Below are 55,948 nucleotides of genomic sequence, written 5' to 3'. Positions count from 1 at the left end.
AGCATCGACCTGCGTATCGGCCGCCAGGAATTTCTTTGTCTGGTCGGCGGGTCGGGTACGGGAAAGACAACGTTGCTGCGTGCTTTGGGCGGTTTTTGCGAACCGACGGGCGGCAGAGTCCTGTATGAGGGCAAGACTTTCTGCGGACCGCCCGAGGGCGTCGTGACGGTGTTTCAGGACTATGGCAACGCGTTGCTGCCATGGAGAACAGTCAGGGGCAACGTAGCGCTCGGCATCGAGGGAAAGATCTCCGGAGCGGAACTCGACCAGCGCATCGACACGGCCCTGACGCTGGTCGGTCTCAAACATGTCGAGAAGGAATATCCGGCCAAGCTATCCGGCGGCATGCAGCAGCGGCTGCAAATCGCGCGCGCGTTGGCCCTGCAGCCGAAGGTCCTGCTGATGGACGAACCCTTCGGCGCGCTCGATGCGATGACCAAAGCGAAACTGCAGGACCAGTTGCGCCATATCCAGGCCAGCACCGGAGCCACCATCGTATTCATCACCCATGATGTCGACGAGGCAATCTATCTGGGAGACCGGGTCGTGCTGCTGGCCGGCTCTCCAGGAAGAATCGCGTCGGAGATACGCCCCGCACTCCCCGCAATGCGCGATCAGATTTCTACGAAGGAAATGCCCGAATATTTGCAGGCGCGCCACGAACTTCTGAACCTTCTACACGGAGCGGCGCGATGACGCCCCTCTCGCGCAAGGGGTGCCCGTGGCTGTTGCCCATCGCGCTACTGGCAGCCTGGCAACTGGCGGCTAACACCTCCGACGGGCTTAACGTTCTGCCGGCGCCCGTGCAAATCGGCGAGGCTCTGCTCGATGCGCTGGTGAGCGGACGTCTGCCCGCCGACGCATTGCATACCTTTGGCGCAGCGCTCGCGGCCTGGGGCATCTGCCTTGTCGTCGGCATACCGCTAGGCATGGCACTGGGCAGTTCGGCAAAGCTTCGCGTCATTTTGTCGCTCATTATCGAACTGCTGAGACCCGTGCCCGCCGTCGCGCTGATACCGCTCGCGATTCTGGTATTCGGATTCTCCTTGCAAACCGAGATTAGCGTCACGGTGTTTGCGAGCGTATGGCCCGTGCTCTTTAGCAGCAAGTCAGGCATCGAGCGACTGCACTCCAGAATGTTCGAAGTCGCCGCCACCTTGCACCTCAGCAGATCGCATGCGCTACGGAGCGTCGTCACCCCGGCCGCCCTTCGTGAGATTCTCGTCGGCGCGAGACTCAGCTTCAGTCTTTGCCTCGTAGTGAGCGTAGTAGCCGAGATGGTGGGCAATCCGGTCGGCCTCGGATGGGGCCTGGTCAGCGCGCAAGAAGCAATGAAAGCGAGCGAGATGTTTGCCTATCTCTTTGCCATTGGAATGCTCGGCGTGTTCGCGAACTTCGCTTTGGACTTCGCAGTCGGACGTCTGCTTCCTGGCCTGTACCAGCGAAACTGAAAGGAAAGTCATCCGTGAACTACATATCTCGTATGCTTGCCGGCCTCGTCCTGCCGGTTGCCTTGTTAAGCGCATGGTGCGCGTGGGGAGACCCGTCATCACCCGTTGCGCCGGCACCGCAAGCCTGGTTGACGCAAGCAGCCACGATGCTCGGAACAGGCGATCTTCAATTAGCGGTGTTGGCGACGCTGAAGACCGTCGTGCTTTCCACCGTAGTCGCGGGCGTGATCGGCACGGTGATCGGCGCGATCCTCGGCGCGCGGCTTGCCATCTCCGAAGCCGTCACGCCGACTCTTGAATTTCTTCGTTCGATCCCGCCGCCGACGATCGTTCCCGCCGCGATGCTGTTGATCGGCACCGGCGCCGGACTGGAAGTCTCGGTCGTCACGCTGGCGACGCTCTGGCCGGTCCTGCTCAATGTGCTACAGGCGACCCGGACGATTCACCCGACTTTGACCGGCACAGGCCGCACGCTGAGACTTTCCGCGCGGAGTATGCTGCTCAACATCTACGCCCCATGCATTTTGCCCGGCATGATTGCCGGACTGCGCGTCGCAGTGCCGCTGGCGATCATTGTTGCGCTTCTGGTCGAAATGCTGGCGACACTGCCCGGCATCGGCGGCATGCTTCTATCCGCTCAACGCGACTTCGATGCTCCGTCCGTCTTTGCGTTGCTCTTTATCGTCGGGATCATCGGCGTATGTCTGAATTCCGCGCTCGAATGGCTGGAGCGATATGTTTTGCGAAGGCCGCCCAACAGCGTGCGCTGAACATATGCGGTAGATCGCATGCCCGGACGGCATTGTGCGTCCCCTTTCCACACCTCTGCCCGTGTCACTGCTCAGGATCACACGCAATGGCCGGGCGCTGACTTCAACGATACATTGATGTCCATCGACTTCCTGCTCATCGATCACGCTATTGCCCACATCGTCATCAACCGCCCCGAGCTTCACAACGCTCTCGACGTGGAACACGATCGCGACCTCGCGCGCGCGTTCCGGCGTTTCAATGAAGACCCGCAGTTAAAGGTGGCCATCCTGTCCGGCAGCGGAGGACGCGCGTTTTGCACCGGTGCCGATATCGGCGACTACCTGCCGCATAGGCGTCGCATCGCGGCGAGCGATGTGCCGACCTCGATCATCAGCTTCGGTGGCCTGACTGGCGCCACAGACGTCGTCAAGCCGACGATCGCCGCGATCGACGGGTTCTGCGTCGCTGGTGGCCTCGAGCTGGCTCTCGCTTGCGACATCCGTGTGGCCACGTTTGAATCGCGTTTTGGATTGCCCGAAGTCAGGCTGGGCATTCTCCCCGGCGGCGGCGGCACACAGCGACTCGCCAAAGTCACGGGCATGGGCGTCGCGATGAGGATGATCCTGACGGGCGATACCTTCGACGCCAATTTCGCGCTCAATCATGGCCTCGTAACCGAACTGGTATCCGCACAGGAGTTGCAGCAAACCGCGCTGACGATCGCTCGCCGGCTCGTCGCGAATGGTCCGCTCGCGGTCGTTGCCGCGCGCCGCGCGATCATCGCAAGCTATGGCCTCGATCTCTCGGAAGGTCTGCTCCAGGAAGCGCAATTGCAGAGAGAACTACTGATGAGTCGTGACTCGCACGAGGGCGTCACCGCATTCACCGAGCGTCGGCCGCCCGACTATAAGGGGAGCTGATATCTGTCGACTTGTTGGGGAGCGTGCCGTCCATGCCAGGACAGCACCGGCGCTCAACGATGCTCGATAGATCGCTTTCACGCAACCATCCGGACTGTGCCGCGAGAGAACGCACTTCGATGTCCGGCCGAACTTCCAGTTCTTCAAAGAAGCCACCGCCGCGATTGATCCATGCGACCGTGTACCGGATGTCTCTAGCGCCAGCGGCATACGGACCATCGGCCAAGAAAACAGGATCGTTTCTCGCGATGCGCCGGGTGTCTGTTCGCCGAGTTCATAGGCGGCCGCCCGGGGCTTGTATGCTCGTATGGGTTCCGTGCTGATCAGGTGGGGGAAGTACTTTTACAAATAGGGATGGCGAACGACCCTGCGTATGGATTTTGCAGAGCCATTAGACACGATTCCACCGGGAGCGCCGATACTGCGCAACACCTCCAGTGCGGCGACCATGTCAGGCTATGTGCCAACGTATGTTCGAACTGCTTCTGTCGCCAAAGGGCACCGATCGCAATGCCGCGACCCGGGAACAGCTCGTCGGATCGCTCCACGATTGAATGTACGTCGAAGAGTGCGCCGTACAGGTCGCACAGAACGCCTTTAATTTTCGTCTGGGAGTGCTCCCACTCGGACTCTGTCACGGACTCAGTGCAAAGCGGGTAGTGCCAGTGACAGGTGCGAGCCATTGCACGGCGCGCTCCGTGTAGATTTCGATTTGAGGAGCCTGCAGGCCGTCCATGCTATCGAGCGTGCCTGCCTTTACCAGAACCTGCGCCGGAAGCGTCGCCACCTTCGTGATGATCGGAGAACCGCAATTCCCGCAGAAATGCCGATAAGAGGGCTGACCGCTATCGCCCTTGTCTTCATAGACCATTGTTTGCCCTTCCTGCTCGTAGTCGGCTTCACTTACGAACAGGTTGAAGGAAAATAATGTTCCGCCCGCTTTCTGACAGTGCCTGCAATGACATATCGCGGCGGCCGCCGGCTCAGCCTTGATGACGTAACGCACGGCGCCGCATAAGCAGCCGCCTTTTCGAATCTGCATGATTTATCTACCGGACTAAAAATTGCGGAGGAACCGGCCGGCTCCTCCGTGGACGAATGGCGATGCTTATCGCCACAAACTCGCGCAGCGACAACGGCGCCGACACGCGATGCGATCAGGCTGCGCCGGCGACCCGGACGAGCTTGCGGTTGAGGAATTCGCCTATGCCCAATTCCGACAACTCACGACCGAAACCAGCATTCTTGACGCCGCCAAAAGGCAGCCCCGGCGAGTCGACGAAACACGAATTGATGTACACCATCCCCGACTCGATGCGCGACGCAACCTGTTTTGCACGCGCGATATCCGCGTCGAACACATAGCCTCCGAGCCCGTACTTCGTCGCATTGGCCAGCTTGATCGCTTCTTCCTCGCTATCGACGACATAGAACGACAGCACCGGGCCGAATGCCTCCTGCTGAAACAGCGGATTGTCCCCGGTGATATTCGTGATGATCGTCGGCTCGAGAAAGAAACCGGGACGATCGACCCGCTTGCCGCCATGAACGATTCGCGCTCCGGCAGCCTCGGCGTCCGCGATCTGCTTGAGCAGACCTTCCAGCGCGCGCTCACTGACGAGCGGGCCGAGCACGGTCGCTTCGTCCCTTGGATCGCCCACCTTGATCGCCGCGAAGCGCTCCTTCAGCGCAGCCAGCATCAGCTCGCCACGCTCCTTGCCGACCACGATGACGCGCTTGATATTGACGCAGCCTTGTCCCGAGTTGAACGTGCGGCCCATCACGCAGTGCTCCACCGCATGTTCGATCGGCGCACCCGGCAGAATCAGAGCGGGGTCACTACCTCCCAGCTCAAGGATCACTTTCTTGAGATTTCGCCCCGCGCGTTCACCGACCGAAACCCCTGCTCTTTCGCTGCCGGTCAGTGCAACACCGCGCACGCGGAAATCGTCGATCAGACTGGCGACCTGCTCGATACTGCAGAAGAGATTGGTATACGCACCCTTCGGCGCTCCGGCTTCCTCGAACAGCCTCGCGAAAGCGAGCGCGCACTGCGGCACGTTTTCCGCGTGCTTCATCAGCACGACGTTGCCTGCGATCAATTGAGGCGCGGCGACACGGGCGAGTTGGTAGTAGGGAAAATTCCATGGCTCGATCGCGAGAATCACACCGATCGGCTCGGATACCAGCGTAGCGCCCGGTTCTCCCGGCAACGACTGCTCGGCCAGAAGCCGCTCGCCGTTTTGCACGTAGTAGTCCAGAATGTCAGCGACCAGATCGATTTCCATGTACCCGAAGCGAACCACCTTGCCCATTTCGAGCGTCGGGTACTTCGCGTATTCGTCGCGCTTCTCGCGCAGGATCTGCGCAGCTCGCGCGACAATCCGGACACGCTCGGCAACCGGCCTGAATTTCCAGTCTTCGCGATAAAGTTCGTCGGCCGTTTTCAGCGCCGCGAACACTTCTTCGTCGGTCTGCAGCGGGAACTCCTCGATCAATTCGCCCGTTGCAGGATTGATACTGCGAAAGCTCATGTTCTACTCCGTAGCTTGACCTTAAAAGAAGAAGTGGCGGTTCCGTCGACCCTCGCCTTTGCTGCGCGCATTGCCTCGTCGAAGCTCGTTTCCGTCGCCACGTGCCGGTGGTCGACCGACACCAGCCAGGCCCCATGGGCCAGACGCCACCTGATGCGCGAGTCCTGCACCATCAGCGAGAACCATCGCCACAGGCTGGCATCCTCAGCATTCGCGCTTGCGACTCCCTGCAAGCGGCCAATGTCGACCGGGTTCGCACGGTCTTTCCAGCATGCTGAAACTGGCGCCTTCATGAACCCAAGTCAAGTTCGTGAAGGAGCGAAGGAACACAGTCGAACAGATCACCGACCAGGCCGTAGTCGGCAACGCTGAAAATCGGCGCCTCTTCGTCCTTGTTGATCGCGACGATCACCTTCGAGTCTTTCATCCCGGCCAGATGCTGGATCGCACCGGAGATGCCAACCGCGATGTACAACTGCGGCGCGACGATCTTGCCTGTCTGTCCGACCTGATAGTCGTTCGGCGCATAGCCCGCATCGACGGCGGCACGCGACGCGCCTATCGCCGCGCCGAGTTTGTCGGCCAGCGGTTCCAGCACGCTTCGGTAATTCTCGCCACTGCCCAGACCTCGTCCGCCCGACACGATGATGTTCGCCGAAGTCAATTCCGGACGATCCAGCTTCGTCACTTCGCGGCTGACAAACTTTGAAATTCCCGAATCCGCCGCAGCCACAATTTCCTCGATCGACGCACTGCCGCCTTCAGACGACGCCGGATAGAACGCCGTTGCGCGGACCGTGATCACCTTGACCGGATCGCTTGATTCCACCTGCGCGATCACATTGCCGGCATAGACCGGCCGCTCGAATGTGTTGTCGGCAATGACGGCAATGATGTCGCTGATCTGCGCGACGTCGAGTCGTGCCGCAATGCGTGGCGCGATGTTCTTGCCATAGGCGGTAGCCGGCGCAAGGATGTGCGAATAGCCGCCCGCAACGCCGAATACCGTGGCTTCGACGTTCTCCGCGAGACCGTCGGCCAATGCCGGCGAATCCGCGAGCAGCACTTTGGTGACGCCAGCGACTTTCGCGGCGGCCTGCGCCGCGGCTTTTGCTCCGTGTCCGGCGACCAGCACGTGGACAGCTTGATTCGTGAATTTCGCAACGATCACGGCAGCCGCAATCGTGTTGAGCGTTGCTGCTTCCAGCGACGCGTTATCGTGTTCAGAAATGACCAGAATCGACATTAGATCCTTCTCCGCATATCCGTGTATCAAAGCACTTTCGCTTCGGTTTTCAGCTTCTCGACGAGCGTCCTGACATCCGCCACCTTCACGCCAGCGGCACGTTTCGGCGGCTCGCTGACCTTCAGGGTCTTCAGGCGCGGCGTCACATCGACACCCAGATCACCGGGTTTCACGATCTCCAGCGGCTTTTTCTTTGCTTTCATGATGTTCGGCAGCGTCACGTAGCGCGGCTCGTTCAGTCGCAGATCCGTCGTCACCACGGCCGGCAGGGTCAGCGCCAGCGTTTCGGTCCCGCCGTCCACTTCGCGCGAAACGGTCGCTTTGCCGTTCGCAATGACGAGCTTCGAAGCAAAGGTCGCTTGCGGCAAAACCGATAACGCGGCGAGCATCTGGCCAGTTTGGTTCGAATCGTCGTCGATCGCCTGCTTGCCCAGAATGACGAGCGAAGGCCGTTCTTTGTCGACAACCGCCTTGAGCAGTTTTGCGACTGCCAGCGGCTGCAACTCTTCGTTCGACTCGATCAGGATCGCGCGATCCGCTCCGATCGCCAGCGCGGTGCGCAGCGTTTCCTGACATTGTGCGACGCCCGCCGACACCGCGACCACCTCGGTCGCGACGCCGGCCTCGCGCAAACGCACCGCCTCCTCGACTGCGATTTCGTCGAATGGATTCATGGCCATTTTCACATTCGCGAGGTCGACACCCGTCTGGTCCCGCTTCGCGCTGACCTTCACATTGGCGTCCACCGATCGTTTAACTGAAACCAACACTTTCACATCGCTCTCCTTAACAGACCGTGTTTTCCTGGCGAATCACCCTTCAATCCGGATGCCGCGACCGTCACTGACTTTGCCCCAGAAGCGCTCGTAATCGGGCGCTCTCTTCTGATTGAACGCGGCAAGACCTTCTTGCCACTCTTCTTTCGGCACGTCGAGCGGCGACTCGACGACGCGGCGCCAGTCGATTGCCGTGTGCGCAAGCAGATTGCGCTTCGCTGCCTTGAGCGCGCCCGGCGGCACCGATTCGATGACTTTTCCGGCAAGCAACAACGCTTCGCCGAGAAGCTTGTCAGCGGGCAACACACGATTGACGAGGCCGATGGCCAACGCCTCGTCCGCCGGCACGCGCCGGCGCGTCAATATCAACTCGGATGCGCGGCGCAGGCCTATCACGCGCGATAGCAACGCGAGCCCGGTGTTCGGAATGACGCCGTGGCCCAGTTCGGGCATGCAGAACCATGCAGAGTCGGCTGCCACAACGAGATCCGATGCAAGCGTGAGTTCCATCCCACCGCCCACCGCGGCACCATGAACAGCGGCTATCACGGGCCTGTCGAATTCCGTGATACGTTTGAACATCACCGCGGGATCTTCATCAGGTGCAGGGCTTTCCATCCATCCGTCGCGCAGGTCGTCGATATTGGCGCCCGCGCAAAAGGTCGGCCCCCGTGCGGCGATCACGACCGCGCGTATCCCTTCGGCCAATGCCGTGTCTAGCGCACGCGACAGTCCGCGGACGATTTCCCGCGACAGCGCATTGCGGCGATCGGGGTCATTGAGTGTCAGCAGCGCAATGTCGCCACGCCGTTCGTAAACAACTTTATTGCCACTCATGCGAAAGGCTCCTTGCCATTGCTGGCCAGAAGATAGGCGCGCAATTCAGAGGTGACAGGATGCGGACGTCCGCTCTCGCCGTGGACCAGCACGCAGACGGCTTCCGCCTTCGCGCGACAGCGATCGTCCACGTCCACGAACAACCCCTGTCGTACCTTGAACGATGTCTTTCCGACTTCGATGACCGTGGTTCCGACACACACACGTCCGGGAAAATGCACCTCCGCGCTAAACTCAATCAACAGTCTGACGACCGCGAGGTTCGTGCCGCCCATTAGCGCGCGAATCGATGGCGGCGCAAAGATCTCCATACGCGCAGCTTCGAAAAAAGTCGCGATAATGGCGTTGTTGACGTGTCTGAACTGATCGGTATCGGCGTTCCTCAGCTTCTCTTCCGTCCAGAAACGAAAGTGAACGCACTGCGCAGCCGCGTTTGCCGTCGACGGCATCCGGTCCGATTCGAAGGCATTCATACCTGCTCTCCTGTTACTCCTTCGTGATCAAATGCGCGCTCGCTTCGTGTTCGGTGCGCAAATAAAGCGCGGTAGCGAATGGTTGACGCATTTCTTCGAGGATGTGCCCGACAAGCCCAACCGAACGCGCGGCAACCGCTAGTCCCCGGCAAATTTGCCAGGGGATCTTCATTTCGGATGCAACCGCGGCCATCGCGCCGGTCACGTTTACCGGCAACGGACGATTCAGCTGTGACTCGGCTTCTTTCCCGATCGCGTTCATCAGGCGAATGTAAGGGCCGGCATATCCAGTCTCCTCAGCGACTTTGAATAGTGCCGGCGCGCGCGGATCGATCGGCTTATGAAACGGATGTCCGATGCCCGGCAGGATCTCCTTGCGCGCGCGGTAGTCATGGACGATCTCACGGGCGAGCGCGCCGATGTCAGGCACGTTGGCGGGATCGGGAAGCGACGCCTGCAACAGCCGCGCTGCGTTGTCCAGCGATCCGACGAATACCGAACCCAATCCCAAAAGGCCCGCCGCGACGGCAGCCTGGACCGCTTCAGGCGCGCCCGCATAAGTCATGCGCGTTGCCAGCGACGAAGGTGTAATACCGTGCTCGACCAGAATGACCATCATCGCGTTGAACATGCGCAGTTCGAGCTCTTCAGGCAATCGCCCAAACAGTTGCAGAAACGCCATTTGTCCGAAGTCGAGTTTGCCGACGATGTCCTCACACAAGTCCAGACCGTGAACGACGACCTTCGTCGGTGTCGCCCACGCGATGTCGGAGCGAATTTCAGCTTGCTTCATGATGGACTTCTCGCGTTGCAGATGAATGTTGAGCAACACCAAGCGTTTGCGCTGCCATGTCGCGCAATACGCTCTTCAGGATCTTCACGCCATTGGGGCCGTCCTGTTGCGGAAAAGACTCCACTGCCAGAATGCGTCGCGGAATCTTGAAACCGGCAATCCCCTGCTTGCACCAGACGAGCAATTCCTGCTCCGTCGCGGGGGTGCTGGAATTGCGGACAAACGCAACCGCAACGTCTCCCTCGCCGTCGATGTGGACCCCCACGACTTGCACCGCCGCAACACCCGGATGTCGTGCGAGAAAGTCCTCGATCTCGACCGGATCGACCAGATAACCGCGCAAACGCAGGCTGTCCCTCATCCGCGCCGAGTAGCAAAACCCGCCACCATCGGCATAAGCGAGATCGCCAGTCCTCAGCCAGCCGTCGGGTGTCAGTGCTTCCGCGGTCGCGGCGGGATTGTTCAGATATCCCGCCATCACGTTATAGCCGCGAAGCTGCAATTCGCCCTGCTGTCGGTCCGGCAATGGCGCACCGGTTACCGGGTCGACGATCCGAAACGAAATCTCGGGGGAAATCGGTGTACCGCCGGGTAGACCTCTTTGCTGTGCATCGCCGTCGCGATCGCCGATCGCGGTCATTGCAAGGCATTCGGACATCCCATAGAGCCCCGTCAATCGGACGCCCCAGGCCGAGCATGCCTGCGCGATCACGCTTTGACCGAGGCTCGCATACTCCGCAAATGCACCCCGACGCCATGTGGCCAACGAGGAATCTCCGGCATTCAGCACCATGTCCATCATCGCGTCCGAGCCGAAGAAATGGGTGACGCGGTGACGCTCGATGGCTTCGGCAGCCGCTTGCGCCTTGAACACAGGCAACAGCACGCATGTACCGCCCGAAGCGAGCGCTGCGATCGCCTGAACGAATCCCAGCACGCCATAAAGAGGCAGCGCACAAAGAACCACATCGCCGACCTTCATGTCGTTGAAGCGAGCCGCATTGCGCGCATGACGGGCAATGCCCCCTGCAGTGTGAACCGCGAGCTTGGGCCGACCGGTTGTGCCGGATGTGGTGAAGGTGCACAACAGATCCGTGTCGCGGCCTTCCCACTTCGAATACGGTTCATAGGCATCCCATTCGAACGCATCGAATTGGCTCACCTCTACGACGTGCTGCAACACATCGCTGGACGCTTGAATTTCACGGGCCGCGCCCGCATAGTCGAAATCCAGAAAGCGCCGTGGCACGAGCAGGACGCGCGCTTTCGCAGTATCGACGACGTGTTGGGCTTCCTGCTGTTTGAAGCGCGTACTCACCGGCACCATCAGCACGCCGAGCTGTGCTGCCGCGAAGAACAGTTGCAGCCACACGCCGCCATCCGGCAACCAGACGGCGATGGTCTCGCCCCGCCTTACCCCCAGCTCGAGCAGAAACGAAGCTGCTCTTCGCGACGCGATCCGCAGCTCACCGCGGCTCATTGTTCTTTCGCCGTGATGCACGGCGACCAGATCGGCCTCGCCCGATTCAAGCAGATCAAATGCCATGACGCCCTCCGGACACGGCAAATGCGGCGCGAGCGATCTGGATACGCTGCATTTCCGATGTGCCTTCGCCGATACGAAATGCGCGCGCGTCACGATAGAATCGCTCGATCGGCAGTTCGGTCATGTAACCCATGCCGCCGAAAATCTGCAGCACGCGATCCGTTACCCTGCATCCCATTTCGCTCGCGTAGAGCTTCGCACGGCATGCAGCGACGTGAGCCCGCGAATCTTCCTGCTCGATCATTTCCGCAGCCGCGCGGATCAACATTCGCGCCGCCTCGATCTCCACGTCGTTATCGGCGACCATGAACTGGATAACCGGATGCTGCGAAAGACTCGCGCCGAATGCCTTGCGTTCGAGCGCATATTCGCAGGCCATCGCCTGTGCGCGCGACGAAAGACCGAGTGAGCGGCTGGCCGACAGCAACCGGTCCTGATTGATCGATTGCATCATGCCGAGAAAACCTGCGTCAGGCTCACCCAGCAGATCTTCGTCGGGAACGAAACAGTTTTCGAGGGTGAACCCGTTGAGGTGATAACCACGCCAGCCCATCTTCCGGTAACGCGTCATTCCCACTACACCGCGATTGCCGCGCCGGACGATAAACGTGGTCAGCTTGTTCTTCAACGCGGCCGACGGTTCAGTGACAGCGAGCACGATGATGTAGTCCGCGGTCTCGGCGTGCGAGATGAAATGCTTGCTGCCATTGAGCACCCATCCGCCCGCCACTTTTTCCGCTCGGGTACGAAGCCCGCTGAGGTCCGATCCGGCGTTGGGCTCGGTCAACGCATAGGTGACGATCTTCTTTCCGGACAGGATGTCCGGTAGAAGCTCGGCTCGTTGACTTTCATTGGTCTGGGTCAGTTGCAGCGGAAGGTGACCGAACACCTCGCTCAGAGGCACCGACGTATGCGTGACCTCTTCCAGAATGGCCACTTTGGCAGCCGCCGACAGCCCCGGTCCGCCGATGCTCTCGGGAAGATTGAAGCCGTACAGACCAAGCGCGGCAACCTCCGAACGCAGTTGCGCCAGCAGTTGCGTACTTACATCGTCATCTGTTTCGATTTGCTGCTCTAGCGGCACGAGCCGGTTGCGCACGAAACGTCGCGCGGTTTCCCGGATCATGGACACTTCGCTGTCAGTCTGAGTCATGGTCATTCTCACTTACGAAAACGATTTCGATAAAAATTAAGGTGGCACAACAACAATTAGCGGCCAAGCACAAACATGGGGTGGTATAAAACGATTCCGAATTTTTATGAGCGACTCAAAAAATTCACGACACTGGGCGAATCATTTCAAATCTGTCGCCAATCCCGGTGTAATCACCGCGGTAGCCGGCCCGCATGATCGGCTGTGCGGCATGCGTGTCGAACAGACCGTCCTTCAGATACGCCTTCAGAATATGCACGCCGATCACCTGGCCGAGCACGAGCCAGTTATCCGTCGGTTTGCCGTGCAGATCGTGAAGCTGAGAAACCTGCAGCAACCGGCATTCGAGCGCCGCAGGCGATTCGCCGACACGCGGCACCGATACGTTGCGTCCCGCGACCGGTGTCACGCCCGCCAGTAGAAACTCGTCGACATCCGGAGCGACAGTCGCCGACGTTCGGTTCATTTGCTCGGCGAGCGGACGCGTCGCCAGATTCCACACGAATTCGTGCGTTTGCTCGATATTGCGGAGGCTGTCTTTGCGGCCCTCACTGCAAAACCCGATGATCGGCGGGAATGCCGCGAATGCACCGAAAAAACTGTACGGAGCGAGATTCGGCTGGCCGCTCGGCGAACATGTCGATATCCAGCCAATCAGGCGCGGAGCGACGATCGCCTTGAACGGATCGTGGGGCAAGCCATGGCCTGCGGCGGGATCATAAAATTGGACCTCCGCTCCGGAATCGACGACATCGATTCCCGAATTGCAACTCATGCGTATCTCCAATGTCTGAACGTGCGCAAAAGCAAGGTGAACAAAACCGAATGTCCGGGCGCTCGGGAAAGATCGATACTTCTATCTGCGTATAGGGGTTGCCGGCTCCAACATATCTGCCTGATCGTACGAATCGTCGATCGGCGCAATATTCGAGAGATCGCGTCCGCGCGTCTCTGGAAGGAATGCCAGCGCAAGCAGCGCACAGGAATAGCCGATAATGCAGAACAGCGCGATTGATCCGACCAACCCGAGGTGTTCTGCCGCAACGCCGACGAGCGCAACACTCAGTGCTCCAAGCGACTTGCCGACGTTATACGAGAAGCCCATGCAAGTAGTGCGGATCTGTGTTGGAAAAAGCTCGGACAACATCGGGCCAATGCCCGCGAATGCGCCATTAATTCCCATCCCCACGGGCAACCCCAGTAGCGCGAATAACCACGGGTTCATTGGCACCAGCAAGTAACAGCCAGTCAGGAACGCGGAGAACAGACAGAAGCCAATCGCGGTGAACCTGCGGCCCAGTGAGTCGTTGATATAAGCGAAGCCCACCTGTCCGATGAAAGAGCCGATACTCATCATCGTCACCATCATTGCAACGGACGACGGCGGCAGATGGCGGATCTGAACCAGCATCGTCGGCAACCAGATCATGACCGCATAGCTGCTGCCTTGAAGGCCGGTAACCAGCAGCGCGGCAAGAAGGCTCGAACGCCGGACATCTTTGCGAAACGACGAGCGCCAGCTTGCCAGCGTTCTGCTTCCGGTCGCCTCTTTCATCTCGCGGAATATTGCCGGCTCCGGAATATATCGGCGGATCGCCAACACGATCAGTGCGGGAATGACACCGACCCAGAACGCCGATCTCCATGCGAGCCATGAAGGCAGATACGCGAGAAGCAAACCCGTGACGACTGCGGCAAGCGCCCACCCTACCGAAAACCCGCTCTGAACCAGGCCGAGCGCTTTCCCTCGATGGGCGGGGTTGATCACCTCTGCCATCAGCGCGGCGCCGACGGCCCATTCAGCGCCGAATCCCAAACCCTGCAGCGCTCGCACGACCAGTAGCTGATAATACGAATTGGTGAGCCCGCCGATGATGCTGAACGCAGTGAACCAGATGATCGACCAGGTCAATACTCGCACGCGCCCGTGGCGATCGCTCAAAATTCCAGATACCCATCCCCCGAACGCCGCGGCAAGCAAAGACGAAGTGGCGATCAAACCCGCCTCCGTCTTGGAGAAGTGCCACGCCGCCATCAGGACCGGCAAAAGGAATGCCAGAACCTGATTGTCGAACGTATCCAGACTCCACCCCAAAAAGCATCCCCAGAACGTTCGCCGTTCCGCTGGCGCGGCCACCCGATACCAGTCAAACATTTGCATTTCGATCTCCCCTGCTCCAGATGGTCTGCGTATGCAGTGCCGCTCCCAATTGCCGATTGCCGATTGGGTCGCGCCGATAACCTGGCCAACCGCCTTCTCGACCCGGCGCGCTATTGATCTAATTGGTCTTTAGCGCGCGTCATTGCTCAGCGCAATTGCACTGATTTCCACCTCTGCACCGTAGTGGAGATGTCCACACGGCACGACCGTTCGCGCGGGCGCAGGGTCACCGATGAATTCCCGGTAAAGCTCGTTCACGCGCGGCCAGACTTCAATGTCGGAAATGAACACCTGTACGCTCAGCAGCTGGCTGAGGTCGCTTCCCGCCGCCACCAGCACTTCTCGCACGTTTGAAAGTGCCTGAAGAACCTGCGCGTCGAGACCTTCGACGAGCGTGGAGTTGGCGCCGGCTGTCAGTGGCAGTTGGCCCGAAACGAATATCAACCCGTTTACTTTGGTCGCTTGTGCGTAGTGCCCGCGCGGCAACGGTGCTTTGTCAGTCAGGATGTGTTCTATCAAAACGCTCACCATCAAGTAGAGATACCGGTTAATCGCGAATCACGCTGTCAGCAAGAGTGGAGTTACGTGGCATTTGTCTGCGGCCGTCGCGCGTCTGCAGTTCTTGTCACGCTTCTCGGCCACACGAGGCGGCCTCATAAAAAACTGATGTACCGCCCACTGCGGGTAACAGGGACCGACCTTATGACCGCCGTTGGCACGTTGTTTCGAAAACGATTTCGAAACAAAGATAGCAGCGTCATACTCAATTTGCAAGCGTCGTATAAGTATTACGAAATCGTTTTCGATCCTCCGAAGGCCGACGTGTTGGCCTCAACCCGTGCCCCGCAGGGCTTTTGAGCGGAAACGAATGGCACCACCAGACGGTGCATTTCGCGCGGCCGCCACGGGTAAACACTGATAACGAGCGATGCCTGTGGGCATGTCGTCGTGGATTGCAAGCCTGTTAATACTCACCTGCCCAGGAAGTACGAAAATCGCCTCGCAAAATTCGTAGCAGGAATCGAAATCGTTTTTTGGAGTGATTTGCCGCGGCTGGTTCTCAATGATTGACCGGAACGAGTAGAATTCAGGAATCGTTTTCGATGTGTCGACGAAGCCCACTTGAGGAGAACAACCGGGATGAACATCCAGGAATTTGCGGCCATGCTCAAGCTGTCCACCAGCACGGTTTCGAAGGCACTGAACGGCCGCGACGACGTGAGCCCGGCAACTCGCAAGCGCGTACTCGCAGCTGCCGAACTGCACGGGTTTTCTCCGGATCCGTCCGCACGTCGCTTGCGCCGGCAAACGGCTGACACCATCGCGTTCGTTCTGTCGCCTCCGCAAACGTCGTTCGCTCACCCGTTCTTTCTCGACATGCTGATGGGGGTGAACGATGCGATGGACAATACCGGCTATCAGGTGATCGTCGCGTCCGCGCGAAGCGTGGAAACCGAACTGGATGTGTTCAAGCGTCTGATAGAACGCCAGCGCGTCGACGCACTGCTCTTCGGGCGCACGCGCCGGCAAGACGAGCGCATTGCCTACCTTCTCGAGCAGGAGATTCCGTTCGTCGCGTTTGGCAGAAGCGAAACGTCCAACGATTTTCCTTACGTCGATATCGATCATCATGTCGTGGGGCGGGCCGGATGTGCGCGATTCATTTCGCTGGGGCATCGGCGGATTGCCCTCGTCCATGCACCGGAGTACCTGATGTTCAGCCACCTCGAGCGTGGCGGATATGTCGAAGCGCTGCGGGCCGCCGGAATCAAATACGACAAGACACTTTGCATCGAAACGGCGATATCGGAAGAAGGCGGTGCGGACGCAGCACGCCAGTTGCTGGCACTTCCAGAGCCGCCGACGGCCATCGTCTGTGGGCATGACCTGGTAGCCCTGGGGGTGCTGCGCGGGATCTCGGAAACCGGCAAAGTCCCAGGGCGTGATATCGGCGTGATCGGCGGAGACAATCATCCAATCGGACGCTATGTGCAGCCAGCGCTGACGACTTTTTCCGCGGAGACGCATCGTGCTGGAAAGCGGATGGCGGAAATGCTGCTTGAGCGGCTTGCCGGCAGGTCGCCGCATGAGCTACAGGAGGTGTGGACTCCGGAATTGATAATTCGCGCGTCAGACGGTCCCCACCGCATGTTTGAATCCGCCCAAGTTAGCCAAACCTCTACGCGCATCCGGGGCGGCCGTCGAGCACAAGGTCAACAACCTGTTACTTGAGGCAGGTTCCAGATTGGGAAGATCCTTGATCGGATTGCGCGTCCATCCTTCGTGCGTGGCGTCCTTCCAGCGTTCGCGAAACAGGCCGTAAGTGCGAGGGGCATCAACAAGTTGCGCAACGCTGCCGGATATAGAACACAGGTATCGTAGATAGCGGCGAAACTCGATTGAGTGAAACGTTTCTCGATCGCTTAGCCGGGAGATCCAGGACTCGCCGTTTCGGTCGCGACAGATTGCCAGCTAGCCAGTGTCGCCCACCGGCCCGAGTTTGCCGTAGACCGCCGCAGCGCGTTCAGCCGGCGGGACTGGCCTGGTGGGGGCTGAAACAGGAAAAACATTCATGTCCTGAACGCCGCAATCGGCCACCTTGGGACGTTGGGTGGAGCTCTAATACGGACGTCCAAGTGGCGGCTCCGTCGTTGACAACGGACCACTACGCACCGATGACATCTGTGGTGCGGCCAGGGGACACCCTCACGTTCGCTCAATCCTGAAGGCGATGAGTTAGCACAGTAGAAAGGTAGGATTGTCCCATTCGATGTCCGGCCGAATGGCCGTCCCCGCTGGCCCCCGTTCGCCAGTCGAATCTCGACATTACACCCCGAATGTCAGATGCGGCGGATCTCGAAGCAGCACGCATCCTGAACGATGTGAGGCAAACACCCGCGCCATCACCCGACTGACCGAATGTTTGGGATTTCTACCGCCGTGCGGACTGTTGTGTGCCCGGCCTGCGGGCGAACCACGCAAGAGCTTCAAGAGCTGGCAGTACGGACGCTGCCGCCATGACTGCAGCGGGGGTACCTGCGGACCCACCAAGCAACGGTCATTCGGAGGGGCCGGTTCAAGCCCACGCAGCGGCGATGTCTTTGTAGCCTGCAGGCTGCAAAAAGACCGATTCTCCGCCTTTTGGTCGCCCAATGGACACAATCAAGTCTTGCCGGCTTGTAGCCTACAGGCTACACTTTTCTCGTTTTCAGCCAATTGTGACGCCCTGGGGCTACAAGTGACGAATCTGGCAGACGTTGGAGAGATGCTCAAGCAGGCGCGCAGCGACGCGGGCCTCTCGCAAAAAGACCTTGCTGAACGCGCAGGCGTCGCTCGCACCACGCTCGCGCGCATGGAGACGCTCGCGCGTGGCGACATGAGCGTGGCGGTGCTCGTCCGGCTCCTCGAAGCGGCCGGCTACGACCTGCGGATCGTCAAGCGCGGTCATGCCCGCACGCTCGACGACGTGCTCGCAGAACAGAAACAGTCCGGAGCCTGAGCATGCGCCTTCACGTCTACGTCAAGGGCAAGCCCGTCGCGCAGTTGTACCGCCATCAGGACAATTATGCGCTTCGGTACGGCACGGACGCGTCACCCGAGGACTTCGTCAGCCTGACCATGCCGGTTCGCGAAGAGCCGTGGGTGTGGCCCCGCGATTTGCACCCATTCTTTCGCCAGAACCTGCCCGAAGGATTCCTCCTTGAGGTCATTCGAGAGGAATTCGGCCCCCTCCTCGACGGAACGGACCTGTCGTTGCTCGCCGTCATAGGCGGCGCCGGCATTGGCCGCGTGACAGTGGCGCCTGAGGGCGGCCAGCCCGGTGGTGAGCTCGACCCGCTTGACCTCAATACCCTGCTTCATCAGGACGTCTCGACCCAGCACTTCGCGGAGCTGGTGAGGTACTACGCGCGCGCCGCCATCTCGGGCGCGGTGCCGAAGTTCCTGGCGCCGGAGGTTTCCTCCGCGCAAACGCCAGTCGGCAAGCAGACGCTGCGCACCAGCCGGCACATCATCAAGGGTTCCGACGAGCAGACGCCCTACCTTGGGTTCAACGAGCATTACACCATGCGGGTGCTCGCAAGGCTCGACGTCGCTCGAGTGGCAAAAACAACCATGTCTGACGACGGGCGTGTGCTGGTCGTCGACCGCTTCGATGTCGATGGAAATGGTATGCCTGCATACGGCGTCGAGGACGCATGCAGTCTCCTCGGTCTCCCACCGCATGAGAAGTATCGGCCCTCGACAGAGCAGGTGCTGAACGCCACGAAGCCCTACATCAGCAGCGCGAACTGGAGACAGCAGGCCGAACATTTTGGCTGGCTGATACTGACAAACTACGTTGTTCGCAACGCGGACTGCCACTCGAAGAACATTGCTCTTCTCTACTCGAACATCGACGACGTCGTGTACACACCCGTGTACGACATCGTGACCACCCAGGCTTACCCTCGCTTCGCCAGCAATCCACCCGGGCTTGGCGTCGACGGGCGCAAGACCTGGGCACCGGGCAAAACACTGGAGCGATTCTTCAACACGCGGCTGGGCATCCCGCCGCGGCGCTATCGCGAGATGGTCGAGGCGCTCTGCGATTCGGCCGTGTCAACAGGGAAAGAGGTTGTCGAAGCCGCAAAGAACGAACCCCGATGGCACTGGATAGCAAAGCAGATGCTGCACGCGTGGAACGAGGGCATGGCGACGGTGCGAAGCGCCAAGCCACAAGCAGAACTCAAGGGCCTTACACCCATTCTTGAGGCGGCCGGATTCTCGGATTCAGACAAGCCGGAGAGCACGAGAGACGTGATCGGACGTTCCGAGCTTCTCGCTCCTGCGAGAAAGAGCTGACCCCGGCAGGTCCGGGTTCTGCACCGCGTTGCCTACCGGTCCGCTGCACTCGGGATTTTGGCAGGCATCCGGCGACAGTCCGCGCGAACACGCCGGCTTGCGCCAGAAGCTCAACAGCCTTCTCGACGGCAATGCGCAACCTCGTCGCGACGCTTTCGGCATGGGCCGCCTCGCCCGGTGCAACGTGGGCGCCGTTCCTGCGCACAGCCGACCAGAACTGCGAGGCGTCGACGCCGCCGCGCGCCCAGCAGTATCCGTGCAGGGGAAGCGTGCGTAGTACGGCATCAACGGATTAGTGAACGAAAGAAACATGCAAACTGTTGCAGTACTCGACTTCGAAACAACGTAAGCATCAGAACGAGGCCGTAGTGCTGGGAGTTGACGGGCGCGGCGAGAACGGCTATCGAATGGGCCTGGCTTTCGCGGCTGCCTGCAAGTGCGGTGCGACGTTCCAAGGCAGCAGCTCGTCGATGCGGTTGGCCGGATGCTCGGCAATGCGTTCGAGTACGTAGGCGAGATACGCTTCGGGATCCAGACCGTTCAGACGTGCGGTCCCAATGAGGGAGTACATCGCTGCCGCCCGCTCGCCCCCGCTGTCGGAGCCGGCGAACATGAAGTTGCGGCGATTATGCTGATCTGAGCGTAATCGCCGCAACTGGCTGTTCGCAGGATCGTTGCGCGCTGGCCAACGCGCCGCTGCGATCATGAGCCTGATCCGCTCCGCGCAGCTCAACGGTCACGATCCGTACGTCTACCTCAAAGACGTCCTCAATCGATTGCCTACCCATCGAGCCGACGACATCGCCGCACTTCTGCCGCATCGCTGGGCGCCTGCTGCAGCTTGATTGACGGCAATTTAGGCTGAGGGGTGTCTTTGCCGGGCGCTTACTCTGCTGTTCCGCAATTTACGGATGCATCTCTGGCAGCGTATTGACCACTTCGATGAGACGGCGTATCGGTGTCGGCTTCATCAACAGGACGTCTCACAAGCGTTCGCCCGAGTGAGGCGGCTGCGCGGCTGAAAGCATGACAACGGGAATGGCCGCCGTCACTTTGTCGTCTTTCAGCCAGCGGCACGGAGCAACGCCATCCATACCTGGCATCATCCAATCCGTTACGATGAGGTCAGGTCTATCCACTTCAGTGATGGAGATGGCCGCTTCCCCACTGAGCGCAGTCAGCACACGGCATCCCTCTTCTTCCAGAAGTATGCGGAGTGGGCGCAGGGTCTTCCGGTCATCGTCAACTAGAAGAATCGTGTTCCCGATGGGGGGCTTGTTGAGGAAGCGGAATGAACCGTAGAGCAAATGTCATTTCTTGCCAGCGGATTCATTTGCCTTGGTATGCTGACAAAGTGCGGTCCACGGAAAACGGCCCCGACGGTTCGGCCGGCTCCATTCGATGGATAGCAAAGGCACAGCACTAACGCTGAGCGATTACAGCGTGCTATTTGAAACCTTGCGAGGGGGTGTGACAGACCATCGGGACGACGAAAACGCGAGTATTCTCCGTGACTTTTCGAATCACCGAAAACTGAAAATCCTCCCCAATGACTTGTCAGGCGAAGCACGTTGCACTCGAAAATGATCGAGTGGTCGAGCTGCTGGTCGACGGCGGCCGGCGTGATGAGCAGGTCAGTAGAGCCCCCGCTCCATTCGCCGAAGCGCCGATTGCTGTGATAATCAGAATGCCGCGCCCTGCCTTGAAAGGGATATCGGCTTGCCGTCGGCACCGTTGACCAGGGCGCCGGGTTCATCGCGGATCCATGAATGGTTACCTGAAATTCCTGCGCGACTTCATTCGTTATCCTCTTTATTCAATACCCGTTCACGGAGAACCGGTACTTCAAGGAGCCCGCCGCCCTCTCCCGGGCGTACATTTACGCGTCATGGTGCGAATGACGCATCAAATACCCACACCACCCCATCTATAATCAATACATTCCAACGATCGCATGGAGCCCTACTTTATGAATCAAGCCCGCGGGCGATATGCGGGATCCCGCGACAGCGGCCAACGCCAGGCTCGCCACGAAAAGAAGTCTCAGCCCAACCGGCCAAGACAACCGTATGTGAAGGCGCCCGCTCAGGACTCCGCCCAGACCGCCTCCATTTTCAAGACACGGTCGTTCCAGTTTCTGGTCGATACGGTAGGCGCAGAGAATATCGCCATCGCGCTTGAATCCAGCATGACGCGCGTGGCCGAACTGCTGAAGGGCGAAAGGTTCACACCCGAGACTGCCTTTCACATCGAAACCACGCTCGGGTTGCCACAAGGTTTTTTTGACCAGCCCAATCCTGGGCTCGCAGCCGAGACTATCGCCCGGCTGAAGGCACCACTCGACTTCATTCAACCCGACGACGAACCAGACGCAGAGTCCGAAGCACTCGAGCCGGCTTCTGCCCTGACCGTCGACCCGCAACCCTCTCTTGAAGACAGTTTGTCCGAGGATGCACAAATGCCCAGAAAAGCAACTGGCCGTACGCCCAAAGCCGTCAAGACCAGTCCGGGCGAAGCGGCTGGACAGCCCGAAGCCCGTACGCCGCAAAAAGCTTCGCGTTCGAAACACGGCACGTCGCCTGAACCGGCCCAGCAGCAGTCACTGGCACTCAACGATGGCGCCGACGTAGAAAACATCCGGCGCGCGAACCTCCACGTTCTCACGAGTCGAAACGGCTCGAAAGCAAGACTGGGTGTGGTGATGGACCTGAGTGGCTCCAACATGGCCCACCGGCTGCATGGCAAGAAACGCATGGACACTGTTGAAGCAAACCGGTTCACGGAACGGCTTGGCTTGCCAGCTGGCTGGCTGGACACCCCGCGCTCCGAAGCCGAGATTCCAGCGTCGGTGTCGCGTATGCTTGCGCCTGCTTCGCGCGCACGCGCATCCGCTCAACTGCATGAACCGGTTGCGCCCGCAACAAATCATGACGTACCAGTGAAATCCGCTGGTGCGAAAGCGCGTGCGCAGCGTACGCGGGCGGCCGATCAGGGAAACCCGTCTGCTGTTTCGGCGGATGTCGCCGCAGAAGAAGGGATGAGCGTTGTCAGCCCGCAAGATCATGAGCATGGTTTTCCCGGCGACGTTACCGGTCACCTGCCTGAAGAAGGTCGTGACGGGGCTCCTGCAGCGACACCGGCAACCCCGGAGTCGTTCGCCGCGTCCGCAGTCCCGCAGCGAAACCCGGCAGCTCTCGCGCTAGCTTCCATGACGAGCCTGGACAATCTTCACGGTATTGAGCCGATAGCGGAAGCCTTGCTCAAGACGCTGGCAGGCAAGGCACGCACGGGTCGCCTGGACGAACTGAAAGCGCTGGAACTGCTGCAGCAGGCGGTCCTGCTATGAGCCTGTGGTAGCGTGCCAGGCCCCTCGCGCGATGACACATAAAGCGCATCGAGGTGACCGGGTCCCGGTACGCACAAAATTTACGCCGTGTCAGGTCGACTTACCACCGACCTGCATCGCCGGGCTGACCGGAGAGGTCAATCATCTGACGCTGCCGTGGACGGCGGGGACTGGATTTTTCGCCCGGGTTTTCCTGGGCATACCAAACAGCGTGTGCCACGCTATCCGCGGCGCGGAGTTCGCCTGCCGTTCAATGGAGTCTGGACATGTGACGACGGCGGGCAGTTGCCAGAAGCGGATTCTCATCGGCTTCGGCTTCGCCCTTTGGCGCACCGCCATCCGCAATGACGACGTGGACGTCCTGCGCGAAGGCATCTTCGAAGCAGCTGCGCGCGCGTGCAACGCATTCATCTTCCGGCGCATCGCCCGCACTCGCGGCCGCCTGGGCGGTCGCTTTCGCCGCCAGGCCAAATGCGGCGACGATCTCTTCCCACGTCAGTCCGGTCGTCATTGCTTCCTGCGCGAGCTTGCCCGCGACAGCACCAATCTTCGCTCTTGGTTGATCGTTCATCTGCTTTTGCTCCCACAATCCTTGCGCCGCGCACCTGCGGTATCACGCTTCCTGTTTCCGCGGGTCAGGCCGATGCGTCACAGGCGGCTACAGCTACCAGGACGGCTATTCTAGCGCCTGCTCATAGCTCACTACTCACCGGGTCCGTTGTTCCGATGTCCGCTGAACAGCGGAATCGCTCCCGCGTACCATTCCTCGAAGGTCATCGCGGGCAATGCGGCCCGCGACGCCATTTGACGGGCCGAAGCGCGTTTCAAGGTGAACCAGCCCATCTTTCCCGCGTGTCTTCAAGGTCCTCGACCGAGCCGGTATTGCGCCTCCCATCGTGAACGTCAGTTGGCCGACAGACTCCGGCTCCGCGTGCGCAATCAGCGCGAGGAAGGCACACCTGTTTTATTCCTGACCCGGGCAGCAATGCCCCTCTGCCTGCTCCGACTTTCCAGCAGTTCGTGGGGAGTGTCGCCAACGCAGGAAAGCGGAGGGCGCCGTCAGGCGCTTGCTGGAGTCGCGGCGCGCGGACAGTTAGTCGCGTTTATAGGCGGTTTCGCAACAAGGCAGCATCGAGGCATCGAAAGGCGACCACACAGAAAACGCGACGACCCGCGAGACAGGGACAAATTTTGACGGGTGCTCTTGCGCTGCGGTGAAGCGTCCCAATATGCGAACCCGAAATCCATTCGCCAGCTGTCGAACATGTCAAACAAGAACTATCGCGCCCCGCGTCGTCCGTCTGCCAGTGCGCATGCAAAATCGCTCTTTCTGCCCATGCCCCGCAAGGAATCCTCGGATCTTGCGCTGCGTGCACGGATTGCGCTCGAGCGTCTGCGCAGTGGAGAAGCGGACCGCTCGCTGGTTAATCTCCTGTCGCAGATCATCATCATCACGAGCTTCATCACCCGGGCGGGACATGGGCAGCTCGATATCGCGGACATCGAACGCGTTGAGCATGGCCTCGCAGAGGTGCTCAATCAGGCAGACCACACTGGCGTCTGGAATGTGCCTGAATCGTTGACTGACGGTCTCACCGCCGTGGTCAATGAATACGACCGCGCGCTCAGCGTGACCCGAATGGAGATCGTAGTGAGGGCGAGTGATTACCTCGGAAAGCTGGTGGGTAGGGTCGCGCATGACACCCGCACCAACGACAGTCATCTCCAGGTTGCACAATAACGTCATCAATGCGCCCCGTCGCGCATTCGCACATCAGTCTGCTCATGCGCATTAAAGGCTGTCGGTGAACAAGGACGGGCGGACGTGAGAGAGGCTCACGCGAACGTCATACGGTTATTCTGGCATCGAATGGTAACCGCCCCCCATAGACGGGCACCAAAACGCCGGGCTTGCATCACAGGGAAATGGAGTCGCGGGCGGTATAGCCTGCGATGGTCGGCAAAAGCGCGCAAGCGCTCACAACAGAACAACGACAGGTGTATCGCGCGCTACACTGGGTCCATAACGCTGCATAGCCCTGTGCACATTGCATGCGCGCCCGGCAACCACATCTCCGAAAGATAACAGCATGGACATCCGCGTTGCGTACGAACATAGTCTCGCCACGGCGCCGGAAGAATTCATCGTTCAGGTGCCTTCGCAGCTCGTGACCGATATCCCCGCGAACGTGCCGCGCGCGCTGCTGCCGGAGTTCATCGCGAACCTGATCGTCGAACGCTCACCGGCAATCGGAAAGATTCGCAATCTCAGAATTCTCTAGCGGGCTTTTTTCAGCGGTGATGCCTGGGTGTCGACAGGCATTGTGCCCAGCCTCCTGAAAACTCAGAAGAGGCTCTGCTGCCGGATATCGCGCGCGGGAGGCAATGACGGTTTCTGGCGTCGCGCGCCCGTGCGCCGGCGAACAACACGGCGTACATGGGCGATCAGCTCGAAGCTTCCGTTCGCAAAACTGAGCGTGAGCCTGAATTGCGTCAGCCCATCCGGTCCGATACCGGGCTGCACCCGCAGCGACGCACGCATGTCGAGCCGACGGGCACGGTCCACGAGCTGCGCGCGGCTCATCCCATTCCAGGCGACCGAGATCAGCCGGCTAACTGTTGAAGGAACCAACTCCGGTGGACAGTCAACTGGCAACGCGAGCGATACAAGTTCAAGGCGGTAACCCATGGGTTGACGGCGCGGCTCTGTGTCCGCACCTCCTCATGTACAAACATGGCGCCGCTCTCAGCAAGGCGACGCGCGAAGGGACCTGAGTGATCAGTCGTAGCGGGCCGCGAATGCGGCGTGGCCAGCATGTCACTCCGCCAGCTACGACTGGATCGCCCGTTAGCCGTTACGCTGCTGCGACTTCAGGCGTGGCAGCAGCCTCAACTGCGGCCGGTGCCTTTCTGGCTGCAACCTTGCGCGGCGCCGATGCCTTTTTCGCGGGTGCTGCGGCCTTGCGCCCACGCGCCCCCTTTGCCGGAACCGCTGCTGCACGGCCAGCCTTTTTAGTGGCGACTGCCGTCTTCGGCGCCTTTTTAGCAACGACACGCTTTGCGCCAGCCTTCTTCGCAGGCGCTGCCTTTGCGTCGGCAGTCCTGGCCGTTGCCGCAGCTTCAATCAGGAATTTCGAACGATCCTTGACGTCGCGAATCCAGAGCGGCGCCAGACCACGGCCCGACCACGTCGCACCCGTTTTCGGATCCGCGTATTTCGGCGCAACGTGATGTACGGCCGCACCTGGGGCTTTTGCTGCCGCCTTTGCCAGCGTCGTCCCAGGTTTGCGACCGCGGCGCTTTGCAACAAAGCCTTCGATGTCAGCGACAGTCAGGCCGTGTTTTTGCATCAGGTCACGGATTTTCGTCAGCCCAACCGACGTCTGTTTTTCAGCGATCGTGGCCGCCTGTTTTTGCAGCTTTGCAATTTTCAAGTTGATTGCGTCCAAAGTAGCCATATTCCAATCCTCCCTGTGAGTTTTTCGACCAGGCGATCCTGAAACTTCCCTGGCTTGTTTGCCAGGCACTTCGAAGTTTGGTCTGTCCGGCAGAGCTGACGCCATCGTCAATGGCGGTGATTATGACTTTATCAGTACGCCCGTGCAAACTGAATGCCCAGCGCCCCAGCAGTTCCAGTGTTACTGGACGTTAAAACCTGAGTTTGATTCTCCATTTCCCAGACACGTATCCCGCGTTTCGTCGCTCGCGTGACCGATACTCTATTCCGTTCATGAACTCATGAGTGAAACACAAGATTACAAACTGTGCGGGAGCTAACCAGGCAGCACCTTCCGGTTGATTTATACTGTCTGAAAAGAAAGCGACCGCCAGTCGCTGCGTTTTCGTGTGCTGTTCCCAACAGAGCGCCGTTCGAGAATACCCCACCTACTTCGCTACCGCAGCATGGCCTGCTGGAGTCGGGTGTTATCCTGGCGGCACGCGGTTTGCAATTACCGGCCCAACAACAGCTTGTTGTGCGGAGAATACCGAATGGATGAAAGAAAGCGCGATAGCATCGTGGCCTATCTGCGCAGACGGATGGCCGAATTTGGAATCAGACCGGAAGACATCGCTACTTCACTTGCGGCAGATCAGGCGCGTTTGTGTGCGGTGCGTTTTCGCGACGCTTCCGGTAATACATGGGATGGCAAGGGCGCTGCGCCGCAATGGATTGTTCAGGCGACCAGCGCCGGGCAGTCTCTTGAGCATTTCGCCCTTGATGGGGCGCCGAACCGGCACGCAGACAAGCGCACTGGCGCCGACTGGCACAATGACCCGTTTGCTGGCACCAGACTGGCCACAATCAGGACAGAGGGCATTCCCGCCGCCTGAAGTGATGATCAAGGGTCAGCCAGGATCTGAAGCCAGACCGCATCTTCCTTGCGCCAGGATCGTGGACGTGCGCGAGTTGCGACTCGATGCCGATCAAGAATAGTGCTTCCACCATGGGGCAAAAAGCCATGTAGTACGCGACGCGCGCGAGCTGGCCAATGACTGGAAATACACCGGCTGGAGAGCGCCTGACGAGCCAATGCGACGGGATCATGGCGAGGGGCAGGACTTCTGGCGCCCCGCCCTTCGCTGGATCTGCGGCACCTGTTTCAGACATGTCCGACTCTGGAGCGCAGCCGGTATCGTCAATCAGTTGCAGCGCGCGATCTGCACCGGCAGGCTCGCGTATGAGCGCGCACGGCGCCGCGACGAAATGATCGTGATATCCGGCTCGTTGATGCTGCTGGCAACCGTGGTGGTTGCGAGGCATGCGCAGAGGATGCGGGCGCCCCTTGACCGCCGGTGGAGCAATGGTGAAGGGATCGGCTACGACGGGTTGTGACGGCGCACTTCGCGTACCTAAATTCTCCGGCGACAGTCCCATGTCGCAGTCAGCCCCGTCAAGACGACTCCGGGCTTGCCGCTAAAAGCGGCTTCAGGAGCCCGGCGTCACCATGTCGCCTGTCGTTCCGGACGCATCGGTTTTCATCCCGCTCTTCCGCTTGAACCAGTCTCCGAATGACGAGTCATCTAACGCGTATTCCCCGCGAGCCGAACGCCAGACCAGGTCTTTCTTGCGGAGTGCGTCGAGCGCCTTCTGGATGTGAGTCGCGGCGAGAGTCGAGCCCACAATCCGCGAGCAGGCGGTGATGGTCACTTCAGAGAAGGGTTCGAATTGTGGTCCGCCTTCGACAAGCAGGCTGAGCACCGCCTGCTGCGGCCTGCTCAGGTTGTCGTACGCCCTCGAATACTCGTCCCAGATTTCATCCTGCCGTGCGATCGCCCCTCGAGCCAGCCGCTCTCCAAGACTGTGTGCGGCGCCTTCATCCAGGGCGATTTCCGAAATGATTTTCTTCAGGACCTCGGGGCGATGGCCCACCAGCTTGAACGCGTCAAATACGGCATCCGGTTCAAACCGGTTGTCTTCTGCCAGGTGCTGATTGATTCGCCCGGTGTACCAGTCAACGTAGTCGCGACCAAGAAACGGGAAAGGTTGAACAGAACTTCCATAGAACGGCTGCTTCTTCGTGAGCACGAGGTGCAGGAGTTTGTCGCGATGTGAACCCGTGCATACGATGAAAAGTCGCCGGCCACCGTGCGCATCGACGCCGACGGTGTCGCGCGCCGACTTGAGCGAGAACATCAGGTCATCGGCAGAATTGAGTACCTCCTGCGCTTCATCGACGACGAGCATCACCGGCTTGCCGGCTACTTCGGACAGTGTTCGAAGGGCAACCGCGAGTGTCTTGCCCTCCGGAGCGCCGACGTTTTCAAGCCCGTAATCCTCAAGGGTTACGGCCGCGGCGCTTATGCCGGACTTCAGGGCAAGTTCGCCGGCAACCCGGCTTTGCTCGATGCGCAGCGCGTTGACCACGGCCGTCGCGACGAGTCGCGTTGGCGGGGTCTGCTGCGACTCCCACAAGTCCACATACACCGGCAGCCATTGCCTCTCGACGGCCTCTGGCATCAGGTCGCGCCGGAGAAAGGTCGTCTTGCCGGTGCGCCGCGGTGCGGCCAGGAACAGGCCCGAACTCGCATCCACAAGTCCGTCGCCCGTCAGTGCGTCGCAGTAGTCTGCGGCCAGCTTCTGTCTGGTGAAATACTGCGACATGGCAATTACCCGAGATTATCCATTGGAGGATAAATTATACTAGTAAAAGATAATTTAGTATAACCCAGAGGACACGCGATCCGACCGGCCTCCCAGCCACAGTCGGCGAGGGATTCTGGCTAGATTCCGCGCGGCGCAATGACGACTCTCAGCGGGGGTGGCTTGCCGCCCGCCAGCTTGCCGTTGCGCGTTTCGTTGTCTCGCTCGAGCACGAGCGCGGCCGCAATGCGATTCCCCCAACGGGCGTGGAAGTCGCGCTGGGCGAACCGACGTGGCACGAAGAACACCTCGTCCGGCTGCTGAAGGAGCGACTCTCGCGGATCGAACTCGCGGCCCCGGTCATTGCACTCAGGCTCGAAGCGAAGGACGTGCGGGAAGCCGAGGCTCCGAGCGAATCGCTGTTTCCCGAACCCGGAGGATCGCCCCAGGATCACGCGCGCCTCATGGAACTGCTCACGGCAAGGCTGGGTTCAGGCAATGTGATGAGAGCGGCACCCGTCGCCGATTTCCGTCCCGAAGTCGCCGCGCAGTGGGTGCCGGTCAGCAGCGAATCCCAACCCTCACGCACCGATCTGCCGCGGGATTTGCCTCGCCCGGCATGGCTCCTCGAGGTGCCCATCCAGCTCATCATGCATGGCCACCGTCCGTTCTACGGCACGCCGCTGCGGATGGTATCGCCCGGCGAGCGGATCGAGTGTGGCTGGCAGGACGGTCACATCGTGACGCGTGACTATTTCGTCGCCGAAGCCGAAAACAATCTGCACTACTGGGTATTTCGCGAGCGCGTCGGCAGCCGTGATGAGCGCGAGCCATGCTGGTTTCTTCACGGCCTGTTTGGCTGAAATGCCGGAGTTGGCACAGGGGCGTGAGCGCTGTGCTCCAGTTATCCGCCGCGAGTGCGCTTTGGCGCCGAACGGCCCCAGACATCCTCTGGCGGGATCGTCATGCCGCCGCCTGGTGGACGCTACGGATCCCGTCTGCCAGACTCAGGTGCCCGGGTTGTGAGAAACGGGTGACGGCTTCGAGTGGAGCGAGATGCAACTGCTCCTCGTGTAACGTCAGCAGTTCTGCGAACAGTTCGAAGATTGCCTGATCGATACCCCAGATGCCAGACCCCAGCGCCGCGCGCAGGCCGCGCTCGAGCGCGTCGTGCGCTTCGGTCAAGCCCTCAATGCGCGCCCGGCCATACCCCGCGTCGAAGAGGTGTGAGGTGCTGACGATGAGCTGTGCCATCGTGACGAAATGCGCAAGATCGCCGCGCTGCAGCCGGAGGCTGGACAGCGTGATGGGGTATGCGATCATCCGCTGACGCACCGCCCTCTCCGGGAGGGGAAGCAAACGAACAGCCAGTGGAATGCCGCAGCGGCGCGTCTACGCGCCTTGCCTGGTTCGGGACATGACAGGAAAGGATTAACGATGCTTTCCTTCGATAACGGCACGATTGTTGTCGCGCTTCAATCCGGTGACTGCTTCATGAAGGCAAACCACGGCAGAACCCGCGTCAGGACGTCGACCTCCAGGTCACAATGGCAGCCACCCTCTCCAGTTCCGCGACATACCAGAACCAGAGCGCTTCCATGTCGTCAGCAACGCTTTCCTGCTACTCGTTATCTTGAAATCCGCTATCCGAAATCTGGTGCCTGCAGGACTCCGTCGACAGAAGCCGGGGCGGCTCAAGAACGATGCCCCATGCGGTCAGCAGACCATCAAAAGACAGCTGGCCTGCCTGCGCCCGGGGCGCGGGCAACGCGACTCCGGTTGCCCGATAGTGAACCCGGTCCTTCGCGCTTGCACCTGAACGCACGATGCGCTCAAGCGCCCCATTACGCAGCGCGTACTGCACAGCATCAGAAGCCGTGCGCGACTTCATCAGTCCGGACGCCGCGATCTCGCTTACCGTCGCGCTCGCGCGTTCGCGAAACCACGCGAGGAGTACCTCAGCGTTGGCGTGCGTGCTCATGACTGGCCCTCCCTGCGCGCGGGGCTTTGCCGCGCGATATGTGTAGTGGTTGTCAATCCTGTGTCTGGCCCGTCAGCTCGGGCCATGAAATGGCACGCTCTTGCGCCTGTAAAGCGTCATGAGTCTTTCTGTTCATCGAAGGGTACGTGTTCACCCGTCGGCGACTGCTTGCCAAGCTTGCCTTCATTTTCCATCGCGTCCTGCCATGCCAGCATGGCGTTCGCGACAGCGTCCTTCTCGCCGCTGAAGGACAGCACCGTCTCCCCGCACGACGGACAGATGCCGCCGAACGCCGCCTGGATACCCGCCATGTTTCGCGTGTCGAGTGCGTCGAAGTCGTTGAATGCGGTCTTGCACGCACCGCACACCAGCTTCTCCGGGCGCAACGCATCTATCTTCGCCTTTGCCTGCGCGATGCGTTGTTCCTGCGTCCCGCGCTGTTTTGCCTGTCCCATCGTTTGTGCTCCATTTGCTGTGAACCGGTTGTGGCCGGATTTTCCGCGATGTTTGCCCGCCTCAGTCCGGTTTATTCCGGGGAAAGCCGATATTTTCGCCAGCCAGCCGGTTTGCGCTAGAATACCACTGTATAAATATACAGTGTCGAGGGCGGAAAGACGGAATCAGGGTGTCCGGGTCCAATGGATCGGGTGCCGGCTGGGCCGCGCGCGCAATTTATGCCTGCACCTGACTTTGGCGGACTGCCGGCGTATGCCGAACTCCAGTGCGCGTCGAATTTCTCCTTCCTCCGCGGTGCCTCGCACGCCGACGACATCGCCGCGCGTGCGGCACAGCTGGGTTATGCAGCAATCGCCGTCACGGACGAATGCTCGCTGGCCGGGGTCGTGAGAGCGCACGTCGAAGCGAAAAGCGCGGGTATCCCATTCATTGTGGGGTCCGAGTTTGCGCTGACGAATGCCGACGGCTCGCACGCCTTGCGCTTTACCGCCCTTGCCATGACGCGAGAGGGCTACGGCAATCTCAGCGAGTTGATCACGCTTGCGCGCATGCGCGTGGAAAAGGGAAGCTACCGGCTCGCCGCACGCGACCTGGATCACCCGGAGGCTTCTCACGGACACCTGAAGGGACTGCCGGACTGCATGGCGATCCTCATCCCGGAGTACCCGGCCAATGAGGCGCGCCTCGATGCGCAACTCGAATGGTTTGCGGCGACGTTCGGTGAGCGCGCGCGGATCGCGCTCACGCTTCATGCCCGCGCGATGGACGACCTGCATCGCGGAGCGATCGAGCGGGCAGCAGCGCGCCACGCCGTGCCCGTGGTGGCCACCGGCGCTCCGGTCATGCACGTTCGCTCGCGCAAGCCGCTTCAGGACGTGCTGAGCGCGATCCGCCTCGGGCGGCCGGTTGCCGAGTGCGGCTATGACCTCGCGCCCAACGCCGAACAGCATCTGCGTTCACGTCTGCGTCTGGCCAATCTTTATCCGGCGCGAGCGCTGGCCGAGACCGTCGAGATTGCGCGTCGCTGCACGTTCTCTCTCGACGAGCTCCGCTACGAGTATCCGGACGAACTTGTACCCGAAGGCTTCACGCCCGAGGCCTACCTGCGCCAGGAAACCTACATTGGCGCGCACCGGCGCTGGCCGGCGGGCATTCCGCACAAGATACAGGCGCAGATCGAGCACGAACTCGCGCTCATCGCGGACCTGCAGTACGAACCTTACTTTCTGACGGTCTACGACATCGTGCGCTTCGCACGCAACGAGGGGATTCTCTGCCAGGGTCGCGGCTCGGCTGCCAACTCCGCAGTCTGCTATTGCCTCGGCGTGACCGAGGTGGACCCGGCACGCTCGTCGATGCTGTTCGAGCGCTTCATCAGCAAGGAACGCGGCGAGCCGCCAGACATTGATGTCGACTTCGAGCACCAGCGGCGCGAGGAGGTGGTTCAGTACATCTACCGCAAATACGGGCGCGAGCGCGCAGCGCTGACGGCTGCCGTAACGACCTATCGACCTCGCAGCGCGCTCCGGGAATCGGGCAAGGCGCTCGGCGTTGACCTGGCCATCGTCGATCGGGTTGCCAAGGCCCATCACTGGTTCGACTCGAAGGAAGACCTGCTCGTCCGCTTTGAGGAAGCGGGCCTCGACCCGCAGGCGCCACTCATCGTGCAGTGGGCTGAATTCGCCACCCTGCTGCTTGGTTTTCCGCGTCATCTGTCCCAGCACAGCGGCGGGTTTGTCATCAGCCGCGGCAAACTCTCGCGCCTGGTACCCATCAAAAATGCCGCGATGGTTGATCGATCAATCATTCAATGGGACAAGGACGATATCGAATCCTTAGGATTATTGAAGATAGACGTGCTTGCACTGGGTATGCTTTCAGCCGTACGTCGCGCGCTCGACCTGATTTCGGAAAAGCGCGGCGAAGTGTTCGAGCTCCAGGACATTCCCCCGGAAGATTCTGCGACGTACGAGATGATCTGCCGCGCAGACACTGTCGGTATCTTTCAAATTGAATCGCGCGCGCAGATGAGCATGCTGCCGCGCCTGCAGCCGCGGCAGTTCTATGACCTCGTCATTGAAGTCGCAATCGTACGGCCGGGCCCGGTCCAGGGCGGCATGGTCCATCCGTACCTGCGCCGGCGCCAGGGTATCGAGCCGGTGACGTTCCCGAGTCCACAGATGGAGCAGGCCCTCGCCCGTACGTTGGGCGTGCCGATTTTCCAGGAGCAGGTGATGCAGGTCGCGATGCTTGCGGCTGGCTTTTCTGCGGGGGAGGCCGACCAGTTGCGCCGTGCGATGGCCGCGTGGCGTCGCAAGGGAGGCCTCGGCGTCTACTACGACCGCATCGTCAACGGCATGCTTGAGCGTGGTTACGAGCGCGAGTTCGCTGAACAGATCTTTGCCCAGATACAGGGATTCGGCGAATACGGTTTTCCGGAAAGCCACGCAGCCAGTTTCGCGCTGATGGTCTATGCGAGCGCGTGGCTGAAGTGCCATGAACCAACGGTATTCGCATGTGCGTTGCTCAACTCCCAGCCGATGGGGTTCTATTCGCCATCCGCGCTTGTTCAGGATGCGAAGCGGCACGGAGTGCGCGTGCTGCCCGTCGACGTCACCGTGAGCAACTGGGACTGCGCGATTGAAGGTCCCACGACGCGCGATCCATTGCGGCTAGGCATGTCACTTGTTCGGGGCATGAAAGCGGACGCGGCGGCGCGCATCGAGATGGCCCGCGCCGTGCGGCCGTTCCGCGATGTGTCCGATCTCGCTCGCCGAGCGCAGCTCGACCGACGCGACCTCGAGGTGCTCGCGGCCGCGAACGCCCTGCTCTCTCTCGCGGGAGAGCGGCGCGCAGCGCTGTGGCAGGCAGTTGCCGCGGTGCCGGACCGTGACCTGCTGCGCGGCGCGGCCGACGACGATGAAACACCAGACCTCGCCCCGATGACGGAAGGACAGGAGATCGTGAGCGATTACCGTTCGACCGGTCTCACGCTTGGCCGCCATCCGCTTGCCCTGCTCCGCCCACGGCTGACGAAGATGCGGCTCGTGCCGTCGGATACGCTCATGCGCTATCGTAATGGGCAACTGGCGCGCGCCTGCGGAATCGTCACGGTCCGGCAGCGCCCGGGCACGGCGAAAGGGGTGATGTTCATGACGCTCGAGGACGAGGCCGGGAGCGTGAACATCATCGTCTGGCAGTCGGTCCTTGAAAAGTTCCGTCGCGAGGCGCTCGGTTCGTCGTTGCTCGCTGTGTATGGGGTCTGGCAGCGTGAAGGCGAGGTCCGACATCTCGTTGCAAACAGGCTCGTCGATGTTACCGCGCTGCTTGGCGAACTCCCGACCGTGAGTCGAGACTTCTGTTGAAGGAGACACCGATGAACATCCGCGTGGGTACGGCATCATGGACTGACCCAACCCTGATCAAGAGCAAACGGTTCTACCCACCCGGCTGCAGCAGCGCAGAGGCGCGCCTGCGCTTCTATGCGAGCCAGTTTCCGCTCGTTGAGGTGGATTCCAGCTATTACGCGATGCCAAACGGCAGCAATTCCGTTCTGTGGGTCGAGCGTACGCCTCCGAGCTTCATTTTCAACATTAAGGCGTTCCGCCTTTTCACCGGGCATCAGACACAGCGCGACATGTTCCCCAAGGATATGCAGCCTGAGCTACCTCAGAACGAGAAGAAAAACCTCTACTACAAGGACATACCCGACGAGATAAGGGCCGAACTTTGGCGGCGCTACTTTGAAGCTATCGCGCCCCTGCAGGTAGCGGGCAAACTCGGTGCTGTGCATTTCCAGTTCGCACCGTGGATCACTTCGGCGCCTGACGGGCGTGCGCACGTGGAGCATTGCGCGGAGAGGATGGCGGGACGCCACCTGATGGCCGTCGAATTCCGAAATCGCAGCTGGTTCGACACAAAACACGCTGAGTCGACCCTCGCGTTCGCGCGCGAACACGCGCTGGTCAACGTCGTCGTCGATGAGCCGCAGGGGCCAGCGAATTCGATTCCCTCTGTTTGGGAGGTCACGAACGCTGCCCTTGCGCTGGTGCGTTTGCACGGGCGCAACCACGAGACGTGGAACATAAAAGGGGCGACCGTTGCGAACGATCGGTTCAACTACGACTACAACGATGAAGAGTTGTCGGAAATGTCTGTGAAGATTAGGGAGATCGCCGCGTCCGTCGCGCAGACGCATGTCGTGTTCAACAACAACTACGAGGACCAGGGGCAGCGCAACGCGCGAACGCTCATCGGCTTTCTCGGTGATACAGCAGTAACGACGACGTGACCAGCGATCGTCCACGTCGGATTGCACATCTCGATATGGATGCCTTCTACGCGTCCGTCGAACTGCTGCGCTACCCGGAATTGCGCGGCAAAGCGGTCGTGATCGGCGGCGGCCGCAATGCGGCTCCGGAAATGTTGCGCGACGGTACGCGCCGTTTCGCGCGACTGCGAGACTATGTAGGCCGAGGCGTTGTCACAACGTCGACTTACGAAGCTCGCGCTCTGGGCGTGTTCTCAGCGATGGGCATGATGAAGGCAGCGCACCTTGCGCCGGATGCGATACTGCTTCCGACCGACTTCGACTCCTACCGTCGCTATTCGCGCCTGTTCAAGGACGCTGTCGGCACGTTCACCGACCAGATAGAAGACCGTGGGATCGATGAGATCTACATCGACCTCACCGATGTCGCGGGGGAGTCGTCCCAGTTGGGGCAACAGATCAAGGCTGCGGTGCGACAGGCGACGAACCTCACCTGCTCTATCGCAATAGCGCCGAACAAGCTGCTAGCAAAGATCGGCTCAGAACTCGACAAACCGGACGGCCTGACCATTCTCACGATGGAGGATATCGAGTCGCGCATTTGGCCTCTCGCTGCCAAGAAGGTCAACGGAATTGGCCCACGCGCGAGCGAGCGCCTGGCTAGCATCGGAATCGGAACTGTTGGGGAGCTTGCCGCGGCGGATCCCGGTCTGCTGCAGGAGCACTTTGGGCACACCTACGCGGCATGGTTGGCAAGAATTGCGCGTGGCGTCGACGATCGGGCCGTCGTGGTTTCCTCGGAGCCCAAGTCGATGAGCCGTGAGACGACGTTCGAGCGAGACATGCACGCGAGTCGGGACCGCGCAATCCTGACGCCGGCGTTGACCGGTCTTTGTGAAAGGGTCGCCGGGGACCTTCAGCGCAAGGGGTACGGCGGCCGCACCGTTGGACTCAAGATCAAGTTTGCGGACTTCAAGATTGTCACCCGTGATCTCTCGCTGCCGGAGCCAGTGACTGACGCGGCATCCATCCGGCGCGCGGCGGGTGAATGTCTGAAACGGGTGACGCTGGATCGGCGCATTCGTCTCATCGGCGTGCGTGTCGGCTCGCTTGAGCGTGCGATAGACGGTGCGTCCGCCGAGACCCCAATGCAGCGCGAACTGCCATTCGACGGCTGAGGCCGGTCTGTCCCGAACGCGCGTACACTAGGCCTAGCGAACCCTGATCGGGAGGGGAAGATGGTCACGACGACTCTTGAGAGCTTTTGCGCAGATGTCGGCATGCTGTTGCGGGACCATCCACTCGGGACCGCCGCGCGGGTAACGCAACACATCATCGCGTGGTGGGACGGTCGAAGCATCGTTTTCGCATACCTGCGCGAAGAGAACGAATCGCTCATTGAGGAAGAGTTCGACCCGTTGGATCTGAAATGGAGCGAATGGTCGGCGGAGTTCGTGTCTTGGCTGGCGAGGCCGGTCTTCGAACGGTTCGACGAGATCGAACAGTGGATCCGCGAGTCACCCCCGCGCGAAGCAGGTCGCATCGAATAGTCGCCGGCCTACGCAGCAGCAGGTGCCCTGCGGTCGAAGAATGCACAAAAACCACCACCTTCCGCCGCATTCCGCGTCCCAGTTTCGGGGGATACTAGCCTCTCCCCTGTGAGCCCGATGCGGATCGAAGATCCGTATTAAGGTGCGAATACGCAAATTCAGTATATTCGGTCGAAATGGATGCCCGATGCGAGTGGTTGGATGCTCCTATTGCTGCCTTCAGGCGATGGCAGGAGACGGACGCGGATGGCGCGGACCGGCGGCGTTTCGCCCCACGTTCCGCCAAACAGCACGCTGCGATGTTCGCGCGGTTCATGCGTCATCTCCACCAGCACGGAGCGACGGTAGCAAGCTTCAGCGACGAACACCTGGAGAGCTATCTGATGGATCTCGGTCGGCGTAGCGCGCCGGGCACCACTACCGCGCTGCGGTACGCGAAGCTCATCGACCGGCTTTGCCGCCACCTTATCGAACTGGACGTGCGCAACAGCAATCCCGCCGCGCGCGTGGTGCGCGACACGGCATGGCCGGGCAGCGAACCGGTTCCCGTATTCCTCGACACCGATGCCGGGTGCCGTCTGGAGGACTACGTTCGACCCCGTCCCACCGACATTCCCCTGTAGATCCGGGATCGCGCGATCGTCGCCCTGCTCCTGGGTACGGGCCACAGCCGCGGAGTTCCGCACGATGCTGATGACGGACGTCGCGGCTGGCTAGATGTGACAGTTGCGCCGGCGGACGGTCTGCTGTTCCCTTCGCCGCGCGGGCAGGGAGCGTTGCAACCGGTAAGTCTCTGGGCAACGGTTCACCCGGCGCTGGAGGCGGTCGATGTCAGGCTTCCGGACATGAGCCCGCGCGTCCTGCGCAACACCTACGCCAGGCGGCTATTGCTCGCGGGGAAATCCAACGATGAGGCGAGCAGCCTGTTGGGACTCGCGAGTCATCGTACGGTGGTCCGCCTTCGCGCGACGATTCCCGCTGGCGCCGTGCTAACTTGACTTTGTATCGCATGCTGTAGCCTGGAACGGTCGCCAGTCCCGGTGGCCCAACCAACCGAAGGAACATTCATGTCGTTTCGACATCCTGATAAACCAATTGTCTACCCGGACGAAAGAGGCAATCCTGGGGCGATGTTGTATCGCTTCATGTTCACGGTGCAGGAGCCCTGGCTGGCGATCATCCGTCTTCACCAGGACGATGATGCGTGCACAAGCCCCGTTGTTTCGGCAAGCGTGCGCGACCAGGTGCTGAACCGTGTTCTTGATGACGGGGCCCTGGCTGGCGATCATCCGTCTTCACCAGGACGATGATGCGTGCACAAGCCCCGTTGTTTCGGCAAGCGTGCGCGACCAGGTGCTGAACCGTGTTCTTGATGACGGTGTGCGCGGGTTGACGCTCGGCGCCGTGCGCCTGGTCGCGGGTGATGGTTCCGGCCTCTTCCACTACGAAATGACACCGGACATTCACGACTTCATCGAGCGCGGAAATCGCTACAGGACTACCCCGGAGCGGGCGGGTTGTCGAACGCATAGAGATCGACGCCGCCAACCTGATTGCTGGGCGTGTGCGTGTCGATACGGTGAAGCTTCGTCCCGTTTGGCAGGCGCCCGTCCAGTCCGTCCAGAATCGCATAGAGTCCGTGCTTTGGATGGTGAAGATCACGGCGACAGACGAACCCCAGGCCCAACAGCGTCGGCGAGGCCAACCACCGGTGCCGTTCCGACACTTCCATCGTCAGATCGAGGCTCTCTAGGAAGGTAATTCTGGAGTGTCCAGCCCTGAACGACAGGTACGGGGGGCTTGAGGGTCTCCGTAACCGTTGTGGCGCTCACATCCTTCGCATACTCGCACTGCCACGCATCGAGGATCTGAAGCGTTCCCTCCAGCATCGTGGCAGTCGCGCGAATGCGCCAGGCGGTATCAAGCCCGCCGTTGGTTACCTCCGGCTCCGTGCAAAGGTCCATCGCGCTATACCAGCTCGGCCGCATGAGCACAGCGAGCTCCAGATAGTCGCTATAGGACCACGGGTACATGCCACCGACGCCGTTCTGCCGTCCCTTCGACTTGAAGAGTTGCATGGCGACGAAGCCGGCTGAATCCAGTGCAACGTCCATGTCCTGCAACGGCGAATGCTGGGGCAGCCGGAAGCGCTGTGTCTTCCGATTGAAGAAGGCGTTCGCCGAAACCATCACTGGATAGTCGCTTTTGAAGGCGTGGATCGCGAGTTGACCACCACGGTGCGGGATGCCAACGCGCATCTGCATTTCGTCGTGGCAGCGAGCGTTCACCTGATTTCCGCGAACGACGCCGGTCTTTCCAAGCAGCCGTTCGCGAAGCCGGTCGAAGCTGGTTGTCGTGATGCTCTCCTGAATAGGCCACGGAGAGCACCCCAACGGGCGCGCGCCCGTTGGGAGTGGATAAGATGTCGCCCGATGGTGCGATGTCGATGCGCCAATGGCGCGGGGGTATTAGGACAGCATAAGCTGTGGTTCACGTGATCACGCGTGGAAAAGACGCCGGATCCGGCGCCCTTTCCAACCACGACCAGCGCTTGTTGCCCTGGTGCCACAACTGGCTGTCACGTTCGTTCGGGAGGAGAAAGGCCCACGCGTCCGTATGGATGCGCGGGCTTTGCCAGGTGTTGGCGCCAATTGGAAAGTAGCAGGCGCTATTCGCCGAACGGGGATGGTGAGTACCGAGCGACTACCTGTTAGCGCTTGCGCATGAATCTTTCAGGCGGTACGTAACGGCGGAGAAACAATCGAGCCGCGACGTGTACGACTCTCGATAAGTCCGCGGCGTGCCGCTTCGCGGAATGCGGCGTTGATGGTGTTGAGGTGGAACCCCAGATCGTCAGCGATACTCCGCTGGGTTGGCAGCGCATCTCCGGGCTGAAAGAAGCCGGAACGGATGGCCTGCTCGATCTGGTCCGCAACGGCGAGATAGATCTTCCCTCGAATCCGGGCAAAGTCCGGACGCCAGCGCAGTTGATCACGCGCCTGCACCGCCGTGGTTGTCGTCGTGCTGTGGCAGGAATGGGTGGCCGGATGCATCATCGTGCGCATCCTACACCGAACGCAGGCGAATCTGCTTCGCCCATTCCTGGCCACATGGCAGCGTCGCAACGAACGCAGCGAAGGTGGCACGTGTCGGCGGCAACTCAAGCGTGTGCTGCGCAGCGATTGCATTCGCGAGGTTGAGCGCGTCGGCGAAGGCACCTTCACCGGTCGCAGCTAGCGCCGTGCGCGTATTGTCATTCGCCAGCACGAGCGCGATGATTCCCTCGATGGCAATGTCTGCCTGTTTGCCGATGTCCGCGCCGGATACCGCCTCGGCGCTCACCACGTCGGCGTCGACGAGGCAACGCACAATGTCGTCAGAAAAGTCGTTACACGAATAGGTCATGTTCAGTTCCGGAAGGGGGAGCACGTCCCCGTTCGGGGCTTTGCGCCCCGCAGGGTAGGTGATGAGAAGACGTCAAACCAGGAGCGAGACACCCGACGGTGGAGGCCGGGTGCAGGCGTAGGCGGACATTGCGCACAGGCAGGCTGCGGCGACGAGTGAAGCCGCAACGGTCGCGGTCACGATCTGTCGTTTCAAATGGCTCCCTGCTTAAAGACCGAAGCCCCGCCCCGAAAGGGGACAGGGTGCTGGATGGGTCACGCGTGATGCGGGTCAGGCGCAGGACTTCGGATGGCTTGCCGGATAAACCAGCACGCGTCCGTCGTCACAGATGCTGAATTCGCCCTGCTCGCGCCTGGGGGAATGCACAACGATCACGGGCTTCTCCACCTGGTGGCGAAGCTGCGCGTGCGTGCATGCAGTGAGGGACGAGGTGCCGGCTGCTGCGACGAGCAGCATCAGAAAATTCATCATGGTGTGGTTTCCAGAAAACGGAGGTGCGCCGCCCCGTCAGAGGCGGCAAAGAAGGTCACGCTGCAGCGCGCCGCAGGGCGGGATCGGTCACGGAAACCGTGATCCATTGGCCATCGACGAGAAGGTCACGCAGGTGCGAGTGCGAGCCGTTCAGGGTGTCGACGTGCTCGCAGCCCATGCGGGGGGCTGCTGCGCGAAAAGCATGCGTAGTGCAGGCAGCAGCGGAAGGTTGCGGTTTGAACATGGTTGCTCCACGGAGTAAAGACGAGGAGCGCCCCTTGCGGGGATGCGCTCCCCACAGGGTTTGGAAACGACATCAGGCAGCCAGGGCCTCAACATCGATGACGCCGTCGGCCTCGAGTACGAGGTCAGGCGTCTGCGAGATGAAGAACTCGCGTTCATAGCCCCCCTGCCGGAGGACCTCACGCTTCATCTTCATGAACTGCACCTTGCGGGCAGGATCCAGGGGGCCGTCCGATTCGTCGCTGAATAGCGTCTGGTACGGTTGCCCCGCATTGCGAGCGAGATACAGCGCGATGCCACGAGTCAGACACTCGTTGATCCAGACCTTCTGCCCACCCGACATCACCGAAACCGTCTTGGTGCTGTCGTTGTCGGCGTCATGGACAAGGATCTCGAAGCCTTCGCGCAGATCACCCGACGCCAGCTCGCGCTGCGTGCGGATTTCCACGGCGAAACGCGGGCCGTAGCACGCAAGCAGGAGGTCATTAACCGTCTGTGTGAGCGATGGGCCCGCATCGTCGATCGTCAGTGCCACGACGCCATCGTTGCCGAGGCCCTTTGCCAGCAGCTTCCAGTTTGCGATTTCATCGGATAGCCGCACCGCCCGCTCCTGAATTGCACCGAATCCCTCGAGTTCCGCCTTCATCGCGTCGCGCTGTGTTTCGCGCGTCGCATGCTGACGGATGAGGGCTTCGATGCGTGCGTCGAGAGCCATGGTGGCTTCCCGGTTCACAAGCAGTTGACGATCAAGATCAGCGATGGCGGCCGTGACATCGAATGCGGAGAGCCTGGCGGTCTCAGCATCGATATCGCGAAGCGCCGCCTGCAGGCGGACCGTCTCCGCCTCACGGCGTTCGGCGACCCGTACTAGCTGCGTGTCGACATCGACTAGTTCAGCCCTGGCCTGCACGATGCCGCTTGCGGCCGCTTCGAGAAGCGGCTTGCGGGCGGCAAGCAAGGTGGCCGACTGAAACGTACGGCGGCCAGCAGCAAGTGCGTCGTTTGCCGCACGAAGCTCGGCGCGTTTCGGCGCAAGCTGCGCCACAACAAGCGTGAGTTCATCGGCCAGTGACTTCTTCTCGCGATAACTCTTGCGAAGCGACTCCACGGCGATGCGTTGCTCACCGACCTGCACTGACGCGCCGCGCGCCTGGGCAAGCAGCGGGCAGGTCGCATGCATGGCGTGGCCGGCACACGGAACCTGATCGACAACGGCAGCCTGCTGTTGCAACGTCGTGAGCAGTGCAGCCTTGGTTGCCCCCTGTGCCTGCACCCCCCCAAGGGCAGCATTCGCTTCGGTCAGCACCATCTGCTTCGGCTCAAGACCGGCGATCTCCGACTGGAGCGCCAGAACGCGCGCTTCCTGTCGTCCGATCTCCAGTTGCGCCTGATCGCACTGCGCTTGCGCGCCCTCAATCTGGGCCCGCTGTGCGAGCATCGCCTCGTGTGCGGTGATGCTGTTCGCGAGCGTTGCACGCCGATCACTGAAGCGCTTCGCCAGTTCCGTCGCGTCCGACTGCATGGATGAAAGCGACGACCGCGCTTCACCACGCTGCTTTGCCAGTTCGCGCAGGCGCGCCTCCGCTGTTGCGGACTCGGCCTGCTTCGCCGCGAGCGTCGCACGTTGCCGCCCGAGCGTCTGCGCGGTGGCCAGAAGGCCCTCGCGCTCGCGCCGTGCAGCAACGATCGCCTCCGCATCTGCTGCTATCGCCTGTTCGGTCTGCGCGAGGGTCTCACGCTTCCGGGACAGGGATGCAAGCTCGTGCTGGATGCCGTCGAGCTTTCCGCCAAGAACCTTCGCGACGTCCGCAGCCTTCACGGATAGTGCGCGAAGATGGTCGATGTGCAGCAGTTCGGCCAGCAGCGACTTGATCTCGCCAGCGTTGTATGACGCCAACGGCCGCCGGTTCTGCGCGGAAAATACGCTCGTGAAAAACGACTCGAGTGAGCCGCACACCGATTCGACGCATCGGTCATAGTTGTCCGCCTTGCCGTCGGAGCGTGTGCCGTCTGGCGCGACGAACGGTTGCCAGAGGCCAGCCTTGTCGCGCCACGCGAGGAAGTACTCCGCCTTGCCGGTTTTGCCGGGCTTGCGAAAAGCGAAGGTCGAGCGGTAGCGCACGTTGGCGTGCTCCCATTCGAAGAGCTTCTGCGCCTGGGCACCACAAAGGTGGTCCCAGTACGAGAAGGCGTCGACAGAGAGTTTCGCGGCGTGCGAAGGCATGATGCGGTACGGGTGGAGGTTGTCCATGAGGGTAGATTTCCCTGCGCCGTTTGCGCCCTTGAGCGCAATCAGCCCCGTAGGCATCGCTTCAAGGTCGAGCGTCACGCTTTCGCGCTTCATTCCGTCACGCACACCGATAAAGCCCTCGAGAGTGAGGATCAGCGGTCGCATGGCATCCCCTCCCCGATCGGCGCGTCGTGAAGATAATCGGACGGCAGCCAGGGCACGTCATCATCCTCCGGAAACAGCGCCGCGATGACCGGATCGACCGGCGTCGGCGCTACCGGCACGATCGAGCCGTCAATCGCACGTTCAAGTGCCGTGCAGGCCGCACGAAATCGCGTACCGGCAACCTTCAGAAGTTGCTCCCAGCTGTCACATGCCGTGAGCGCCTTCAGTTCGCGCGGCGACCACTGGCCCGCATAGCCATTGCTGTGCGACCAGAGCAGATTCGTCATCTCGACGTCAGGCGCCACGACGAGCTCGAACTCGCGGGCGTCCTCTTGATGGATCATTACGACGAAGCCGTGACGCAATGCGATCACGGATCCGCGTGCGGGCCCATAAGGTTGGTGTAAAACACCGGCCGTGAATCCGGCGTGCTTCACGAGAAGCTGCTGGATGTCGCGCGCAGGTGACGTTGCATTGAAATGCTGGACCCAGTCGGGGCCAGCGGGATAAAGACCAAACATGGGAACACTCCAGAGAGAAAGGACGGAGTGCGTCCCCGTTGGGGATCGCTCCCCGTCAGGGTCAAAAGAAAATGGATGCAGCGGTTGCTGCGATCGATGCGCCAGGGGCGCGGGTGAACCTTGTGCCGGCAGCACGCTCATCGGGAACATCGAGCGCACTGGCGGGACACGGCTGTGTCCACGCGTGAGCGGGCCGTACAGGCCCCGCTCACTTGATGGCGGCTACGTTGCTTCGTTAAGCCGCAAAGAGATCGCCCTCCAGCCAGTCGAGTGTCTCCGCCTGTGCCCCACCAGCGCCGGGCGTGCGTGGAATAACAGTGGGAGCTTCGTCAGGCGGGATTGCATCGGACGCTGGCGTGCTTGCGACGAGCGCGAGCGGCGTCGCCACAGACGCGTCATCGAGTTGCGCCAGTACCGCATCGGCGATCGCATTCGCGTCCCCGGTCTCGAGCAGTTGCAAACGTGCGAGCACGGGCGTTGCGTCGACGTTCGCGACTTCGCACCAGCGACCAAGCTTTGCATCGACCGACGTCTCCAGGCTGATGCCCTGTGCGCGGCTGCGCACGACTGGAAGAATGCGTGGTTCGAGCTTCACGCCCTGCGCATTTGCGAACATCGCCTCTATCGCTGCGCGATCGACCGACTGCCGGTGCTCCTCATTGACCTGCCAGCGAACGCGTACGAACGCATCGCCGGACTCGCTCGCGAACTTCGCGAGCCGTTCCATGTCGGGCGGACCATCAAAGTCGATACACAGCATGCGGCGCGCCGGTGTGGGGATCAATTCAGCCGAGGCCGAATTGGTATCCACTTCCCATATCAGGTAACCCTTCTCTCCCTGCTCGCCAAAGTGAAAGCGCCCGATAGATCCGGGATACGCGACAACCCACCCGCCCCGCTCCCACATCTGGTGTTTATGGATGTGCCCAAGCATGAAGGCCGAACACTGCGCATCGAAAAGCGCTGAGAGCGAGAACTCATGATCGAGCCCCGCCATCGTGACGCCGTGCTCCGTTTCGCAACCGACGACCGTACCGTGCGAGATACCCACGGTGGCGATCCCCGACTCGCGCAGTCGCGCATTCACCTTTCCGGACGCTGCCAGGTACGTCGCGAGCACGTCCCCGAGGTCCGTCGCCGCGGCGAGTGCGCCAACACTCGCTGCGAACTGCCCCTTGTTGACGGTCGGAAGACCGGTGAATACAGCCTCAGGCTTCTGCACCAGAACCTGCGCGAGTTCGCCTTCGGTGAAGATCGGCCCCTCAGATGCGAGAAAGCGACCGTCGGCGAAAGCGACCTGCTGGATGCGGTTCGCGATGTACACCTGATGGGTCGAGCCCAACAGGCCAAAGATGTCCAGCGTGCCAGGCGGCTCATGTGAGAACGTGCCCTGCAGCATGATCACTGGCATGGATGAGGCGAGGCGGTGAATACGCCGCGCGAGCGTGAGGAGTGCAGGGGAATGGGCGTCGAGCCGATGGTCGGTCGAGTCACCGGAGACGACCGCCACGCGTGCACCGCGCATGATCGCGTCACGCATGGCGAAGCGGAAACAGCGATCCGCTTCGTCCAGACGCTCCGGCGAGTAATGCAGGTCAGAAAAATGTGCAATCTTCAAGACGCACCTCCGTAAACGAAAAATGGCCGCCCGAAGGCAGCCTCGATGGGTTGAACGCCGTCACGCGGCGACGAAAGAAAATGGCCGCGATTGCGGCAGTTCCGATGCGCTGTTGCGCGGTCGAAAGCGTTTGAGCAAGCCACCTTGCTGAAACACTCTCCCGGCTCAGTCAGGAAAATCAGCCAGCCCCGGATGGGGCTGGCTGTGGTCATTCGAACATCGCCGCACGAACCGCGATTTCGATCTCGCGATCAAGCGCGTCGCGATTCTCGAGCGCAGCCTCGAGGCGCGCGTTCATGCCGTCAACATCGGCGGGACGTTGAGCCCAGCCGCGGCCGTAGGTGGCGTGACCGAAAACCCGGAAGTCCTTCTGCCGGTCCTCGGCGTTGAGACCGAGCCGGCAAAGCAGGTCCGTCATGCGTCCGCGCTTTTCTTCAAGCGTTTCGGCATGTTGAAAGTCATCGGTCTGGTCACCCATACTGCCAGCGGCCTCACCTGCGAGCGTTGTGCCTTCGAGCGGAACATCGCTCTGGGCGCCTGGGTGCTCCCCAGACGACATGAGCGGATAGACGTTCGTCGCGCCTTCGAGTAACGCGGCTGCTTCCGACGCTGCCGCCAGCGCAGGCGGATGATCTTCCGCACCGTCGAGCAACGCGCTGATGTCGATGTCCGCATCGAGCACGGTGAGCATCTGCATCTGTCGCACCGGTTCGCCCTGCTCGTTGATCCGCGTAATCTCAAACTCGCGCTTCGACATCCAGAACCGCGTGCCGGTGAGCTTGCCGCGCGCCAGCGCCACGGTCTGCATCGCGGAATAGGCCTTCTGCAGAACGTAGATCGAGTTCGTCGGCAGCTCCATGAGCCCAAGCCCCTTGATCTCGGGAATCGCGAAGATGAAGCGTGCCGAGAGGTTGCACTGCCGGGCCTGATACTGGGGACACCCCTGTGGATTGCACACACCATCGGGAATGGCGTTGTCCTGCCGCAGGATGATCGAGCGCGGGCCGAAATTGCGCTGCGCACGCTGGGCGCGGACATCGCGTTCGGGCTTCGCGTACTCCTTGCAGAAGCGCATACCGTCTACGCCGTACTCGGAGAAGTACTTTCGCCCGGTCGTGCCCCACGTCGCCATCTCGTTCGGGATGTTGGCCATCCAGTCGTTGAAGGCGAAGACAACGGGGAAGCGGTAGAGCTTCAGACCATCGCCGCGATCCTCGCCGTAGTGACGCAGGATTTCGTCGGCCACGTCGGGGTTGGTGAAGTCCGAACGGCGGCAGGTGAAATACGGAACGTTGCGCGGGGCGAGTGCGTTGCGGATGCGGCAGCGCCGCTCGATTTCGTCGCCGATCTTCTCGAACGACTCTCCGGCCGAGACAAGCTGCTCGTAGAGCCTGACAGCCTGCTCGTTTTGCCTCGCGGCGGAGGTCAGGACCTTGATGCCGGGTCGAATCCGGCCGATGACGGGGGCGCGTGGTGCACGCTCCTCGACGATGCTGCGTACAGGGGCAGCGCCCAGGGGAAAGACAGCGTTCATGATGGTTTACTCGCAAGAAAGAAGATCGCCGAAGTGCGCATCTCGCTGGCCGACTGCGCCAGGTTCGATGCCGCCGCCTCTCCGCGGTGTGCGGCGATGTGGGAAAGAAAATCGCGTCGCTCGCCGTCGGCGAGCATCGCGATCTGGGCGACCTCACAGCCGGCGCGCCAGGCGCTCGTCGTGGTGTCTTTGTTGGCGCGTTAGCTTTCGATCGTCGTGCTGATCGTGTCTGCGATGCGCTGGTCAAGACCATATGGAAGAAGCATGAGAGCGCCTCCGGACAGCGAATGTGAAAACACAGGACAAAAAAAACGCGCTCCCCTGGCAAGAGGAACGCGTTCTGGATTTGGATGAAGATGACCCGCACGCCACGTCCCTTTCGGGGACGCGGCGCACAGGGAGCCGTGAGGCTCATACAGGGAACGTAAGGTCGTTCCCGGCGCGACATGATCACGTCGCGCGAACAGCCCTTTTCCGAAAACATGAGTTTTCGCCGCAGGTTCACGGGTCAGTCCACTTCGATCGTTCTACCCAGAAGGGTCTGGAGAGAGACACCCGAATATCCGGGCTCGAACGATGTCGCGGCGCAAATGAATGCGGCCGGCGACGAGTATTACGACTGACGAGAGGGGAGCAGGTGGCGAACCGCTCAGCACGAGAGATATTCCACACCAGCAGCCAGCTGGTCGGAGCATGCCCAAAAGGCACGACTTGGGGCAGAAGATGGACTCCGGGCTACGGAGTCGAGGTCGATGCGTCAGGAGACGCGTGCAATGGAGTCAGTATCGCCAAAAATGCGGCTCCGTGTTGCCGGAATGGTGACCAATATCGTGCAGCTTTTCCCGGAAATCAGCAGACGAATCGGGAACACAATGACAGGTGAGAGAGACCACACCCGAATAACATCATGGCCGCCGTTCTTGAAACTGCGCCGCAGCCGGAGGAAACACCCGGCAACGCGGCACAGGGCGGGGCGCCCAACGCACCCGCCCTCCTCACCGCTGTTCCCTCAGGCACCGGGCTCAAGCCCATCGCACGCCTGACGAGCGACACGCGCTACGCGAAGATCATTCCCGATTCAGCCCAGGTGACGGTGCTGACGTACAGCTCGATCTTTGTTCGCAGCTATCTGCGCTCGGACTACAACTTCTGCGCAACGAAGATTTCGGTCGCACGCGACGGCAAGCTGCGCGCGCTTGATCAGGCCATACGTGAGACAAGCGAGTGGTTCACGAAGGCGATCGCGTGGACCGAGCAACTCGGCGCACGCAATCTTCCGCGGCACTACGAGACGATCGAGCTTGAGGTGAAGCGCCCGCTCACCGGTCAGCTCGTCCGGTGCCTGACGCAGTACGAACGCCTGTTCAGCCGCGCGTGGTCGGCCCACGCTTCACATCGGCTAAGCGACGAGCGCTGCGCGGCAATGCTCGCGAACGCCGAGAAGAAACTCAGGCACATCGTGATGCTCTGCATGCCGGACAACGAAGAGTACGACGTTGACGGCAAGCGCCGCGGCCGCTGAAAACCCGCCCAGTCTCTGAATGCTCCGGCTTGACTGTGACGCCGGACGGCTACGCTCGACAGTACCCAAGTGAGGAGAAAGTACATGGAAATCGATCTTCGTGAGGTCCAGGCGCTGCATGCGCGCTACGCCCGCGAACACGTCATCATCGATCTGGAAGGCCAGGTTCGGGCACTGCCCGCGCCGTTGCTGCTTACGCACGAGCCTGCCGCTGGCGCGTCGCCCGTTCGACGGGTCTGGAACGCCCGTTGGCGGCTAGGTCGCGGCGCACTCATGGCGATTGGCGGTGCCGCCATGTGTGCAGCTCTCGGCATGGGAGCGTCCCGCCTCTGGCCGATGGTTCATGGCGAACACGCTCAAGCTCCGGCTCCCAAAGGTCAGCAGACCCGCTCGCCGACGCGCGCAGATGGGGCGGCCGAAGCATCGGCGCCGGCGCTGACATCAAGGGACCTGCTCACGGATAGTGGCCGTGCCAACTGGAGCGCGGCCGTTGATCCCTCCGCATTGCTTCGCCAGGCCCCGCAGACGCGTGAGCCGGCAATCAACAACCCCAAGGAGTCGCCGCGCGTGACCGACGAGCAGAAGGCCCTCTCCTCTCCGCCGCGCCAGCACGTCACGCAGCAGGAGCAACCGGCGGCGAGCACGCCTGTCGCCATCAAACCAGCACCGGTGACAGCGCCGGCAGCCGCTGTCGCACCGGCAGCATCGACGGACGATCAACCGGCAGCGCGGCCCTTTGTACGGCACGTGGCACGCGCTCATGCCTCGCCGACGCACACGGAGCAGCCGACGGTTGCTGAAGCCGCAAAACCGACTGCAGCACCCACGCCGCGCAACGGCGACGTACAACTCTTCTGAAGGACCGGATCGATCATGAAACGGCAGAACACGCTTAATGTCACGTTGCTCGCGCCCGGCTCGACGATCGAGGGCAATCTCATCCTTGACCACGGCGTAAGCCTCTTCGGTATCGTCGACGGAAACCTCATCAGCAACGAAGGGCTGCTGCATGTCGGGCCCGCTGGCCTGGTGAAAGGACAGGTGGACGGCGAGCACGTGCGCATCGACGGCACCGTTGAAGGCGACGTGCGCGCACGCGGCTCGCTTGAGATCAACGGGCGGGTCAAGGGAAACATTTTCTACTGCGGGACGATCAGGCTGGGCGAGCGTGCATCGCTCGAAGGTCAGCTCAAGCGCGTGGCGCGCGAACTCACGATCGAAGCCCCCGCAGCAGCGCCTGAGCCCTCGAACGTGCAACAACTCTCGCGTGCAGCCAGTCCGGCCGGATAAATGGAAGTCTTTACCATGACACACAGACCCACACTGCCAGAACGGATGTTGATGGCGCCATGTCTGCTCGCCGCATCGGCGACGACAATAGCGGTCGCTGGCCCGTTGGCCCTCTACAGTTTTGCAGCGATGACTCACCGCGACGACGCCCTGAGTCATGCACTCGCCTGGGGACGTCTCATTTGGCATAGCTTCGTCTGAACGTCAGCGGCAACGATACGCATGAGCGGCTGGGTCAAGGGCCGCAAAATTGCGGCCCAATTTTTCGCCCGTGCGGAACAGGTATCGTCATCCGCTGCAAGATTCCGCCTCAGCGCTTTCCACCCAGTGCACCATCAAAACCCAGCGGGCTGAAGCAGGAATCCATGTTGAAAGAACCAGTCAGGCCTCGGGAATCTGGGATTCGTGGATGAAGCGCGTCGGTGGGTTCTTGCGGATCGAGGTGATTGTGAGCCTCTCGCGGGCGCGCGTCATTGCGACATAGAACAGGCGACGCTCCTCAGGCTCGGGGCTCTTCTGGTCGGGTACCACGTTCTCTTCCGAACGCGTGATCCAGACGTTGTCCCACTCCAGCCCCTTCGAACTGTGCATCGTCGTCAGCACCAGCGCATCGGGCGCCGGCTCGTTGTTCACCCGTTTCAGGAACTCGATGCGCTCACTGAATGATCCGTTCAGACGCGAGATGACGTCGTACGTGGCGACGATCGCACGCTCTGCCGCCTCCTTGCGCACGTAGAGCATCATCCATTCGCGTACGCCCTCAAGCGCCAGCGAATAGAACTGCCGCTCGCACAGGGTCTGCCACTCGGCGAGCCGCTTCATGAAGCCACGATACGCGGTCGCCGTCTCTTCGGTCAGGCCCAGCGCAACCAGATCCTTCTTCTGCTTCTGCACGAGGGTCGCGCCCATGGCGTTGTGCAACGCCGTCAGGTCGCGTGTGCTCATGCCGGCGTAGCCAAACACCGCGTCAAGTCCATTGAGCTTTGCCCGCTGCACGATCTGCAGCAGGTTGCACAGGAGCGCGCCTTCGGGCTGATCGAGCACGGAGCGTCCCGATGCGCGGTAGTACTTCACGCCGTGCGAGCGGCACACGGACTCGATGGGGTCCAGTACGCGATTGGTGCGCGAGAGGATCGCACACGACTGCCCGGCCGCGAGCAAAGGCTGCAGCGCCTCGACAGCCGCGGTCGCATCCTCGTATTCATCGTTGAAGCGCCGCGCAATAACGGTGCCACCCGCTCCCTTTTCCGCGTGTAGGACCTTCGTGATCCGGTCAGTGTTGTGCTGGATAAGCCGGTCGGCGGCCGCCAGGATCTCGGACCGGCAACGGTAGTTGCTGCCGAGCACTACGCGCTGCGCGTCAAACTTCGTGGCGAAGCCCTCCATGCCACGAAACCCCATCGCGGCGCGAAAGCCATAGATGCTCTGGTCGTCGTCACCGACCACGGTCACCCTCGCGCCGGCAGCCGCATGCAGTTCGACCCAGCGGTACTGCAGCGGGTCGGTGTCCTGAAACTCGTCAACGAGCAGATCGGTGAACGCGTAGGGTTCAATATCCCCTGATTCCATGCCTGCAATGGCCAGGCGCAGCATGTCCTGGAAGTCGATTTTCCCGTTGCGCACTAGCGCGTCCTCGTACGCTTCGTACAGGATTGCCTCGGGGGAGCCCTCGATCGCGTGCGTGATGCCGGTCTTGAGTTGCTCGATGACCGGAATTGCTTCCTCGACCTTCCAGTTCAGGCCCGTCTCGGCGAGCACGCGCATTAGCAGCCCGGTGCGGTCGCCATCCGATGCAATGTCGCGACGCTTGCCGCCTGGCCGTCCAATCTGCCGGAAGCCCAACGAGTGAAAGGTGCCCGCGATCAGCCGTGCTTTCGCGCCCGCGCCGGCGAGCGCGAGGATGCGCTCGCGCAACTCCAGCGCCGCATCCTTGCTGAAGGTGACTGCCCCGACCCGGCTGCCGGGTGCCGCGAGCAGCGACGCGGCCTTGGACGCGATTGTTTTGGTTTTGCCGGCGCCGGGGCACGCGACGGCCAGGCAATGCCGCTGCGCCTGCGCGACTTCGAGCTGCCGTGGGTTCAGGCCGTCGAGCATGGTGCGTTGCTCAGAGGCCGCGAACCGCGGTCATCAGGCGCAGATGAGTCATGTAGCCACGCACGCCGACCGGATGGAACTTGCGAAGGAAGCGCGCGGTTTCCTCGTCGACGTCCGACTGGTCGCGCACACCGTTCCAGACCAGGAAGTCAAAGTTGTCCATCACACGATCAAAACGCATGATGACCGAGAGCACACGCATCGAGAAACGCGAATATGCCTCGACCGTGATCTCAAGCGCCGGCTTGGTCACTGCCGGCCGGAACACGATGTCGCCGCGCGTGGTCATCTCGCGCTCGGTCCGTTCGCGAAAGGCATCCGCCACCTGGAACTGTTCGTCTACGTACGCCTCGAGCGCCTGCAACTGCTTTTCGAACCAGGCATTAACGGTCTCCTTGTCCCGATCGCCGAACGTGGAGTTGCCGAAGCGCTGCATGTTCAGGCTCATGCGGTTCAGGTACGGCCACCATTGCTCGAAGAGCGGCCGCAGGCGCGTGTGGTTCAGGCGAACCGCTGCTGGTACGATTGCCGCGCCGGACAGTTGCCTGTCGAGCAGTTGCCGGCCAATTTCGCGACGACGGCGAATGATCGCGGCGCGCTCGGCGGGCGGCAGGTCACGGAAGAGACGACGCGCACGTTCGACCTGCTGTCGCTTGTCGTCAGCTTCCGACGGGCTGATCATGCCCTCGCGCTGCAGGGTAGTGGCGTCGCTTTCCATCTGCTGGAGCTCTGTCTCCAGCTCGGCGTCGTCCGCGCCATCCGTAACACCCGCTCCGGGCGCTGCGTCAGACAACGCGCTACCCGCGGCCAGCGTCGTCGCGAGAGGGATACCGATAGCCGTTGCCGCGGCGTCGATCAGGATCGCATCTTCGGTGTTGGTGCTCATGGCTTCTGATTCCTGTGAAATTGCACGCGCACCAGCGCGCGGCATTTGTCTATTGTTGCGAGGTGTGCTCAATTCGCGCGGGCGAAACGAGTGCAAATGAAGGGGCTTTTGAGGTAAGCCGCTATGGCGTGGTCACCCTGCGCTGCGCTCCCGTTTAGGCGCCTAAACGGATAAACGCAAAAAGCTCACGTTTTTCGTGAGCTTTTCGACGGAAAGAGCGGGAACGTCTGACGGTTCAGGCCGACGAACTGACAATCCACAGCAGTAATGGGAGGAAGATCGCGAACACCGTCCACCACTGCACGATGAGTGGCACGGGCAGCACCAGGACGACGAACGCACTGCCAAGCACCATGAGCACGCCGTGCATCGCCAGGTGGAATGAGAGCGGGCTTGCGAATCCCGCAGCGGCCGCGCGGATCTTGCGTCTCATGGTCCCGTCGACCCAAGCTGCCATGCAGAGCACGACCGTTCCTGCGAGCCAGGCCTTCATCACCACCGCACGATAGAGCGCGCGATAGACGAGCATCCAGAAATGACGGGCCCACCCCTGTGCGAAGCGGCGGGTGCCATCCGCGTCGAATCCGTCTCCACCACCGGCCCTCAGGGTCGCCTGCACCGCTCCGGTCGTAACGAAGAAGCGGCGAAACATAACGTTCGTCGTTCCGACAGCGCGTGCGGCCCGTTCATCGCCGAGTGCCGCAACCGCCGATTCCGATTCGGCACCGCTGATCTCGAAGAGCCCGGTTTCCGGAATGATCGGGAGCAGTACGCTCGCGAGCAGTGGCACGACGAAAAACCACCACTTGACGTGGCGCACGAACCGGCTGCTGCTAGCCATGAAGCGACGCTCCGACGCGGAAGATCAGATAGGCGGGAAACGCGATCAGTCCTGCCACGCCGACCCAGAAGCGAACCGGATTTCGCACGATCACGATGGCAAGGCCGTAGGCACGAGCACCCCGACCGCGTGAGAACTCGCGCGGAGCGGGTGCAGTGGGATCATCCTGCGCCGCGGCCGTCGAAAGCGCGCGCTTTGCGTCGTCAGGATCAAGCCCCGAGAGTTTCGCTATCAGGGTAGCTGTGAGCGACATCGTAGTCCTCGAAGTAAAGGCGGAATCCCTCGCCGGTCAGCGCGCGGGCGGCGAGCTGGAACGCGGCGGTCTTGTGCGTGATGCGCTCCGGACAGGCCTCGTCGATCATCTGCGTTGCGCACTCGGGATAGCGCGCCTCGAATGCCGTCACCGCCTCGAACATCGGCGACCAGACGTGGAGCCGTTCGCCCTGGCGCACGACGTAACGTCGCGCGTAAAGCAGGTGCGAGCGGCGGAAGAGACCCTGCATGAACGCGACGTGTGGCTCGCCTGTCTTGCGCACGCGCTTGTATGCCGCCAGTCCGTCCTCGAGCATCTCGCGCATGAGCGGGCCGCTCTCGCCAGCAAACCGCTCGCCAATGAAATCTGCCAGGCGCGAGCACGCGAGCTCCAGTTCGGGTGCGAGCGTAAACACCGGCACCAGATGCGCCGAGAGCTTGTAGTCGCGGATGATTTTCTTGAGCACGGTGGAAGTCATGCCTTTTTAATTAGCCTTGCAGGATTGGAATGCGGCCCTGATACACAGCGCCACCGGAGATGCGCATGAAGTACTGCAGGTTCGGCAACCGCTGGATCAGCGCCGTCGGGATGAGCGGTGCCTTTTCCAGTTGCAGTGACCGTGTAATGCCGCCATTGAATTCGCCGATATGGCCTTCGCTGCCACGACTCGTGGAGCCTGAAATCTGGATGTTGCGGATCGCTGTCTCCCCGACCTTGTCAGAGAACCACTGGGCAGTGTCACTGTCCTCTAATCTTAGAATGACCTGATTATTGAGGTTACCCAAAACCTGCAGCATCTTCGCCGCGTTTCCGAGTTTCGCCTCGACGTCGGAGCGGGTCTGGAACGCAACGAACGCCTTGAAGCCCGCGCCGCGACCCTTGTTCAGGATCTGAATGACCTGTTCATTGATCGCTTCAGCAACCTCATCGATGATCAGGACCACGTCAGGGTTGGTCTTGTAGAAGTTGTAGACCGCGCCGCACACCGCCGCCACATCGGCAAGCACCAGTGACGCGATTGCCTTTTGCACGATGCTGTTCGAGAGGGAATCGAATCCCATGTAGAGCACAGCTCTCTGCTTGATGATGCGATCGATGTCCCAGATCTCGCGCTCGTCCGCGAAGTCCTCGACCTTCGGCGCGAGCATGAGACCTGTCTCGCCCGTTGCGAGCATCTGAAGCAAAGGCATCACCGAGGCGATGATGCGCATGTAGTGATCACGATCGTGCGTATGTGTCGCAATCAGACCGTCGATTGCCTCGTGTCCCAGGTTAGCGTGCGCATAGCGTTCGTTGTACAGCAGCACCATCGCGTCAACGTCCGACACGCTGCCGGGCTTGCCGCCGATCATCGTCTTCGTCGTCGCAACAAGCTCCTCCCAGTTCGCGAGTCCCGCTTCGCGGAAGAACCGCTCGAGGCTGCGTTCGAGCAGTTTGGCGACGCCGGCTTGGGCGTACTTCAGGATCGAACGGAGGTTCGGCTTGTCGCCCACGTACAGTTCGCCCTTCATGGCGCGGTCGATGAAGAGAAACGCGAAGTCGCGAAACGGTCCCTCCTCCATCAGCTGCGCGAGGCGCGCCGGGATTTCCGAAGGTTGCGACCAGTTTTCGAGCGGGTTAAGCCGGATCGATTCCGAGGGCTTCGCCTGGCTGAAGTACAGGAACTTGCGTCCGGCACGCTCGCACTCGCGTTCTACCCGTGCCT

The 55,948-nt window shown here is 61.2% G+C and carries 57 protein-coding genes and 3 pseudogenes (2 of these 60 only partly in view); 24 read left to right on the top strand and 36 right to left on the bottom strand.

Annotated elements, in window-relative coordinates; genetic code table 11:
* The 4 genes from P5W99_RS36555 to P5W99_RS36540 all read left to right on the top strand — a co-directional run.
* Window positions 1-696: the 3' portion of an ABC transporter ATP-binding protein gene (locus tag P5W99_RS36555; RefSeq protein ID WP_421048129.1), read on the top strand. 78 nt of this gene lie to the left of the window's left edge; only the last 696 of its 774 coding nucleotides appear in the window; the start codon falls outside the window, past its left edge; its stop codon occupies window positions 694-696.
* Complete coding sequence (locus P5W99_RS36550; RefSeq protein ID WP_434667970.1) at window positions 693-1,451, top strand: ABC transporter permease; 759 nt, start codon at window positions 693-695, stop codon at window positions 1,449-1,451. The genes P5W99_RS36555 and P5W99_RS36550 overlap by 4 nt, the downstream gene beginning before the upstream one ends.
* A gap of 14 nt (window positions 1,452-1,465) precedes the next feature.
* A complete protein-coding gene (locus P5W99_RS36545; protein ID WP_434667967.1) occupies window positions 1,466-2,221 on the top strand; it encodes an ABC transporter permease in 756 nt (251 codons plus the stop codon).
* Window positions 2,222-2,338: 117 nt separating this feature from the next.
* Entirely contained in the window at window positions 2,339-3,124 is a 786-nt protein-coding gene (locus P5W99_RS36540) for an enoyl-CoA hydratase/isomerase family protein (protein WP_434667964.1), read from the top strand.
* A 634-nt stretch (window positions 3,125-3,758) separates the two neighbouring features.
* On the opposite strand, the gene P5W99_RS36535 is transcribed toward P5W99_RS36540, so the two are convergent.
* From P5W99_RS36535 to P5W99_RS36480, 12 genes are all read right to left on the bottom strand, one after another.
* Window positions 3,759-4,166 carry a GFA family protein gene (locus P5W99_RS36535; RefSeq protein WP_434667961.1) on the bottom strand — a complete coding sequence of 136 codons (408 nt, stop codon included), beginning with the start codon at window positions 4,164-4,166 and terminating at the stop codon, window positions 3,759-3,761.
* Between the two features lie 115 nt (window positions 4,167-4,281).
* Entirely contained in the window at window positions 4,282-5,658 is a 1,377-nt protein-coding gene (locus P5W99_RS36530; protein ID WP_434667958.1) for an aldehyde dehydrogenase family protein, read from the bottom strand.
* 289 nt (window positions 5,659-5,947) lie between these two features.
* The gene (locus P5W99_RS36525) at window positions 5,948-6,904 is read right to left on the bottom strand and encodes an electron transfer flavoprotein subunit alpha/FixB family protein (protein ID WP_434667955.1); all 957 of its coding nucleotides are present in this window, start codon (window positions 6,902-6,904) and stop codon (window positions 5,948-5,950) included.
* 26 nt (window positions 6,905-6,930) lie between these two features.
* The gene (locus tag P5W99_RS36520; RefSeq protein ID WP_434667952.1) at window positions 6,931-7,680 is read right to left on the bottom strand and encodes an electron transfer flavoprotein subunit beta/FixA family protein; all 750 of its coding nucleotides are present in this window, start codon (window positions 7,678-7,680) and stop codon (window positions 6,931-6,933) included.
* A gap of 36 nt (window positions 7,681-7,716) precedes the next feature.
* Entirely contained in the window at window positions 7,717-8,517 is an 801-nt protein-coding gene (locus P5W99_RS36515) for an enoyl-CoA hydratase/isomerase family protein (protein WP_434667949.1), read from the bottom strand.
* The gene (locus P5W99_RS36510; protein WP_434667946.1) at window positions 8,514-8,990 is read right to left on the bottom strand and encodes an acyl-CoA thioesterase; all 477 of its coding nucleotides are present in this window, start codon (window positions 8,988-8,990) and stop codon (window positions 8,514-8,516) included. The genes P5W99_RS36515 and P5W99_RS36510 overlap by 4 nt, the downstream gene beginning before the upstream one ends.
* A gap of 13 nt (window positions 8,991-9,003) precedes the next feature.
* On the bottom strand, window positions 9,004-9,783 hold the full coding sequence (locus P5W99_RS36505; RefSeq protein ID WP_434667943.1) for a citryl-CoA lyase: 780 nt from the start codon (window positions 9,781-9,783) through the stop codon (window positions 9,004-9,006).
* Entirely contained in the window at window positions 9,770-11,329 is a 1,560-nt protein-coding gene (locus tag P5W99_RS36500; RefSeq protein ID WP_434667940.1) for an AMP-binding protein, read from the bottom strand. Before P5W99_RS36500 ends, P5W99_RS36505 begins: the two co-directional genes overlap by 14 nt.
* Entirely contained in the window at window positions 11,319-12,488 is a 1,170-nt protein-coding gene (locus P5W99_RS36495) for an acyl-CoA dehydrogenase family protein (RefSeq protein WP_434668365.1), read from the bottom strand. The genes P5W99_RS36500 and P5W99_RS36495 overlap by 11 nt, the downstream gene beginning before the upstream one ends.
* A 118-nt stretch (window positions 12,489-12,606) precedes the next feature.
* Window positions 12,607-13,257 (bottom strand): flavin reductase family protein, encoded by a 651-nt coding sequence (locus tag P5W99_RS36490; protein ID WP_434667937.1) that lies wholly within the window; start codon window positions 13,255-13,257, stop codon window positions 12,607-12,609.
* 81 nt (window positions 13,258-13,338) lie between these two features.
* On the bottom strand, window positions 13,339-14,676 hold the full coding sequence (locus P5W99_RS36485; RefSeq protein ID WP_434668362.1) for an MFS transporter: 1,338 nt from the start codon (window positions 14,674-14,676) through the stop codon (window positions 13,339-13,341).
* A 96-nt stretch (window positions 14,677-14,772) separates the two neighbouring features.
* Window positions 14,773-15,174, bottom strand: coding sequence for a RidA family protein (locus tag P5W99_RS36480; protein WP_421048290.1), 402 nt, complete (start codon window positions 15,172-15,174; stop codon window positions 14,773-14,775).
* A 609-nt stretch (window positions 15,175-15,783) separates the two neighbouring features.
* On the opposite strand from P5W99_RS36480, the gene P5W99_RS36475 reads away from it, so the two are divergent.
* The 3 genes from P5W99_RS36475 to P5W99_RS36465 all read left to right on the top strand — a co-directional run bounded on the left by P5W99_RS36475 (window position 15,784) and on the right by P5W99_RS36465 (window position 19,485).
* Window positions 15,784-16,875, top strand: a complete 1,092-nt coding sequence (locus P5W99_RS36475; RefSeq protein ID WP_434667934.1) for a LacI family DNA-binding transcriptional regulator — start codon at window positions 15,784-15,786, stop codon at window positions 16,873-16,875.
* A gap of 1,006 nt (window positions 16,876-17,881) precedes the next feature.
* Window positions 17,882-18,142, top strand: a complete 261-nt coding sequence (locus P5W99_RS36470; protein ID WP_434667931.1) for a helix-turn-helix domain-containing protein — start codon at window positions 17,882-17,884, stop codon at window positions 18,140-18,142.
* A gap of 2 nt (window positions 18,143-18,144) precedes the next feature.
* Window positions 18,145-19,485, top strand: coding sequence for a type II toxin-antitoxin system HipA family toxin (locus P5W99_RS36465; protein WP_434667928.1), 1,341 nt, complete (start codon window positions 18,145-18,147; stop codon window positions 19,483-19,485).
* Window positions 19,486-19,885: 400 nt separating this feature from the next.
* On the opposite strand, the pseudogene P5W99_RS36460 reads toward P5W99_RS36465, so the two are convergent.
* A pseudogene (locus P5W99_RS36460) lies at window positions 19,886-20,137 on the bottom strand (transposase domain-containing protein); the annotation flags it as partial.
* Between P5W99_RS36460 and P5W99_RS36455 the strand changes: the two are divergent.
* A pseudogene (locus P5W99_RS36455) lies at window positions 20,133-20,330 on the top strand (transposase domain-containing protein); the annotation flags it as partial. The pseudogenes P5W99_RS36460 and P5W99_RS36455 sit on opposite strands and share 5 nt — an antisense overlap.
* A 138-nt stretch (window positions 20,331-20,468) precedes the next feature.
* Here P5W99_RS36455 and P5W99_RS36450 read toward each other — a convergent pair.
* The gene (locus P5W99_RS36450) at window positions 20,469-20,792 is read right to left on the bottom strand and encodes a response regulator (RefSeq protein WP_434667925.1); all 324 of its coding nucleotides are present in this window, start codon (window positions 20,790-20,792) and stop codon (window positions 20,469-20,471) included.
* Window positions 20,793-21,454: 662 nt separating this feature from the next.
* On the opposite strand from P5W99_RS36450, the gene P5W99_RS36445 reads away from it, so the two are divergent.
* Window positions 21,455-22,831, top strand: coding sequence for a hypothetical protein (locus tag P5W99_RS36445; protein WP_434667922.1), 1,377 nt, complete (start codon window positions 21,455-21,457; stop codon window positions 22,829-22,831).
* Between the two features lie 250 nt (window positions 22,832-23,081).
* Here the strand turns inward: P5W99_RS36445 and P5W99_RS36440 are convergent, their stop codons facing one another.
* On the bottom strand, window positions 23,082-23,420 hold the full coding sequence (locus P5W99_RS36440; protein WP_434667919.1) for a hypothetical protein: 339 nt from the start codon (window positions 23,418-23,420) through the stop codon (window positions 23,082-23,084).
* A 675-nt stretch (window positions 23,421-24,095) separates the two neighbouring features.
* Between P5W99_RS36440 and P5W99_RS36435 the strand changes: the two genes are divergently transcribed.
* Window positions 24,096-24,572 carry a hypothetical protein gene (locus tag P5W99_RS36435; RefSeq protein WP_434667916.1) on the top strand — a complete coding sequence of 159 codons (477 nt, stop codon included), beginning with the start codon at window positions 24,096-24,098 and terminating at the stop codon, window positions 24,570-24,572.
* 349 nt (window positions 24,573-24,921) lie between these two features.
* Window positions 24,922-25,113 carry a hypothetical protein gene (locus P5W99_RS36430; RefSeq protein ID WP_321938441.1) on the top strand — a complete coding sequence of 64 codons (192 nt, stop codon included), beginning with the start codon at window positions 24,922-24,924 and terminating at the stop codon, window positions 25,111-25,113.
* Between the two features lie 62 nt (window positions 25,114-25,175).
* Here P5W99_RS36430 and P5W99_RS36425 read toward each other — a convergent pair whose 3' ends face one another.
* Both P5W99_RS36425 and P5W99_RS36420 read right to left on the bottom strand, forming a co-directional pair.
* Window positions 25,176-25,415 carry a hypothetical protein gene (locus P5W99_RS36425; RefSeq protein WP_434667913.1) on the bottom strand — a complete coding sequence of 80 codons (240 nt, stop codon included), beginning with the start codon at window positions 25,413-25,415 and terminating at the stop codon, window positions 25,176-25,178.
* A 271-nt stretch (window positions 25,416-25,686) separates the two neighbouring features.
* A complete protein-coding gene (locus tag P5W99_RS36420) occupies window positions 25,687-26,289 on the bottom strand; it encodes an H-NS histone family protein (protein WP_434667910.1) in 603 nt (200 codons plus the stop codon).
* A 532-nt stretch (window positions 26,290-26,821) separates the two neighbouring features.
* Between P5W99_RS36420 and P5W99_RS36415 the strand changes: the two genes are divergently transcribed.
* Complete coding sequence (locus tag P5W99_RS36415; protein ID WP_434667907.1) at window positions 26,822-27,163, top strand: H-NS family nucleoid-associated regulatory protein; 342 nt, start codon at window positions 26,822-26,824, stop codon at window positions 27,161-27,163.
* A 199-nt stretch (window positions 27,164-27,362) separates the two neighbouring features.
* On the top strand, window positions 27,363-27,665 hold the full coding sequence (locus tag P5W99_RS36410; protein WP_434667904.1) for a hypothetical protein: 303 nt from the start codon (window positions 27,363-27,365) through the stop codon (window positions 27,663-27,665).
* Window positions 27,666-27,758: 93 nt separating this feature from the next.
* Here the strand turns inward: P5W99_RS36410 and P5W99_RS36405 are convergent, their stop codons facing one another.
* Window positions 27,759-28,934: a hypothetical protein gene (locus P5W99_RS36405; protein ID WP_434667901.1), complete on the bottom strand. Its 1,176-nt coding sequence runs from the start codon at window positions 28,932-28,934 to the stop codon at window positions 27,759-27,761.
* A gap of 155 nt (window positions 28,935-29,089) precedes the next feature.
* Here P5W99_RS36405 and P5W99_RS36400 point away from each other — a divergent pair.
* A pseudogene (locus tag P5W99_RS36400) lies at window positions 29,090-29,776 on the top strand (DNA polymerase Y family protein); the annotation flags it as partial.
* 100 nt (window positions 29,777-29,876) lie between these two features.
* On the opposite strand, the gene P5W99_RS36395 reads toward P5W99_RS36400, so the two are convergent.
* The 3 genes from P5W99_RS36395 to P5W99_RS36385 form a co-directional block, all read right to left on the bottom strand.
* Window positions 29,877-30,248 carry a hypothetical protein gene (locus tag P5W99_RS36395; RefSeq protein WP_434667898.1) on the bottom strand — a complete coding sequence of 124 codons (372 nt, stop codon included), beginning with the start codon at window positions 30,246-30,248 and terminating at the stop codon, window positions 29,877-29,879.
* Between the two features lie 286 nt (window positions 30,249-30,534).
* Entirely contained in the window at window positions 30,535-30,894 is a 360-nt protein-coding gene (locus P5W99_RS36390; RefSeq protein WP_434667895.1) for a hypothetical protein, read from the bottom strand.
* A 116-nt stretch (window positions 30,895-31,010) separates the two neighbouring features.
* Complete coding sequence (locus P5W99_RS36385) at window positions 31,011-31,349, bottom strand: hypothetical protein (protein WP_434667892.1); 339 nt, start codon at window positions 31,347-31,349, stop codon at window positions 31,011-31,013.
* A 219-nt stretch (window positions 31,350-31,568) separates the two neighbouring features.
* Here P5W99_RS36385 and P5W99_RS36380 point away from each other — a divergent pair, with 219 nt between their 5' ends.
* From P5W99_RS36380 to P5W99_RS36355, 6 genes are all read left to right on the top strand, one after another.
* Window positions 31,569-34,715, top strand: coding sequence for an error-prone DNA polymerase (locus P5W99_RS36380; protein ID WP_434667889.1), 3,147 nt, complete (start codon window positions 31,569-31,571; stop codon window positions 34,713-34,715).
* Window positions 34,716-34,726: 11 nt separating this feature from the next.
* Window positions 34,727-35,641: a DUF72 domain-containing protein gene (locus P5W99_RS36375; protein ID WP_434667886.1), complete on the top strand. Its 915-nt coding sequence runs from the start codon at window positions 34,727-34,729 to the stop codon at window positions 35,639-35,641.
* A 35-nt stretch (window positions 35,642-35,676) separates the two neighbouring features.
* Complete coding sequence (locus P5W99_RS36370) at window positions 35,677-36,798, top strand: Y-family DNA polymerase (RefSeq protein ID WP_434668359.1); 1,122 nt, start codon at window positions 35,677-35,679, stop codon at window positions 36,796-36,798.
* Between the two features lie 60 nt (window positions 36,799-36,858).
* Window positions 36,859-37,170, top strand: a complete 312-nt coding sequence (locus P5W99_RS36365; protein WP_434667883.1) for a hypothetical protein — start codon at window positions 36,859-36,861, stop codon at window positions 37,168-37,170.
* Window positions 37,171-37,484: 314 nt separating this feature from the next.
* Window positions 37,485-37,793 carry a hypothetical protein gene (locus tag P5W99_RS36360; protein ID WP_434667880.1) on the top strand — a complete coding sequence of 103 codons (309 nt, stop codon included), beginning with the start codon at window positions 37,485-37,487 and terminating at the stop codon, window positions 37,791-37,793.
* Between the two features lie 444 nt (window positions 37,794-38,237).
* On the top strand, window positions 38,238-38,480 hold the full coding sequence (locus tag P5W99_RS36355) for a hypothetical protein (RefSeq protein WP_434667877.1): 243 nt from the start codon (window positions 38,238-38,240) through the stop codon (window positions 38,478-38,480).
* 348 nt (window positions 38,481-38,828) lie between these two features.
* Here the strand turns inward: P5W99_RS36355 and P5W99_RS36350 are convergent, their stop codons facing one another.
* The 10 genes from P5W99_RS36350 to P5W99_RS36305 all read right to left on the bottom strand — a co-directional run bounded on the left by P5W99_RS36350 (window position 38,829) and on the right by P5W99_RS36305 (window position 47,494).
* Window positions 38,829-39,458, bottom strand: a complete 630-nt coding sequence (locus P5W99_RS36350) for a hypothetical protein (RefSeq protein ID WP_434667875.1) — start codon at window positions 39,456-39,458, stop codon at window positions 38,829-38,831.
* Between the two features lie 444 nt (window positions 39,459-39,902).
* Window positions 39,903-40,226 (bottom strand): GntR family transcriptional regulator, encoded by a 324-nt coding sequence (locus P5W99_RS36345; RefSeq protein ID WP_434667872.1) that lies wholly within the window; start codon window positions 40,224-40,226, stop codon window positions 39,903-39,905.
* Between the two features lie 10 nt (window positions 40,227-40,236).
* A complete protein-coding gene (locus P5W99_RS36340) occupies window positions 40,237-40,575 on the bottom strand; it encodes a hypothetical protein (protein WP_434667869.1) in 339 nt (112 codons plus the stop codon).
* A 270-nt stretch (window positions 40,576-40,845) separates the two neighbouring features.
* On the bottom strand, window positions 40,846-41,046 hold the full coding sequence (locus P5W99_RS36335; protein WP_434667866.1) for a hypothetical protein: 201 nt from the start codon (window positions 41,044-41,046) through the stop codon (window positions 40,846-40,848).
* A 55-nt stretch (window positions 41,047-41,101) separates the two neighbouring features.
* Window positions 41,102-41,290, bottom strand: coding sequence for a hypothetical protein (locus tag P5W99_RS36330; RefSeq protein ID WP_434667864.1), 189 nt, complete (start codon window positions 41,288-41,290; stop codon window positions 41,102-41,104).
* Between the two features lie 72 nt (window positions 41,291-41,362).
* A complete protein-coding gene (locus P5W99_RS36325; RefSeq protein ID WP_434667861.1) occupies window positions 41,363-43,684 on the bottom strand; it encodes an SMC family ATPase in 2,322 nt (773 codons plus the stop codon).
* Window positions 43,672-44,346, bottom strand: a complete 675-nt coding sequence (locus P5W99_RS36320) for a hypothetical protein (protein ID WP_434667858.1) — start codon at window positions 44,344-44,346, stop codon at window positions 43,672-43,674. The genes P5W99_RS36325 and P5W99_RS36320 overlap by 13 nt, the downstream gene beginning before the upstream one ends.
* Before the next feature lie 94 nt (window positions 44,347-44,440).
* A complete protein-coding gene (locus tag P5W99_RS36315) occupies window positions 44,441-45,823 on the bottom strand; it encodes a metallophosphoesterase family protein (protein ID WP_434667855.1) in 1,383 nt (460 codons plus the stop codon).
* A gap of 208 nt (window positions 45,824-46,031) precedes the next feature.
* On the bottom strand, window positions 46,032-47,357 hold the full coding sequence (locus tag P5W99_RS36310) for a hypothetical protein (RefSeq protein WP_434667852.1): 1,326 nt from the start codon (window positions 47,355-47,357) through the stop codon (window positions 46,032-46,034).
* Window positions 47,354-47,494, bottom strand: a complete 141-nt coding sequence (locus tag P5W99_RS36305) for a DUF7696 family protein (protein ID WP_434667849.1) — start codon at window positions 47,492-47,494, stop codon at window positions 47,354-47,356. The genes P5W99_RS36310 and P5W99_RS36305 overlap by 4 nt, the downstream gene beginning before the upstream one ends.
* Between P5W99_RS36305 and P5W99_RS36300 the strand changes: the two genes are divergently transcribed.
* The 4 genes from P5W99_RS36300 (at window position 47,456) to P5W99_RS36285 (ending at window position 50,169) form a co-directional block, all read left to right on the top strand.
* Window positions 47,456-47,650 (top strand): hypothetical protein, encoded by a 195-nt coding sequence (locus P5W99_RS36300; RefSeq protein ID WP_434668438.1) that lies wholly within the window; start codon window positions 47,456-47,458, stop codon window positions 47,648-47,650. The two genes, P5W99_RS36305 and P5W99_RS36300, sit on opposite strands and share 39 nt — an antisense overlap.
* A 614-nt stretch (window positions 47,651-48,264) precedes the next feature.
* Complete coding sequence (locus P5W99_RS36295) at window positions 48,265-48,879, top strand: DUF1845 domain-containing protein (RefSeq protein ID WP_434667846.1); 615 nt, start codon at window positions 48,265-48,267, stop codon at window positions 48,877-48,879.
* Window positions 48,880-48,963: 84 nt separating this feature from the next.
* Entirely contained in the window at window positions 48,964-49,737 is a 774-nt protein-coding gene (locus P5W99_RS36290; RefSeq protein WP_434667843.1) for a hypothetical protein, read from the top strand.
* Window positions 49,738-49,752: 15 nt separating this feature from the next.
* Window positions 49,753-50,169, top strand: a complete 417-nt coding sequence (locus P5W99_RS36285) for a bactofilin family protein (protein WP_434667841.1) — start codon at window positions 49,753-49,755, stop codon at window positions 50,167-50,169.
* Window positions 50,170-50,550: 381 nt separating this feature from the next.
* On the opposite strand, the gene P5W99_RS36280 is transcribed toward P5W99_RS36285, so the two are convergent.
* From P5W99_RS36280 to traD, 5 genes are all read right to left on the bottom strand, one after another.
* The gene (locus P5W99_RS36280) at window positions 50,551-52,263 is read right to left on the bottom strand and encodes an ATP-dependent helicase (protein WP_434667838.1); all 1,713 of its coding nucleotides are present in this window, start codon (window positions 52,261-52,263) and stop codon (window positions 50,551-50,553) included.
* A 10-nt stretch (window positions 52,264-52,273) separates the two neighbouring features.
* A complete protein-coding gene (locus P5W99_RS36275) occupies window positions 52,274-53,149 on the bottom strand; it encodes an ATPase (RefSeq protein WP_434667835.1) in 876 nt (291 codons plus the stop codon).
* A gap of 235 nt (window positions 53,150-53,384) precedes the next feature.
* Complete coding sequence (locus P5W99_RS36270) at window positions 53,385-53,990, bottom strand: DUF4400 domain-containing protein (protein ID WP_434667832.1); 606 nt, start codon at window positions 53,988-53,990, stop codon at window positions 53,385-53,387.
* Window positions 53,991-54,199: 209 nt separating this feature from the next.
* A complete protein-coding gene (locus P5W99_RS36265; RefSeq protein WP_434667829.1) occupies window positions 54,200-54,721 on the bottom strand; it encodes a hypothetical protein in 522 nt (173 codons plus the stop codon).
* Between the two features lie 10 nt (window positions 54,722-54,731).
* On the bottom strand, window positions 54,732-55,948 hold the 3' portion of the coding sequence (gene traD, locus P5W99_RS36260; protein ID WP_434667826.1) for a conjugative transfer system coupling protein TraD. It continues 664 nt past the right edge of the window; only the last 1,217 of its 1,881 coding nucleotides appear in the window; its start codon lies off the right edge, out of view; the stop codon is at window positions 54,732-54,734.

This window comes from Paraburkholderia sp. A3BS-1L (assembly GCF_051125215.1).
Classification (GTDB): Bacteria; Pseudomonadota; Gammaproteobacteria; order Burkholderiales; family Burkholderiaceae; genus Paraburkholderia.
Note: the sequence above shows the minus strand (reverse complement) of the source record. Positions and strands in the feature narration are given on the sequence as shown.

Bases quoted from the DNA above. Each gene is read 5' to 3' on its own strand.
- P5W99_RS36550 (WP_434667970.1), top strand. From the start codon at position 693: ATGACGCCCCTCTCGCGCAAGGGGTGCCCGTGGCTGTTGCCCATCGCG.
- P5W99_RS36540 (WP_434667964.1), top strand. From the start codon at position 2,339: ATGTCCATCGACTTCCTGCTCATCGATCACGCTATTGCCCACATCGTC.
- P5W99_RS36535 (WP_434667961.1), bottom strand. From the start codon at position 4,166: ATGCAGATTCGAAAAGGCGGCTGCTTATGCGGCGCCGTGCGTTACGTC.
- P5W99_RS36530 (WP_434667958.1), bottom strand. From the start codon at position 5,658: ATGAGCTTTCGCAGTATCAATCCTGCAACGGGCGAATTGATCGAGGAG.
- P5W99_RS36525 (WP_434667955.1), bottom strand. From the start codon at position 6,904: ATGTCGATTCTGGTCATTTCTGAACACGATAACGCGTCGCTGGAAGCA.
- P5W99_RS36515 (WP_434667949.1), bottom strand. From the start codon at position 8,517: ATGAGTGGCAATAAAGTTGTTTACGAACGGCGTGGCGACATTGCGCTG.
- P5W99_RS36510 (WP_434667946.1), bottom strand. From the start codon at position 8,990: ATGAATGCCTTCGAATCGGACCGGATGCCGTCGACGGCAAACGCGGCT.
- P5W99_RS36505 (WP_434667943.1), bottom strand. From the start codon at position 9,783: ATGAAGCAAGCTGAAATTCGCTCCGACATCGCGTGGGCGACACCGACG.
- P5W99_RS36500 (WP_434667940.1), bottom strand. From the start codon at position 11,329: ATGGCATTTGATCTGCTTGAATCGGGCGAGGCCGATCTGGTCGCCGTG.
- P5W99_RS36495 (WP_434668365.1), bottom strand. From the start codon at position 12,488: ATGACCATGACTCAGACTGACAGCGAAGTGTCCATGATCCGGGAAACC.
- P5W99_RS36490 (WP_434667937.1), bottom strand. From the start codon at position 13,257: ATGAGTTGCAATTCGGGAATCGATGTCGTCGATTCCGGAGCGGAGGTC.
- P5W99_RS36480 (WP_421048290.1), bottom strand. From the start codon at position 15,174: ATGGTGAGCGTTTTGATAGAACACATCCTGACTGACAAAGCACCGTTG.
- P5W99_RS36475 (WP_434667934.1), top strand. From the start codon at position 15,784: ATGAACATCCAGGAATTTGCGGCCATGCTCAAGCTGTCCACCAGCACG.
- P5W99_RS36465 (WP_434667928.1), top strand. From the start codon at position 18,145: ATGCGCCTTCACGTCTACGTCAAGGGCAAGCCCGTCGCGCAGTTGTAC.
- P5W99_RS36445 (WP_434667922.1), top strand. From the start codon at position 21,455: ATGAATCAAGCCCGCGGGCGATATGCGGGATCCCGCGACAGCGGCCAA.
- P5W99_RS36435 (WP_434667916.1), top strand. From the start codon at position 24,096: ATGTCAAACAAGAACTATCGCGCCCCGCGTCGTCCGTCTGCCAGTGCG.
- P5W99_RS36430 (WP_321938441.1), top strand. From the start codon at position 24,922: ATGGACATCCGCGTTGCGTACGAACATAGTCTCGCCACGGCGCCGGAA.
- P5W99_RS36425 (WP_434667913.1), bottom strand. From the start codon at position 25,415: ATGAGCCGCGCGCAGCTCGTGGACCGTGCCCGTCGGCTCGACATGCGT.
- P5W99_RS36420 (WP_434667910.1), bottom strand. From the start codon at position 26,289: ATGGCTACTTTGGACGCAATCAACTTGAAAATTGCAAAGCTGCAAAAA.
- P5W99_RS36415 (WP_434667907.1), top strand. From the start codon at position 26,822: ATGGATGAAAGAAAGCGCGATAGCATCGTGGCCTATCTGCGCAGACGG.
- P5W99_RS36410 (WP_434667904.1), top strand. From the start codon at position 27,363: ATGCGACGGGATCATGGCGAGGGGCAGGACTTCTGGCGCCCCGCCCTT.
- P5W99_RS36405 (WP_434667901.1), bottom strand. From the start codon at position 28,934: ATGTCGCAGTATTTCACCAGACAGAAGCTGGCCGCAGACTACTGCGAC.
- P5W99_RS36390 (WP_434667895.1), bottom strand. From the start codon at position 30,894: ATGAGCACGCACGCCAACGCTGAGGTACTCCTCGCGTGGTTTCGCGAA.
- P5W99_RS36385 (WP_434667892.1), bottom strand. From the start codon at position 31,349: ATGGGACAGGCAAAACAGCGCGGGACGCAGGAACAACGCATCGCGCAG.
- P5W99_RS36380 (WP_434667889.1), top strand. From the start codon at position 31,569: ATGCCTGCACCTGACTTTGGCGGACTGCCGGCGTATGCCGAACTCCAG.
- P5W99_RS36375 (WP_434667886.1), top strand. From the start codon at position 34,727: ATGAACATCCGCGTGGGTACGGCATCATGGACTGACCCAACCCTGATC.
- P5W99_RS36370 (WP_434668359.1), top strand. From the start codon at position 35,677: ATGGATGCCTTCTACGCGTCCGTCGAACTGCTGCGCTACCCGGAATTG.
- P5W99_RS36365 (WP_434667883.1), top strand. From the start codon at position 36,859: ATGGTCACGACGACTCTTGAGAGCTTTTGCGCAGATGTCGGCATGCTG.
- P5W99_RS36360 (WP_434667880.1), top strand. From the start codon at position 37,485: ATGCGTCATCTCCACCAGCACGGAGCGACGGTAGCAAGCTTCAGCGAC.
- P5W99_RS36355 (WP_434667877.1), top strand. From the start codon at position 38,238: ATGTCGTTTCGACATCCTGATAAACCAATTGTCTACCCGGACGAAAGA.
- P5W99_RS36345 (WP_434667872.1), bottom strand. From the start codon at position 40,226: ATGATGCATCCGGCCACCCATTCCTGCCACAGCACGACGACAACCACG.
- P5W99_RS36340 (WP_434667869.1), bottom strand. From the start codon at position 40,575: ATGACCTATTCGTGTAACGACTTTTCTGACGACATTGTGCGTTGCCTC.
- P5W99_RS36335 (WP_434667866.1), bottom strand. From the start codon at position 41,046: ATGATGAATTTTCTGATGCTGCTCGTCGCAGCAGCCGGCACCTCGTCC.
- P5W99_RS36330 (WP_434667864.1), bottom strand. From the start codon at position 41,290: ATGTTCAAACCGCAACCTTCCGCTGCTGCCTGCACTACGCATGCTTTT.
- P5W99_RS36325 (WP_434667861.1), bottom strand. From the start codon at position 43,684: ATGCGACCGCTGATCCTCACTCTCGAGGGCTTTATCGGTGTGCGTGAC.
- P5W99_RS36320 (WP_434667858.1), bottom strand. From the start codon at position 44,346: ATGAGCGTGCTGCCGGCACAAGGTTCACCCGCGCCCCTGGCGCATCGA.
- P5W99_RS36310 (WP_434667852.1), bottom strand. From the start codon at position 47,357: ATGAACGCTGTCTTTCCCCTGGGCGCTGCCCCTGTACGCAGCATCGTC.
- P5W99_RS36305 (WP_434667849.1), bottom strand. From the start codon at position 47,494: ATGCTCGCCGACGGCGAGCGACGCGATTTTCTTTCCCACATCGCCGCA.
- P5W99_RS36295 (WP_434667846.1), top strand. From the start codon at position 48,265: ATGGCCGCCGTTCTTGAAACTGCGCCGCAGCCGGAGGAAACACCCGGC.
- P5W99_RS36290 (WP_434667843.1), top strand. From the start codon at position 48,964: ATGGAAATCGATCTTCGTGAGGTCCAGGCGCTGCATGCGCGCTACGCC.
- P5W99_RS36285 (WP_434667841.1), top strand. From the start codon at position 49,753: ATGAAACGGCAGAACACGCTTAATGTCACGTTGCTCGCGCCCGGCTCG.
- P5W99_RS36280 (WP_434667838.1), bottom strand. From the start codon at position 52,263: ATGCTCGACGGCCTGAACCCACGGCAGCTCGAAGTCGCGCAGGCGCAG.
- P5W99_RS36275 (WP_434667835.1), bottom strand. From the start codon at position 53,149: ATGAGCACCAACACCGAAGATGCGATCCTGATCGACGCCGCGGCAACG.
- P5W99_RS36270 (WP_434667832.1), bottom strand. From the start codon at position 53,990: ATGGCTAGCAGCAGCCGGTTCGTGCGCCACGTCAAGTGGTGGTTTTTC.
- P5W99_RS36265 (WP_434667829.1), bottom strand. From the start codon at position 54,721: ATGACTTCCACCGTGCTCAAGAAAATCATCCGCGACTACAAGCTCTCG.